The following is a 54,466-nucleotide window of genomic DNA, read 5'->3' as shown; positions in this document are numbered from 1 at the left end:
AAAAGGGGAAGTCTATTTCGAAGAATCTTCCTTTCTTGAGAATTCAACCGATTCCAATAAACTTCCGGAACCAAAAGGGAATCTGTTCCAACAACACTTTCTATCAAAGTAGATTCAATTTTTTGACCGTCATTGAATAAAAGTATATCCATACTAGAAAACGGTTCTTCTACCCTTCTAAACGGAACGGTTTATAAAAAAAAATTTAGAAAGAAGCAAAATATTATAATAACATGAGTCGGGTCCGGGTCTTGAAAACGGGAGGACTAACCCGGAGAAGGGGTAGCGGAAGCCTTCGGCTGCAGCGAGGGGAAGGCATTCCCCTTCAAAAGACAGAATTGAAATACGATAGAATTGTTGAAAAATGCCATATAGCAACGATTAACAAAACTGTTTTAATCTACCATTTCCATAAAACAGAATTAATTTTTCAAAAGCTCTAATATCTCCCAGATTTAATAATTATTTATATTATAATGTACTAAAATATAAATCGCCACCGCTTTTCCAAGAAACGCCTAGAACACAACCGTTTCCTTATTTCAACCCTCTAAATTCTTATTTACTACTCAGACGCATGAAAACAATACTATGCTGAGTTTGTTTAAAACTTAGAATGTAGGACTTCCAAGTAGTAAACGTGAATTTTATCAAAACGCTCACAATAGTATGGATCCTAAGTTTCCCAAATCGTATAAGGCACAAATGGAATTCACAAAATTTGTAGTGTGTGTATATTTTAAAAATTTCTTTCCTTTGAAATCGAATCTTAATTTATCTTATAAAAATACAAAAATTGAACATCGTAACTTTTATGAAAACATACGCAGATCTTCACAATCATCTTTATGGATCGATCACTTCCGAATTTTTATATGAGTTGGGAAAATCCAACCCTTCTCCTCGTTGGGAAATTTTTACCAATTCATATCTACAATGTTTTGGTAAAAAAATTTCTACAGAAACTTTTTTCCAAGATTATCAAGATCCAAATTCTTTTCGTAAATTTTATCAGTTCAACCACAGAGGTCCTTTTTCTGAATTTCAGGCAAAGTTTAATCTAATCATTGCTTTATCTAAGTTCGATCCTGCCGAAATCTCATTAGTCGCTACTCGAATTGTAGAAGATCAGTTCCACCAAGGTGTAACTTATGGAGAATATAGATTGATGTATTCTCCCTTGGAAACAGAACTTGGAATTTACGAAAAAACCTTAGCCGCCTGTGAAGGTTTGGCGCTTGGTGAGGAAAAAACCGGCGGCCTTGCCAAAGGTAAACTTGTAATTTCCTTACACAGAGACGGAGACGTATTTCAGGAATATTTAATTTATAAAAATATTATGGAAAAAAATTCCTTGATTCGAAATTACCTAGTAGGATTAGATTTTTGTTATATAGAAGAAGGATTTCCTCCCAAGGGGAAAAGAAAATTTTTCCAAGAAGTAAACAAAGATAACCAAGCTGAAAAGAACACAGCACTTGCAATTCTTTATCACGTAGGAGAGAGTTTCCAAGACAAATCAATTTTATCCGCTTCTAGATGGGTTTTAGAATCCGCGGAATGGGGGGCCCACCGCCTTGGACACGCAATCGCTCTTGGACTTCATCCTTCCGAAAAAATGAAAGATAAAATTACAGAACCTAAATCGGAAAGATTGGACCAACTTCAACTTTACTACGATCGAAAAGAGGAATTAGATTCTTATTTTGAAGCTCCTTCGAGAGAAAAAATCGGAAACGAAATCGACTCTCTCAAACATAAGGAAATTATTGAATTGAAAATTGATTTTTCTTTTCTAGAAGAATGTATCGGCTTTCAAAATTACTGCATTTCTAAAATCAAACAAACAAACGCAATCATCGAGTCCTGCCCAAGTTCGAACGAATATATCGGAATGGTAGTCAATCCAGAATCTCATCCGATTCTTCGTTTTGCAAAGAATGATATGAAATTTACAATCTCCACGGACGACCCCGGAATTTTTGGAACCTCGATCAAAGAAGAATTTTCCAAGGCGGCAAAGATCGGTCTTAGCGCCGAAGTTTTGGAAACGGTCAGACGGAATTCTTTTTTATTTACTTCGGAAATCCTAAGCGGAAAAAAATCGTCTTCTGAATTCTAAGTTTTAGAAAGTTTTTAAAAAATTGTGGTAGTTCCCACAGATTACGTCTCTTTCGGCGGTTTGTGAGTTTTAAATAGCTTTTTTGTTATAAATATGTGCGCGAGTTTACACTTTCAAGCTCTTATTGGGAGAACTCTAAAAATCCTTGCCTCAACCTATGTCTAAAAGATTTTAGAAGAAAGCCATGCAAAAATTACAAGAAATCCGCAAGAATCGACTGAATTTTGTTCGAAACTGCGAAACACTTGTAAATAAAAATGGAACAAGTCGTAAAAAAACTCAAAGTTTCTCTGCCAATTTTTTCAACGAAACAACATGGTTCCGATTTCATAAAATCATCCAACTTACGACAATACTTCTTATCTTTTCTTTTTTGAATCCTAAGTCACTAACCTCTCAGAGCCAAACGGATTTTTCAGATCCTTATGATTTTAATCTAAGAAACTATAAAGATTCTCAAACTCGAGAAGTGTTTCAGGAATATACAATTCCTCCTACTTTCAAAAAACCGGCCTTAATTTCTCCTAAAAACGTTCAGATTCCTTTTGAAAGTCCCTTTCCCGCTACAGGAGGAGGATTACGAAGAACCACAACCCCAAACACGGAAAGAAAACAGGATAGTCTGATCAACCCTCTTACCGGTAATATCAACGTAGAAACGATTCTTCAAAGACAGGCACAACAACAAACGGATAAAAAAAGAAAACAAAATCAAGTTTTCGAAGAAGAAAAATATACCGAAACCACGTTTCGTCGTTTTACCATTATCTTTTTTATGACACTTCCAATCACCCTAGGAATAGGGTATGCAATAGCCGCCAATGCAAGAGTTCCGGGCTATCATAAATTTCAAAAAACTTTTGGAGGCTCGATTTTTATTTTTACTTTCGGGACCAGTCTTGCTTTTGCAAACGCCTGGCACGACATGAAAGAATACGAATCCATGAAAAAGGAGAATCAACCAGAGTCTCCTCCCGTAGAACCCACATCCGTGGACTCTCTAGGTTTCGGCAATTCGCTTCCTATCTCCGGTTCGGCCTCGACCTCTCCGGTTCCAGGAAGAGAATATAAACTGGAGATCTCGCTCTTTAACGTCAGTTTCTAATGAACTCCGTTAAGGATATTATATTCAAATTATCGAATATAAGAAGAAATATAACTATTTTTTATCAAACTAAAGTCTATCCCTTTCTAAGAATTTATTATTCTATCTGTGGAACCATTTCTCTTTGTCTTTTGGTTTTGATCTACGGATTTTATTATCCACACGAATGGACCCATTGGATTCGATTGCTCGTAAACGTAATTGTAGTTTCTCTTGTGGTTTACGAAGCACTTTCGTTTATTTTTGTAGAAAACAATCTATTTGATTATCTGAAAACACACAAAACGGAAGCAATCGTTGTTTTTCTAATCGTATTTCAAGAAATCATCAGTCAAGAAATTTATGAAATTCTAACTCTCGATTCTTTAAGTGGAGAAGATGCAAGTTTGGCTTTTTTATCTTTGAGCCAATTATTTCTTTTATTCAGTAACTTTTCTAGACTGATCCGAAAAACCGAACTTCTTAATTACAGACAAATCAGCCCATCCTTAGTCATAGCGGTAAGTTTCGGAATTTTGATTCTTTTAGGTACACTCGCATTATCTTTACCAAGAGCCCAAGCGATTTCGATTTCTACGATAGACGTTTTTTTTACAGTAGTAAGTGCGGTTTGTGTCACCGGTTTGAGTACAATTTCTGTTTCCACTCAACTGACCGGGACCGGACAAACGATCCTGATGATTTTGATCCAAATCGGCGGACTCGGTTTGATGACTCTTACCGTTTTTTTTGCGATCTTTTTGGCGGGCCAAGTCAGCGTCACAAATAAACTTCTAATTAAAGATCTGTTCAGCCAAGAAAGTGTAGGACGAGCTTCCTCCGTTTTAAAACAAGTAGCCGCTCAAACTTTTCTAATAGAAGCGATCGGAGTTTTATTGATCTTTATCTGTTATCCGGATCCAAACGAAACGGATCTTAAAAATAAAATTTTTTATTCCTTGTTTCATTCGGTAAGTTCGTTTTGTAACGCAGGTTTTTCCACTTTTCCGCAGGGATTTGAAACTGATTGGATGTTAAACCAAAAAGAATTCTTATCCGTGGTGATGATTTTAATCGTACTCGGAGGTTTGGGTTTTCCAACGGTAAATCACTTAATTCAATGGGTATTAAAGATCGGAAGTTATCCCAAAAGAATGGAACTAGGTGTAAAACTAATTCTGACTGTAACCGTCAGTTTGATCTTATTCGGAATGGTTTCCTATTACGTTTTGGAAAGAAAAGAAACTCTTTACGGGTTAAACATAATAGACGGAATGTTTCATTCCCTTTTTTATTCCATCAGTTCAAGGACCGCTGGTTTTAATACATTAAGTATTTCTAAAATGGGAACTCCTATGATTTTTGTTAGTCTTTTTTTAATGTGGGTAGGCGCATCACCTAACGGAACAGGAGGTGGAATCAAAACGACTACTCTTGCAATTTCAGTATTACATCTATTCAATCATATTCGAGGAAAGGAAGAATTAGAAGTTTTTGGAAGAAAAATTTCTTCTGGAACTACTTCCAGAGCTTCCGCAGGAATTTTAGTTTCTTTATTTTTAATTTTTTTTGGAATTTTCTTTTTAACCTGTACTGAAAACTCCGCATTTTTAGATCTTTGTTACGAAGTAGTTTCCGCATTTGGAACCGCGGGACTTTCTAGAGGAATCACTCCTTCTCTCACTTCGGCAGGTAAACTTTTAATCTGTCTAATGATGTTTTGCGGTCGAGTTGGGATGTTGACCATACTGATCGCACTTGTTCCTAAAGAAAAAAAATCCGGGCTTAAGTTTCCGGAAGAATCGATCATAGTAGGGTAAAGGAGAACTTTCATGGCGATTAAAAGAAAAAATAAAACTCTCAAAAAAAGAATCGCAGTTATAGGTCTGGGAGAATTCGGCAAGGCTCTAGTCGCTTATTTGAACGAAAACGGACACGAGGTTACCGCGATAGACAAAGACATAAAAATCATAGAAGAAATTAAAGACTTTTGCGCTCTCGCTGTATGTGTGGATACCAGCAATCGAACTTCATTAGAAGAATTAGATTTAGAAGACATGGATGAAATCGTAGTCGCACTTGCTGAAAATTTCGAATCATTGATCACAACTGCATACAATTTAAAAGCGATGAATCTGAAATCGTTACACATACGTTATCATTCCGAATTGAATCGTAAAATACTTCAGATGATTGGAATCGAAAACCTTTTCAATCCGGAAGAAAGAGCGGCAGCTTCCATGGCAGAACAACTGAGTTATCAAGGAGTTAAAAAGGCTACTTTATTAAGCGAAGAGTATAGTCTTTTCGAAGTGGAAATTTCACCTCTTCTTTACGGTACAAAACTAAAAGAACTTAACCTTAGGGAAAATTTTCAGCTCAACTTAGTTGCAATTAGAAGAGCGGAATTAAACGGAAACGAATCGGAAGGGGGAGTATTTCTCCCCGATTCCAAAACAGTATTCCGAGAAAAGGAAATACTGATCTTATTTGGAAATTCCGAAAGTATAAAACGGTTTATCAGCGCCTATCCCATCGGATAAGGTATTTCTTTGGAAACTTCATCTATCTTTTTTAAAATATCTTCCGATAAAATCACATTCGTAGCCTTTAGACTTTCTTCCAATTGTTCCGCGGTATTTGCTCCGATAATCGTAGAAGCAACGTAGTCGTGCTGTTTAGACCAAGCAACCGCAAGAACTGTAACCGATATTCCAGCCTCCTGTGCAATCTTCATTAATTTTTGGGTAGAAGCCAAAGTGCCTTCGTTTAAAAAACGATGAGCCATCTTTTTTTGTCTTTCTCCAGAATTTAGATAACGGCTAAATCTAGCATTCTGAGGAGGATTGGAAGAATTGTATTTTCCCGAAAGAACTCCACCCGCAATCGGAGAATAAGGCAAAAGACTCACACCTTCTCTTTTACAAACGTCGGATAACGCGTCCTCAAATCTTCGGTTTAATATGCTGAAATTATTTTGAATGGACTCATAACGTGATAAACCAAATTTTTCAGAAACAGAGAGACTTTTCATCATTCCCCATGCAGTTTCATTGCTGTTACCGATATAACGAACCTTTCCTTCTCGAATCAGTTCCGTCAGAACTTGGAGAGTTTCTTCGTAACCGAAATCATGATCCGGCCAATGTGTTTGATAGAGATCTACAAAGTCTGTTCCCAAACGTCTTAGACTTCCTTCGATTGCTGCTCTGATGTTTTTTCGATCCAACGCGGTTTTCCCTTCTCGAATTGGAGGAGAAAACCAACCATGTCCAGGACCACAGACTTTAGTGGCGATCAAAATAGAATCTCTCTTTTTCGTCTTTAGCCACTTTCCAAAAATTTTTTCCGTCTCATGCACATAACTAACGTCAGGCGGAACTGGATAAACTTCAGCTGTATCGTAGAAATCGATTCCCGCGTCGTAGGCCCTATCTAAAATTCGAAACGCCTCCGTCTCGTCACAAGTGGACCCAAAGGTCATCGTTCCCATACAAATTTCGGAAACGACCATACCCGATTTTCCCAGTCTTCTTTTTTTCAATTCAATTCCTCCGTTTAAAGTCAAAAATGAGTCTTCAATTGGCAAAGGCAATCCGAAACGTTTTCAAATAAACATTCGAAAAACAAATTATAAGGAATTGATTCATCGTATCTAAAACGAATTGAAAAAATTTTGCGTATTATATTTACATAAATACTACAAAAGTTTAAACGTAAAAAACACTGTGCGACTCTAACATTATGTACATTTTAAGCACATTGGAATTTTATTTCATAAAGCTTCCCTTTAGTAGAACTTTTGAATATTTTTTGCTATTTTTGATTCTAATATAGTATAAAATCATAAAACTTCGTCCTAAAATTTATCGCAAGAGGTAAAGAATTTTGGATCCAGATTCACTTTACGATCATGAGAAATACGAAAACCTCATGCCCTCGTATTTGCATCTGAAAAACGAGGCAGACGCCACCGATCAAGAGGCAATTTCTTTAAATCCAAAAGAAATAGAAATCCTCTATCAAATTAGAAACCATACGACTTTGGAAGGTTTTTTTTCAGGTAAAATCTTAAAGGTATGGAAAGACGAAGGTTCCAAACCTATCTATATAAATACTTTAAAGAAACTTTCCAACGAAAATTTAATCCTAGTCTTTCCGGAATTTAAATTTTTAAAAGAAACGAATCAACTTACGATTTGCCTTTGTCTCATTTCAGAAAAAGAATTCAAAAATTCTAATCGAGAAAAATTAAAAGAGATTTATCTAAATAGCCTGAGTAAATCCACGCTGGCAATTCAAAACTATATTTTGACAAGTGAACCTTTCCAAATCAGCGAATTGATGTCTATATTTGAATATTTAATTGCAGAAAACGCAGAAGGAAACTTTATTAAACAATCTTTTAATATCAAAAACTGGATTCATACCTTCACATTCAAAGAACTTTTAAAAGAGGAAGTGATTGAAGATTCGGTCCAATTTATTTTAGAAAACATTCAAGAAAACGAATATATTGCTGTCACAAAAAGTATCGGATTGTTTCATTTAACGGACGAACTTGTCGAAAAAGCGTTTGAAATTTTAAAAGAATACTATCTCAACCAGTTTTCTCAAAAATTGAAAGAAAATTATCAAAACGCCTGGAAACTAATTTCGAAAAATCGAAAGAACATAGTGGTAGACGTCAATTATTCTGGTCCCATTTCAGGTCTCGAAGAAAAATTCGTTTCGGAAGAACTAAAGATCATAGGCGAAAATTTAAACGATTTGATTCCGAAAACATTTCGGGATTTTTTGATCATAGCAAATTATATTTCACAAAAACACGATCAGGAAAGAGATCACAGCAGCACCTCTGAAACAGAACTGAAATCGATTAAGATGTTAAAAACGATAATGGTCATGAAAAGTCCCAACTTATCACAGTTTGTCATTATCAATTCGGACGAGGATCGGGAATTTTCCCATTCCATAGTGGACAACCTCAGAAGAGACCCGGATTGTATTTCCTGCGATTGGTATGAAAAAGGAAAAAAGATGGAGTGTTTTTGTAGTAAAAAAGAGGACATCGTTATTTCCTTGATGAAACTAATGACGGAAAAATACGCTTTCAAAAAAGAGACTATTAGAAATTTCTTATACCTTTTAAAAAAAGAAAAAAATAATCTCGGAAACTTATACCAGAACGCAAATTTTAAACCGGCTCTAATACAATTAAAATATTCTTGTTATAAAGAAAACCTTTCTTGGTTTTCTAAAATATTAAATTTTTTAGGAATTTATAAATTGCTCGAAACTTATTTAGAACACGAGGAATCCATCGTCCAATTTGAACAACTCAACAGAGAAATTGCATATAAGGAAAATCGAAAAAAGCAATTGGAAAAAATTAGAGCAGAATGGCTTAGAGAAATCGAAACTGATTTCAACTTAGTTACGGAAGAACAAGCAGAATCCTAAAAATAGAAAATAGAGCCGACTTATCGGTGTTATACGTAAATTATTTTTTAATTTCAAAAGTTCTAAAGTTTCCTTTCGGATCTTCCCAATTAATCAAAGTTTCTTTTACCTCAGAACCTTTAGGACCTCTTTGAATCGCTTTGTAGAGATCTTCTATAAACATTTTATCTCCTTCCACGACAGTTTCCACTTCCCCACCCGGAAGGTTTTGAGTATAACCGCTAAGTCTACATTCTTGTGCTCTCTGAAGAATATAATATCGAAAACCTACTCCTTGAACCTTTCCTCGAACTAAAATTTTCGCTCTTGAATTATTTTTAGATCCCATTAAATTCCTCCGTCTTACTTTCCAAATTCACCATCCAAGCAGAAAAGTCCTTAAAAAAAATCCAAAGAACTTCTTTAACAGAAACTTCCGCATCCCAATCGTCCAAAACCTTACGATAACAAGACAGCCAAACCCTTCTCGCTTTTTCATCGATTGGGAACGGAAGATGTCTAACGCGCATTTTAGGAGGCCCGTAGTTTTGAGAATACAAAGGCGGACCACCTGTTAACTGAATTAAAAAATCTGCGGATTTTATTTTACTCTCTTCCAGATTTTCCGGAAACATAAAAGCGATCGAACTCAATGGAATCTGATCGTAAAAATCGGAAACCAACTCTCGAAGACGATTTTCGCCAACAGAAACAAAAACCGATTGTAAACCAGGAATCAGTCCGGGAGGTCCACCAGGAGGAATGAAAAAGGACATTACGATCTATTTTCCAATGTCTTGTAAAAAGTTTTGAATCTTAGGTTCAAAGTAATTTATAACTTTATAATATACATCTTTTTTAAAAGGAACGACTGTATTCAAAGTATCCTTTATGGGAATAAAACGAACCGTTCCAAACTCTCTTTCGTGAATATCCAAGCGACATTGATCCGCTTCTCCGTCCCAATAGATAAGAAACCACTTTTGAAGTTGCCCCTTATATTTTTGAAGATGGCGGTTCAGAGGAAGATTTTCGGGAAAATCATAGGGAATCCAGTCTGGGTATTCAGTCATGATTTTTCCGGAATCAATTCCGACTTCTTCATACAATTCTCTCATAGCTGCCTTGATCGGATCTTCATCGTCGTCAATTCCGCCTTGTGGAAATTGCCAAGAACCCAAAAAGTTCAACCTTTCTCCAACTAGAACCTCTCCGCGAGAGTTAAATACGACCATCCCGACATTTTTTCGGTAGGGTTTTTCCATACGAATAAGCTCCTGCTAGCGCTATTCTATGACAAGAAGTTTTAAAACCGTTTGTTTGAATCTCAATACTATAACGCAGATAACTAAAATCTATCTCAAAAATACTTTATCTTTTGCTTAAAATGTCGAATTCTAAAATGTTTTTGAGATGGCTTTTAACACAAAATCTATCTTTTTAATCAGTGAATTCGATTTTAAAAAATCGTTATGCAAGATTGAATCATTTTGGAAATTATTTTACAATGAAACTACTCGAAGAACAAATCCTTTCTATAAAATCTCTTTTGATAGTAACGTTAAGAATTCAGTTGCAAATTTTATACTCTTTTAGAAATGATAACTTGAGAACAATTTCTAAGAAGTATGGCTTAGGGTAAATTCTCATCGCATTTAGGAGTTTAATTTTCACCGATGCAATTACGTAAAAAAACTTCACGATCTCATATCTTCCATGAAAAGGATTTCGAGATCAAACCCTCTTCGATTCCTGGAATTGGAATGGGATTATTCCCAAAAGAAAACGTAAACAAAGGTGATACCATCGGATATTATACTGGAAAAATTCTTACGGATAAAACTGCAAACTCATCTAAATACTGCGAATCTAAATATTTACTTTGGATCTGTAAAGATCATTGGATTTACGGAGAAGGAAAAGAAAGTAACTACACTCGCTTTATGAATCATAGTTCCAAACCGAACGTAAGACTAGTAGTATCCGTTCGTTGGAAAACTGCAAGATTTGAAGCCATCCGAAAAATTAAGTTGGGAGAAGAATTATTTTTCGATTATGGCGATGAATATTGGATCAACACAGACATAGATCCGATCGAAAGGAATTAAAAATCATCCAAAAAACGGATTCGAACTGTTGTTCTTTTACTCAATTTTTTATTGAATGAGGATCGTATAACGAAAGGTAATTCATTGAAAAATTTAATTTTAAGGGAATCTTTATAAAACAAATTTTTGATCTCGCCGCCAAACAGCGATTTCATGCAGAAATCTGATAATAGAGTCATTCTTTTTAGATTTTATAGAAATCTATTAATTTCTATTGATTACTACTAATCTTATTATAAAATTAAAATATCCTAAATTTTTATCCCCAAACGCAACTAACGCGAATATTGATTTACCAACTTTTTCATAGTTATTGGGAAGTTTGTAAAAAGACCGTCCACTCCAAGATCTAAAAATCGTTTCATATCTTTTTTTTCGTTCACTGTATAAATTACGCTTAGAAAATTTTTTTCAGATATTGATTTTAAATTTTCTTCCGAAGCATCTTCCATAGAAGGATGAATACTCCAGGCCCTAATCTTTTCACCAAAAATGACTGCTTCCGAAACGTCCCCACTTCCATCTCCAACAAGAACACCTAACTTTACTTGCGAATCTATATTTCTAATTCTTTCTAAACATTCCCAAGAAAAAGAGGAAATTACAACTCGATGAAACATTTGAAGTCTGTGAATTAAATGTAAAATACGTAATTCGATAGAATTTTCATTTATGGACGAATCAAGTGCGCTTGATTTGATTTCAATATTTAAATCGGTCTTGGATTTTTGAATTAAACGTAATACATCTTTTAAGAAAGGAATTTTTTCTTTTTTAAACTTTCGAGCAAACCACGAGCCTGCGTCAAGTTCGCTTAATATTTCCGCTTTAAACTTACGAACATTTCCTACCAACTTTGTAGTTCGATCCAAATCGTCGTCGTGAATAACTACAATTTCTCTATCTTCGGAAAGAGTTACATCTAATTCGATCAAATCCGACTTCGAATGAATCGCCTTTTGAAACGCAATCATAGTATTTTCCGGAAATTCTCCGCTAAAACCTCGATGTGCAAAAACCAAGGGGCGTTTTAAATCGTTCCGATTTTTAATATTCTCAATCATATTCTATTTTATGAATATACTTATAAAGCCAGACTACAACAAAAAGCTATACTTGAAGCCAATGGTAAATTTGAAAAGGATAAGAAAGGATTCAGGCGGGTTAGGGATCCCGCCCGAGAGAGAAAGTCACGATTCTTATTTAGAAACGGTAGCTTTTCCAGCAGTAGTATTTTTGATCGCTTCTGCCACTTCGTTGATTTTTGCCTTTACGGCTTCGATTTGACCTTCAGGGATTTTGTTTTTAATCTCTTCAGTGATTTTGTTATAGTTCTCGATGATTTTAGATCTGGTCTCTTCGTAGTTTTTGCCAGCAACAGAAGTCACTTCCTTAATATCGTTGATAACTTTATCAACGGTTTCGCGGATCTTTACAGTCGCCTCAGAATTATCAGAAGCTCCTTTTGTGACTAATTCTGAATAGGTTTTTTCAAGATCAGCTTTCGCTTTACCCAGACCTTCTTGACTAGCTTTGATGAGTCCCAGACCCGCATTTAGAACATCTAGAATTTGCTTTTCCATTCAATTTTTCTCCTTAAGATCGTTTCTTTTCTTGTGCATCGCACAATCCTTTTATATTGCAGCGCACAATTTAAGTCAATTGAAAAAAGAAAAAAATTCCTCAAATTTACAATTTTTTTAAGATAACTGCAAATTTTGCTCAATGCTTATGTTTAATTGTGATCATAAATTTAACGTGATTTGGTCTAAAAAACCCAATTTTTCCGTAAAAAATAATATGTGGGAACTCATATGAACTTTAATCACGGAATTGAATGTTTAAAAATTTAGAATGTAACTTAATTTTGTAGGAACTACCACAAATCTATGTTTACAAATAAATTTTGAAAACGTGGGAACCACCATGCTATTCACTAACGACTTCATAATTCTAATCTATTGAAAAAGTCTTTTCGACAATTCTTAACTTAAAAAAGACAAATACCTTATTTCTTAGGCAAAATCAAAAAAATTTTTCCTTGGGTGTTAACCCTTCCTGCTTGATATTCAGCCATCTCTCCAGTTCCCAAAAAATAATCCAAACGACCGTGCCCTGTAATTTGAGATCCTCGATCATGAACAAATACAATTCTATTTTTTTCAGTTAAAACAGAAGATTCAAAAGAAATCAAAACAGGAATCCCCAAAGGAATTCTTGGATCCATCGCAACAGATCGTTTCGGAATCAGTTCAATTCCCCCACTTCCTCGAGGTGCAGAAGATTCCCGTTTAAAAAAAATATATCTTGGATTTTTGAGGATCGCGGTTTCAACCTCTTTGGGATATTTAAGAATACAATTTTTTAAATCAGAAGGAATCAAACTACTACAAATTCCCTTTAGAGATTCTGCAGGACTCAGATATTCCTTTCCATTATCTGCTGAATACGTTATGCGAAACGGAGTATAATCCGGGACTTTTACAAGAGCTGAACCTTCTAATTGTGCAAGATGTAAATCCACAATTCTGACGTATACGATCGCCTTTGATCGATTCTTCCAAACGGAAGAATGAGACAACTCAGCTCTAGTTTCATACGGAACAAAAACTTCATTTACAATTTTGCCAACCGATTTTTCATTTCCGTCCTTTTTTACAATTAAATCGGAAGGAATTTCTAAAACTGGATAAATAAAATCCCCTTCTGGATAAAATCTTCCCTCTATTATAACTTCATAATACGCTGTAATTCTTCCAAAAGCTTCATCCTTTGTTTCCAAAAGTAGAAACGAATTTTGAAATTGGATTTTCCTAGATTCTGGATCTTTTTCGCGAAGAATTCTTTTTAAAATCTTTAAGGAATTCAATATTTGATTTTTATGATATGTAATTTGTTGGACTTGAGTCTTCCAATTGGAAGGAAGTCTTTGGTAATATGATTCAGATTCTTTTAAAGCTCGATCTAAGGAATCAAAATCTTCCGGTTGTAAAATTGAATCGGACTTTTGAATGAAAATAAATCCAGATTTTTCTAACTCTTTTGAGTACAATGAATATATTCCAAATACAACAAAACAAATAAAAACGGATAACAAACGCATTTTATAGATGACTCAACATTTAATTTAAAATCTTACTTCTCAAACTTGGATCTGTTTCAAATTTATGGTATCTAATTATATAGAAATTATAAATCACTTATCTTACAAAACGTAGTATTTCCCATAAATGAGTTTTATTTAAAAAGTTTAAGAATTTCTAACTATTTTTTTAAAGAGAACCCTCTGTATTTTACTACTTGGAATAGTGTCAAAAGCTAACGAACAATTTTATCAAAGATGTAGAAATTTTCAAAAAATTGCATCTACCACAGATTGGTTGGCTTTTTTGAAGAAGATTCTAAATTTTGAAATAAGCTCAGTATTCTAATATTGCCCGAGTAGCAATTAGATGTAGTCGTAAAACAACGATTTTTATATGTCTTCGTAGTAATTCCTATCTCTATACAATTCCACTTCATAGATAACTTTCAGTAAAATAAATTTTTTCGCGAGAAAATCGCAATTAGTTAACTGTGTGCACTTCTAATTCGTGTCGAAAAAACTATAACATTTTATCGAAAAGTAAAATTCGGCAGTAATTTTTTTAAATAGTAAAGTGAATTTGACGTAAAAAAATTCGAGCTTATCACAGACAGCCGACCGGGCTCTTAGTTCTGATCAATAAATTGTATAAAGGAAACATGATACAATAATCGTTTTTAGTTTCAATAGAACGCTGTTTATCGAGCACTCATAAGCGAGACGCTGAGTTTTAAAGAGCGTTCTGCTGAGTTACCTTGCATCGATCCATTTCGCGTTAATTCACGTTAAATAGAATCGGGAAATAACATCAATTTGTATTCAGAGGAAGTCATCCCGGTTAAGGTTTTAAAGGACTTTTCCATTTCCCTACCAGAAACAAAACCAGATCTATGCGCAATTTCTGAAGTTTTAAGATCTTTTCTAGTCTCCAAAAGATGTTTTGCTTCTTCCACTCTGTATCGATTGATATAAATTTCAAATGACTGAAGGTTAGAAAATTCTTGAACAAATCGGTCTAAATCGTTAGGAGCGACCCTGAGAATTTCCGCAAAATCCTTTTTACTTAATTCTGGATTCTTAAAAATTCGTTCCACTCTCAATAGATGATCCAAACTAAATTGAAGTTTATTTCGAAATTCCATACCTGGTATTTGAGTCGGAAGATTTAATTTTTCCTGCATTTGACGTATATCGTAAGCGCGACTTAAAAATTTCCTTTTTACAAATTTCTCCCGGTCTCTCAAGCTTACTGTAATTACTATATAAATTGAAGGAAGAGATAATAAATAAGCGTGTACGTAATATTCATTATATTTTAGTAAATCTAAATAGTATAAAATTGTAATTAATCCGCTTCCAATAATAGGGATCATACATAGAATTATTTTTCTAGCAGGAGAAAAAGACTTTATTATAGAAAATGTAGAACCTAAAACTAAAACCGAAACACAAACAAATGTCCACGATAAAATTTTTACGGCCAGGGCACGGTCTAAGATAAAAGAGGATAAAATTGCCAAACATATACTTATGATCATAGCTCCGAATAACAAAATACGAAAAATCTTATGAAGAGAAGACGGTAAAAGAAACTGAAACATAAAACAAACGGAACAAGCAAGAGTTAAAAAAGCGAATAACGTAGGCGTAATATTTTGAAATTCGGGTACGTTTGGCCATAGATATTTATATCCGTTTGCAAAACAAACCCAACCTTCCAGTGTTATAAACACAAGAAAGCCCATGATACTTAAATATATCGGATCAAGTGTTTGGCGGTAAATAAAACCGATCAATAGTATAATAAATAAACTTAATACTAACAAAAAAAGAATCAAAAGATTTCTATAATAATTTCCTTTTTGATATTCCAAACCAGATTCTAAAAAAATTGGAAAGTTGATAATAGAAGACGTTTTGATCCAAAGATAATATTGATTTTTTCCTTTTTGTATATCTAGAGGTTCCAAATAAAAAACAGGATAATAATCATCTATGGATCTTTCAGAATATCTAAAACGATCGCCGGTAACTTGAACGGAAGATTTTGCAAAAAGCGCCGCTCCGTCTAATGTTACTTGCGGAATTCTCAAAAAACATCTGGATCTTGGATACTGTTTAATGTTAAACCGAATCCAGACTGATTCTTTGATAAAACCCAATTTAAAAAACGAATTCTCTTTTGGTAAAAAAACGAGATTTTTTTTAGGCTCTTTAGGTACTTCGTTTGATAGATCAGAATCAAGAGCAAATTCGATTTGATCAAACTCGCAGATTTCGGGTTCAGGAGCGGAATGTACTCCTTTCGATAATACAAAAGATAAAAATAAGACCAAAAATAAAAACCGGCTGGTAAAAGTTCGTTGGAATTTAATGACGAAAAAGAGCATCTCAATCCATTTTGTTGGGTTTTATCAAAGAAAGTTTAACGCAATACAAATGATCGTGCCGCCTTAAAACTTGTTTCTATTTTACAAAAGATTTGTTCCGACAAAAACTCTAAGTAAAAATAGTATCAAGAGTTATCCTTAGAGTCAAGATCTCAAAACAAATTTGACCAAAATAATTCTAGTTTAATTACTTTATGAGTAATTTTTTTGAACGTTAAAATTTATTTTCGGAGTAACTTTTAGAGTTCGTGATTTCAATTTTTGCTGCTATTAATTTCAAAACTTTGTAACGGTTTAAAAATCAATAGTTAAAACTTTATAATATATCTAAGTTAAGAATTTTCAATAAGATTTGTTGAAAAAAATTTACTATAACTAAAGCAATTGTATCTTTATAAAAAATAAAGTTTTATGCAACGACTTATTGACAACGCGCTCCGAAACTCACAATTATCTTTTATTAGAAAGATCAAGCACAAAAACCTATTTTAGTTTTAGGAAAGGTTTTTATATATCGTTGCATTCAATTACTTATACTATCCAAAGAAAACATTACATTTACAAAATAGAGTTGTTGAAAAATGAATTCTATATTTGCTTCTGTTTTGTAGAAGCGGTCAATTAAAGCAATTTTATTAATCGCCATTATGAAATTTCTAATTATATGAGTTCCTATATCTTCCATTTTTGGAAAACATTCGTTTTTTACTTTTGTTACGTCAAATACACGTTGTTTAAAAACTTAATTTTTATCTTTGGTCTTTATAAAAGAAAGCCTCTATAAGATTTGCGGTACTTGATTTTATAGAGACAAACAAATCTCTACATATAAATTTCAAAACAAATCCACTGTTTAAGATGTGGGCTTTACAGTCTTTAACAGATGTATTATTAATTTATAATATTTTTTTAATTCTTTCTTTTCTTCTCACGTAAACTACTTTATCAAGTTCTGCTACAACCTTTCCAGTTTTAGAGTCATAAATTTTAGTTTGAAAAAATACATCCAATTTTCTTTTTTCATCCGCTTCTTTTCGAATTCTTTCTATTTCCTCCTTAGAAATCTCGAAGTCAGCAACCACCTTTCCTAATCCTGGAGCAATAAATCGAATTGTTGCGGCCTTATCCCAAACGATATATTCCCCTCCTAAATTTTCCATAAGGATCAACATGTAAAAAGGATCACACATTGAATAAAGCGAACCTCCAAAATGAGTTCCAACTAGATTCCGATTCCACCAATGAAGTTTCATCGATAGCTGAAAATGTGTAAAATCCTTACCTATTTTTTTATATCGAATTCCTGCTGCAAAATACGGAGGATAGAAGTTTAAAAAATAAAACCGAAGTTTTTGTCCTAAGTTCATATAGTTTGATACCAAACATTTTAGTGATTTATCCTTTTGTTATATACGATTCCAATTTTGAAATCACAAAATAAGCAATCTCATCCAGAAATCTAATTTTATTCTTAGTGTTACAAAATCGAGCGTCCAATTTAATAGTTTACGCTTCGATCATGTAAATTCAGCGTAAAAAAGTTTGGGCAAATCTGGCGTTACCGGACCGCGCTTTCAGCTCCAGTCAATAAATTGCATGAAAAAAACGTTATACACTATATTATATTGAATTACAATTTAATTATAGAACGCGATCTGCAGAAGCGATGCATTGAGTTTCCAGAAGTGAGATGCTGAGTTCGAGAGAACGTTCTGCTGAGTTTCTCTACGCTTCAATCGCTTTCGCACTGAATTCCATCAAACTTATGCGAAATGATACTTTTATGATAGACATTTAGATACTCAATTTTATAGAAATCCGCAGTGTCCTAAAATACAGTAATCAAAGTTTTGTGTTAGACTGAGATTTTTCCCAAATCTATAACACCTATTCCATAAAGATCAATAGTTTCAACATTAGTTATTATAGTTGTAATTATTCTACATGTGAGAACTACTGCAAATCAAGATTTTACAAACAAATTCTAAAATTATAAGAATGTATTTTTTTAGAAAATTCTTTTTTCTTACACCAAACTCACATTATTAAAAGTTTCTAAAGTATTATCATTATGTTTTTCTATATTTTGGAACAACTTTTTAAGTTGGGTTTGGTTCCATTTTAGACAAAATTTCACGAATTTTGTCTTCGCTTCCTTTTGGAGTGAGAATCAAAAGAACATCACCTTCTTCTAATTTAGTTTTTCCTGTTGGAACAATATGTTTGTCTCCTCGATAAATCAGAGTAATTAACGAATTTTCCGGAAAATTTAAAGAATATACAAACTTTCCGACCGTATTTGATCCGTAAGGCACAATAAACTCGAGTAGGTTGGAATCGCTCTGTTCTCGATTTTCAAACTCGAACGGATAAGAAGCTCTTTGTTCTAAAGGTGCGTCTAGTCCGAGCCATCGAACTACTTGAGGCACACTGGTTCCTTGAATCAGTAAAGAAACGAGCACCGTAAAAAATACTAAATGAAAAATTTTATCCGATCCTTCCACTCCTTGAGCAAACGGAAATGTAGCGAGTATAATCGGCGCAGCGCCCCTAAGCCCGATCCAAGACACTAACAATTTTTCTTTAAAATTATATCCGGATCTAACTAAGGAAATAAACACCGCAATTGGTCTTGCGACGAATACTAAAAAACAAGAAAATAAAATTCCAGTTCCGAAAAGGGGAGGAATTCTACTTGGATAAACAAGCAAACCTAACGTTAAGAACATTACGATCTGCATCAACCAAGCAATTCCATCTAAAAATCGTAAATTACTCCGTTTATGAACAAAAGATTGATTTCCTAATACAAGCCCAGCAATATAAACAGCTAAAAACGGATTTCCTCCTATCAACTCCGTGGCAGAATATACAAATAATACAGAAGCAGAAATCAACACTGGATACAATCCTTCGTATTCTAACTTAATTCGATTAAGTCCCTTATAGATTAAATATCCGAACAAAACTCCCGCTACAGATCCAATTGAAAATTGTATAATAATATGAAATACTAATTCTTCCGCTTTCGGTATCTGGGGTCCTAAAAGACTTAATATACTTACGGTCAGAAGAACGGCTAATGGATCGTTACTTCCAGATTCTAACTCGAGCAACGAAGTCAGTCCTTTTTTCATTCCTGTATTTCTAGTTCTTAGTACATTGAAGACAGCAGCAGCATCCGTAGAGGATACTACCGCTCCTAACAAAAATCCTATAATTGGTGAAAATCCTAAAACATAAACAGAGAACAACCCCATTACGGCCCAAGTGATCAACACCCCTAAATTGCCTAAAATGATTCCCTTCCAGAGAACTGGTCTGATCTTTTGCCATTCGGTTTCTAATCCTCCTGAAAAAAGGATATACGCCAATGCAATGGAACCTACTTGCCTTGCAAGAATTGGATTATCAAAATCGATTCCTCCCGGACCGTCCGAACCAGCGGCCATTCCTATCATTAAAAACAACAAAAGAGAAGGTACTCCGAACTTGGATGAAATTCTTAAAAGCCCGATGCTGAGTATGATTAATCCAGATAAGATAAATGTATTAAATTCAAATTCCATTGAATACCGTTATTTAAAATTTCATTTTTAGATCTTACACGAGAGATAAGTTTATTCTCACTCCCTTTTTTTGATAAAACTTATCATTTTGAAAATTTCTTTCAGACTTTGTTTACGCTTAAATAGACTCAATCTGAAATTTTCCTTTTTTTCTTAAATTCAATTTTCAACATTCACAGTTGCTTTTTTAAAACCTCTAAAATATTATCGGAAAATTTTAACGAGTATAAAATTTCATTCCATTCTCGTTTTCAAATGTAAAATCGATTTGATTACCTAATTAAGTTCAAGGAGGAATTTTACAACGTTAGATTTTTGGAATCGATAATTTGATTTTGGAGTTAACAATAAAATAGAGTTATTGAAAAATGAATCGCCACTTAGTTTCTGTTTCATGGAAACGGTCGATTGAAACAGTTTTATTGATCTTCACTATGGAATTTTTCAACAACTCTAATTTACTTTTTTAAAATTTTCCAACTCTTTCAAACAAGTCATACAAAGACAGTCGTCGTAATTATTTTTAATCTGATTTCGAACCTCAGACGACAAATTTATAGAAAAACATTCGCAAGAATAAAAATTTGCACCACAGCCAAATGTCTGGCCACAACGTGGACAGAGTTTTAGAACAATTCCTGAATTTAAATATTTTTCTTCAGACATATATTATAAAATTAATATATACTATACAACCCAAGTATAATAAAAAAATTCTTCATCTTTTACAAAACCAATTGATTCATATAATTTTTGAGCGGTATGATTATCAAAAGCCGTTGATAATTGAATATACTTTGCTCCTGTACTTCTCGCAAATTTAGCCGCTTCCTCGATCAAGGCCTTACCCCCTCCTTTTTTACGATATTTCAATCTAACAAAAAGATCATTTAAAATCCAAGCCCGTTTCATGGATAAAGATGTAAATATCGGATATAACTGAGTAAAACCACAGTAAGCATTACCATCCATTAAAAGATAAATCTTGGATTCTTGTTTAAGAATTCTTTCTTCGATAAACTTTTCCGCATCCTTTAAATCCGATTTCTGTTTATAAAATTGACGATATTCATCAAAGAGTTTAGCAATTTCCGGCAAATCCAAAATAGAAGCTTCTTTAATATTCATTTAAAATTTCTCCAAAAATGACACCTACAGTTTAAATTTACTAATATCTTAGAATCCGGCATATTAAACAAAGATAAAGTATTTTTGAGATGGCTTATAATGAATTTTCCTCTATTGATCATTATTAACCAAATCAAATGTGGAAATTATTACCAAAAGCTCTTACTTAAAAACTATACAATAAAATCTAATCTTTTACACTTCAATAGCGTGAAATTCAACGAAAGAAAATCTGGGCGAATCCGGCACTGCCGGACCGCGCTTTCAGCTCCGATCAACAAATTGAGGGTTCGCTTAAAAACAAAAATTTTTCCTGAATTCAATTTGTTGATCACGCCTCAATCGCTTTCGCATTGGATTATACTAAAACACGTTAACCGACACCTTATCACAACATTTATGAGGCCTAATTTTGTAGGGATCAGTAGAAACCCCAATTATTAAAAATAAATAGAGTTGTTAAAAAATTCCATAATGCAAATTAACAAAACTGCTCGATCTACCGTTTCCATGAAACAGATGGAGAATTAATTTTTCAACAACTCTAATATTTACAAATGTGTAATGTGACGATTTCTGCGGAAACTACTGCGTTTTCTTACAAGTTTTCATTTAAGATTTTATAATAAGAACTTGTCCCAAAACCTCTAAAAACATAAGCTACAATCTTTTAAAAATTTCGAATCAATTGTCGGAGTTTCCACAGAAAACATTACATCTGGATTTGCAAGCCTTCAGTAGTCCGTTATCAGTAATCTTTAAGTTTTGAGATAGGACCAAAACTTTTACTCATAGTTATGTTTTTCACTGAACAGTGTATTATAATAAAAAATTACAATACTCAATTTTATAGAGACGAGTAATGATCACCATTCAGTGAAAAAGTTTTATAAAGGTTTTTTATTTTTAATTTTATTCCACGGTTATAATTTCTTTTAAAGCTTTTTTGAAATTATCCTTGGTTGCAATTGTATATTCAAAAATCGTTTTGTTTTTTTGAGAGATATTCAAATGACTTGCAGAATTAGAATTTGTCAGAAGTTCTTTAACAGTCGATTCTTCCATATAAAAATAAAGCACAAGCGCGTTGGAAGATACGTCCGATTTATAAAAATTTCCATTAAAACTTTTTTTGCCTGCTTTAAAAGAAATTTGAGAAAACGTATCCATCTCGGAATATACGTAGTTATTAACCCAAAATTCTACGTTGTATGCAACGTATGACTTATCAGGTGTCATGATTTTCGTGAACACTAAAAAATGATTGTAACCATCTTTATCTTTAACCGTAACGTCTATGTTTTTAGTAGAATATGTTTTTTTCTCAGATTCATCCGCATACAAACTCGAAACTGCTAAAGAAATAGTAAATAAAACCAGCAAAATCGAACGTCCTAATTTTTTTTGAAGTGAGTATTGTTTCATGATCCATCCTTTATCTGCATTCTAGGTGCAGATAGGGGCACAACATTCTTCTCAATACAAAATTATGTAAAGTTCAATTTACATGGCAATTCATCTAGAATAGGAAAATTTTATCAACGTAATATGCTATTTTTAGTTCGAAAATTATAACTGTGCAAATCTTTATCAAAATTCATCCATACACATAAAAATAACATTATTATTTTTGAATGTATTATGAAATCCCTTAAAAAACCAGAGAATAAATATAAATCTAGAAATTTATGTGCGGCTTTGCGTTTGTTCCGGTTTTGCCGTAAGTCACAGTAAAAGATTTTCCGGATACTTCAATGCTCCAGAATTTATCCGACTTATCGTCTTTGTAAGCGAGATGAAATTTTATTCCGACCAAATTAAGCCGAACTTATAAAAGTAATTATATACCCGTGGCCTGTGAAAAAGACATAGAATACGGGTCGGTGAACGAGTCACCTCACACATATTTTAGACGTTTTCTCATTATTGAGATGTTATTTGCTTAGACATATAAAAATAATACTATTCTGAGTCTGTTTCAAAACTTAAGATGTGAGATCTCGCACACAAAAAAACAATTTCAAGTTAGATATAATTTTTGAGAATTTCTGCGTCTTTGTAAAATCGCCCATTCATTTTACAGAGGATGTAGAACCGCGCTACTATTAGAGAAATTCGAGAATCTTCGTTTTGCAAATCCTGAGAAGTTCGTAAGTTGCTGATTGTTAATTCTACGATCTTGGAATATCGCGGATTTTTATTTGAAGAAAAATACGAAATCCATTTCGAACCGTTCTTCGCAAATAAAAAAGCCGGACCTTGAAAAGTCCGGCTTAAAACATTCTGCACAGAATGAAAATTTTTTAAGTCTCTTTGAGAGCAGTAACGATTTCTTGAGTCGCTTTTTTACCGTCTTGAAAATACATCAAAGCGTTATCTTGAATGAACAAAGGATTAGGAACTCCCGCAAATCCTGGACTCAAACTTCTTTTGATTACGATCACTGTTTTTGCTTTATCCACGTCTAAAATTGGCATTCCAGCAATCGGACTACCTGGATCCGTCTTTGCAAGAGGATTGACAACATCGTTAGCACCATTGATAATTACTACGTCGACTTGTTCAAAAGAAGGATTGATCTCATCCATTTCTTTCATCTTGTCATAAGGAATATCCGCTTCGGCAAGCAAAACGTTCATGTGGCCGGGCATTCTACCCGCGACCGGATGAATTGCAAACTCTACATCGATCCCTCTATCCGTTAGTATATTATAAAGATCTCTTACAGCGTGCTGAGCTTGTGCAACTGCCATTCCATAACCTGGAACAATCACAACTCTTTGAGCCATATCCAAAAGCATCGCAACTTCCTCTGCGGAAGTGCTTTTTGTCTTTCCGGCGTAGATGTCTTCTCCACCTTTAGAATTGTCTACAGCAGCCCCCAATCCTCCAAAAAGAACATTAGGCAAAGAACGATTCATCGCCTTACACATAATCTGTGTTAGTATAATTCCAGAAGCACCCACAAGAGACCCTGAGATAATAAGAACATTATTACCTAAAACAAACCCAGTTGCAGATGCAGCAATTCCAGAATAAGAATTCAGAAGCGCGATCACCACGGGCATATCTGCTCCGCCGATCGGCATAACGAGTAAAATTCCTAGAACGGAACCTATCACAACTACATACCAATACCATTCTATCTTTTGAGGTTCGATGACAACGAAATAACTAAGGACAATGGAACCTACAAAAAATAATACTTTTACGATTTGATCTCCCGGATAACGGACCGCTTTTTCGGAAAGAATCCCTTGTAGTTTTCCATAAGCCACAAAACTACCCGTAAGAGTAACTGCACCAATGATTCCAGATGCAGCAATAGAAATTGTAAATTGATAGGATTTAAGAATTTCTAAATTGGTTCCTTGATGAAGCACTTCCATAATCGCCGCACCGGCAACTAAAAAAGATGCAAGACCTCCAAAACCGTTCAACGCCGCAACCAACTGTGGCATAGAAGTCATTTCCACTTTTACGGAAAGATAAACCCCAATTGCAGTTCCTACGATAAACCCGGCCAAGATATATTCGTATGCAAGGCCTTTTTCTACAAGCGCAGCAGCAACGGCAAAAAACATCCCAACCGCTCCCACAAAGTTTCCACGTACTGCAGTTTTTGGATGAGAAAGAAGTTTTAATCCTATGATAAAAAGGATGGAGGAAAGGAGATAAATTAAATTGATAATTGATACTGTCATATTTATTTTTCTTTCTTCTTGAACATTCCTAACATTCTATGAGTTACTAAGAACCCACCTACTACGTTGATCGTAGCGGCGACCATCGCGATAAATCCAATGATATTGATCAAAGGTCCGTTCACAGAATGAAGAGATAAAATCGCCCCAATGATCGTGATCCCAGAAATAGCGTTGGAACCTGACATAAGAGGAGTATGTAAAAGAGGAGGAATTCTAGTAATGACCTCGAAGCCTACAAATACGGCTAATAAAAAGATCGTCAGGTAACCTACGAACTGTTCCATTCTAACTTTTCCTAAACAGAGATTAGATTCCTTCCTTTGGAGAAACTGAGGAAGGTCAAGTGTTGACAAAATTGTCAACAGATGAAATCACTTTTCAGAAACTCCAGTCTCCTGAAAACCTTTTTTTCTCAAGAGACAGGCGTCACATTTTCCGCATGCTTTCCCATTCTTAGGATCATAACAAGAAAATGTAAGATGAAAAGGAACCTTCAATCTGTTCCCAAGTAGAACGATTTCTTTTTTAGAAAGATTTTGAAGAGGAGTTAAAATTTTGATCGAAGGACCTTGGCTTCCTTTTTTAGTTCCAAGTTGAATTGCCATCTCAAACATTCTTATGAACTCGGGCCTACAATCCGGATAACCAGAATAATCCATCGAATTGACTCCGATATAAATAGAATCGGAACCAGTTCCTTCCGCAAGAGAAACCGCAAAAGAAAGAAAAAGAATATTCCGTCCTGGAACATATGTATTTGGTATTTCTTCTTTTCTTAAAGAATTTTTAGGAACCTGAAGCGACTTTTGTGTAAGAGACGAACCTAAAAACAATTCTGGTTTTAATTTTTGAATCGTGTGAGGAATTCCTAATTTACGTGTTACCTTTTTTGCATAAGACAATTCGATTTTATGTCTTTGACCATAATCGAAGGAAAGAGCCTGGATTTCTTTTCCGTCCTCAATCGCTTGATAAAGACAAGTAGTAGAATCTAATCCTCCGGATAAAAGTACAACCGCTTTGTTGTTTGATGGATTCGTTTTAGAAGAAGAATTTTTTCGATTTAGATTTTTATTTTTTTCGTTACTTGAAAAATTCAAAATTTATCCCTCCACTCATTTTTATTGGGAACCTTTATAAAATCCGAAAACCGCGTCCTTGATATCAGCTTTCTTCATGAAATCGCTGTTTTGCGATTGTCATTCAATAAAAAATTCATTTTATAAAGATTTCCTATTTAAAGTGAGTTCGGCATAAGATTCGTTTTATAAAAACCCGATTTTTGCATAAAAAATAAATGTTTAAAAATTTGTAATGCGACTTAATCTGTAGGAACTCTCACAAATCGTGGATTTGCAGTAGCTCCCACATTTGAATACGACAGGTTCAATTGTTATAAATTTCTATTTTTTAAATTGCAGTAGTTCCCATATTTAAAAAATCAATCTGCAAAGTTCAACTTTCAACTTTTTTCAGAATCATAGTTTTATTACATCGAACTCACGTTATTTAGGGCCTTTATAGATACAAGCGCTTGTACAAGTTTCATTTAAAGTAATCTTATAGAGTAAGGGCAAAAGAGGTTTGAAATGATTCCAAAGCCAAATTGAAATATTTTCGGAAGTAGGATTTTCCAGTCCTGGAACATCGTTCAGATAATAATGATCTAGTTGATCTTCGATCAATGGTTTTACGATTTTACTGACTTCCGCATAATCGATCAACCAACCGGTTTTTGGATCGATCTTACCTTTTAAATGAAGTTTAAAACGAAAACTATGACCGTGAAGTCGTTTGCATTTATGACCGTCTGGTAGATTAGGTAGGAGATGAGCTGCGTCGAAGCGAAATTCTTTTGTGAGTTCGATTTCTTCCATGGTTCCTATCCGGTAACCCAGAGCCTATAAATCACCTGTAACTTTGGATTCTTTGTTATTTGGAAACTCAATTTTGAAAACAAGCTGGTGTCTCAAAGTCGACCGGGAACTATGGGAAGAGACTAAAAAAAGAAGCTATTTTACCAGCTCTTTTAGAATTTCCTGTCTTTTTTGATCTTTTTGGTGCTCGTTTAAAACCAACCATTCTCTTTTGATTTGTTTAGAGCTTATACCTTTAAGTTCTGCGTATTTGTTCAGCAGTTTTGCGGTTTTTTGATTCATACCGACCAGAAAATTAAAAAGAGAAGTGTTGTCAAGTACTCAGTTTAGAATGGTTTCCTCTTGAAAATCTTACAGTTTTCACTGAATTCCTAAAATAGGTGCATAAAGTTTGAGTTTGGTTTGCTTTGGTTCAAAACTCAAAAGGTATAAAACAATGATCTTTTAGAAATTTCTAATAAAATTGGAGTTCCTACAAATTACACCATCTGTATGTTTACGGACTTTCCAGTAATTTCTCCATTATCAAATCTTTGCAATCTTTAGATTTTTGAATAGACTCCAATCTTAAGTAAACGATTGTTCTTAGGTTCGTTTCATAAAGAATATTCTAATTTTTTAATTTGTGGGAACTACTGCAAATTTTCATGATTTAAAAACTTTCAAAAAGTAGAATGGACTCAAATGAGACTAAATCTGTGGGAACTACTGCAAATTTGAGATCTTACGTTGAAATTTTGAAATGTAGGAAACAAAAATACGGGAAAAACTTTTCTTGCTATTGAAATCAGATCGAATAAAGTTCCCTTCCCGAAAGAAGTTAAAAGTTGATCTTAAAATGTGGGAACTACCACGTTTTTTGAAAAACTGATCTCGAACGGTTTCTTAAAGGTTCGAGTAAAAATACTAAGTTAACTGTTTAAAGTGTGGAGCCAATGAAAAGAATTCTTCAGATTGTATTAAATTTTTGGAATCAAATACCAATTTGGATTCGTAAATCCTTGATTACGATTCTTGTATTGGTCGTTCTTATAAAAGTTCTATTTGTATTTTTGATTTTTTGGAAAGCTCCTCGTTTATCAGGAGAATTAAAAATTCCAGGACTTACCCAACCGGTCTCAGTAATTCGAGATTCCTACGGAGTTCCTCATATTCGATCCGAAGATTCATCTTCCGCCTATTTCGCGTTAGGTTATGTATGTGCAAGCGATCGTTTGTTTCAAATAGAAATTTTAAGAAGAGCGGCCAAAGGAGAACTATCGGAGGTTTTAGGAGCCGAACTAGTTCCAACAGACATTTTTTTAAGACAGGTATTATTAAGAAGAACCGCGGAAAAGATGTTACAAGAATCTGAAAAGGCAAATCCACAGATTTTAAAAGAATTGGATTCATTTTTAGAAGGAATCAATTATTTTTTAAAAACTGAATCACTTCCCATAGAGTTTACAATTTTAGGATATACACCGAAACCGTTCGACCGACTCGACGTAATGAGTGCACTTTCCTTATTATCTTTTTCATTTGCAGAAGCTTTGCGAAACGATACTCTTTATACCATCTTAGAAAGAAAACTTCCCAATCGAAACGTAAGTGAATTATTTCCAAGACACGATGCAGAAGAACCGTTTTCGATTCAGGAAGATCAACCTTCTTATTCTCCTAAAAAATTAACAGAAAATCAGAAAGTATTTCTTCCTTTGGCAAAAGAATCCAAATTTTCAAAATCAAATGAACTTTCAGACTTAGAGCCTATAATTCAAAAAACAAATCGGATTTTAAAAGAACTTCCTTCTTTATCTGGAAGTAACTCTTGGGTCATCGGCCCTTCTCGATCAACTACAGGAGGAGCAATTCTGGCAAACGATCCTCATATCGGTTACAGTAATCCTGGAACCTGGTATGAGGTTCACTTGAAAGCGGGAGATCACGAAACCTACGGGTATCATTTACCGATTTTCCCTTTTCCTTTAGTAGCGCATAACGTACAAAAAGCTTGGGCTTTGACAATGTTAGAAAACGATGATATGGATTTTTACGAAGAAATTCTACATCCAACAAAACCGAATTTTGTAAAAGAAAAAGGAAATTGGGTTCCGGTCCAAGTTTTGAAAGAATCAATCCAAGTCAAAGGTGAAGAACCGAGAGAAATTACAATTCAGGTGACTTCTCATGGTCCGATTCTTTCAAAACCGATCCAAGGATATACCGGACCAGTCGTTTCTTTATATTGGGTCTTTCATCATCTATCGGTCCCACTCTTAGAAACGATCCATTCCTTAGGACATTGTTCATCCTTGACCGAATGTTCCACGATTGTTTCCAATTTGCCCGCGCCCGGTTTAAACGTTTCTTATGCAGACAAAAATGGAAACATCGCTTGGTGGAGTGTAGGAAGATTTCCGATTCGTAAAAAGAAAACCAATACTCGCAAGATATTAAACGGAGCGTCAGGTGAAGACGACGTCATCGGTTATATTCCGTTTGATCAAAACCCGAAACTCATCAATCCCTCGGAAGGAATTATACTCACTGCAAATCATCTTCCTACTTATGAACTCAAAGGTTATGGAAAACCGGAAGGGTATTGGCAGGAATCGGATCGGGGAAGAAGAATCCATGAACTTTTATCCCAGAAAAAAAATTGGACCGTGGACGATATGAAAAAAATACAAACCGACGTCCATTCCTTTTCAGCGAGATCAATCGTACCTTTGATCTCTTTGGAAATCGAAGAAGATAAAAATTGGTCGGGTGTATTTAAAGAGGCTTTGGATATTTATAGAAAGTTCGATGGCGAAAACACGTTAGACTCATCGGGGGCCACAATATTTCATACGCTCAATCAATTTGTAATGTTGAATTTGTGGATGGATGAATTTGGAGAATCGAATCTTCAAATTTTTGGACAAACCGCGGAACGTTGGAACGCATATAAATCAATCCTTGCAAATCCGAAATCCGATTTTTGGGACGATCTTACGACACCGGGTATAAAAGAAACGAGAAGAGAAATTCTCATCCGTTCTTTTGCCCAAACGGTTCGTTATTTATCCAAAGAACACGGCGGACCTCCTTCTACTTGGAAATGGAAGGACGCACATAAAATCAAGTTTGAACACCCGATGGGAAAAGTACCGGCTTTAGATTTGATTTTTAATCAAGGTCCTTTTTCAGTCGCTTCAGGAGAATCCGTAATCAATCTAATGAATCAGAAAGAAATCAATCCGAAGATGACTCCTCGTGTAGGTCCTTCTAAACGAAGAATCATCGATCTAACAAATCCGGAAAATTCCTGGTCGGTATTACCTACTGGAAACTCAGGAAATTTAGGATCACCATTTTATGGAGATCAGATCGAACTGTTTCTAAACGGAGAACATCGTAAGATTCGATTCACTCAGTCTCAAATCGAAAAAGATTCAAAATACATAATAAAGATGATCCCGAAATAAAAAATAAAATTCAAAAATAGAAATAAATAAAAGTTTAAAATAGTTGTTAAAAATAAATCTCCATCAGCTTCCGTTTCATGGAAACGGTCGATTGAAGCAGTTTTGTTAATTTTAACTATGGAATTTTTTAACAACTCTAAAGTAACGGGCGCATGGTCGGTGAACTTTCGGATAAGAAAACCTTATTTAAAAAAACCGACCACCAGGCTCTCAGCTTCGGTCAATAAATTTCAAATTCCCACAGAAATCAAAAAAGAACGTGTCACAAATTTATTGACCACGCATCGATCCTTTGCGCGGGGATTTTTGAAAGCAAAAATCAAAATTCTACAATCATTTTTTTGTTTTTATAATATATTAAATAACTTATATGTTTTTTTATTCTTGAGATAGAGTTTGTAAACTTTAAAAACTCATATAAAATCCAAAAAATCTTCATCTAAGAATTTTAAAATAAAATTACAGTTCTAACACAGAATTGTAAGCACCTTATTCTATACTATTCGAACATATAAAAATAAAGTGAGTTCTTGGAAAAAATCTTGGTGAATCAAACTCAACGTTGCCAGAAAAACGCCTCTTACTGGTTTCTACAAAATTAGATACTCATAAATGTTGTAACAAAGTATCGGTTAACGCGTCTCTAATGCGAAAGCGATTGAAGCGTAGAGCAAACTCAGCTGGACAATGTGCAGGTCGTGTTCAAACTCTCAGAACACAACCATCACATTGGTTATGTCGAACTCAGATCAAACAAACAACTAACTTCATTTAGACGAAGTAGAAAACAACTTTTTAAAAAGACGACTCAAAGGTTCTTCGATAAATCGATGTATAAGCCAAGAAATGCCTAAAGTAAAAAGAAAACTAATCAAAAGACTCAAAATAAAAAACGCCAAGCCGGTTTCAAACAAACCGGGAAAAAAGAATTTTATAGCTCCGAACGAAATTAAGGATAGAAGCAAATGCCATATATAAATCGTATAACTTAAGTTAGATACTGGAATTAGAAATTTTAAACTCAATCCTTTCGCAAAAAGAGTATTAGGAAATAAAATAACAGATAAAAGAATCAAAACATAAGCCAAATCGATTAAATTGAATCTTACCGTTCCTGAAAAAAAGGAATAGATAGATTCACTTTGAAAGTTAATAAAAACTAAAATTAGAACGGGAATTAAAAGTAATAAAAAACTTACAATACGACCCGATAAATATTTTTTTAGATCATCTCTACGGTTTATAATCCAATCCATAAGGATGATACCAATCACAATTGAATCCGCGCGAGTATGCGTAGGACGAAAAACCAAAGTTTCATAATCCGTTCCGAAAAAATCTGGATTGAGATAGATAATGATTCTTAATATTCCAGGAATCAGATATAAAAACCAAAGAATACACTGTCTTGTAAAAAAATCACGTTTGAATAAAATGAATCCGCAAAAAAAAGGAAAGATAAAATAAAATTGTTCCGTGATCGATAAAAACCAAGTATGAATATTCGGTCCTTTCCAATAATTACCAATAAAAACAAAATCAGCCCAAGCGTTTCTTAAACCGTTATCCGCACTCTCCATTACATTCAAAGCCATTAAAGTGTCAGGTACGGACAATTGTTTTGTAGCGATCCATTTTTGGCTCATAGAGTAGGAAGCCCGATTTATAAAGTAACTGATCGTGATAAAAAGATAATAAACGGGAAGTAATCTATAGTTCCGCTTTAAGAAAAAATCCAGATAACGAATCTTTCCGTTATCGGACCATTCTTTCCACAAAGCCATAGAAATTAAAAAACCGCTCAGAATAAAAAATAAATTCACTTCAAAATGATGAAGCATATCTATAAACGCTTGAAGAAAAGAATTGTTATTTGCTGCGGTATATCCGGAATAAAAATAATAATGATACACAAACACTGTGATGATTGCAAAGGCGCGTAATCCGTTTAACGAAGGATATTCTTCTCTTTTATTTTCTACTTTTTGTCCCATAAATACCGTTGATACATTCTAATTTATGAATATACTTTTATTTTCAAATAGAGTGCCGCTTTTCAAAAGATTCAAAATAAAGTTATTAAAAAATCATTTCAAAAGTTCCCATCAATTATACTCTGTATTTTTTCGAACCAAAATGTAAAGTGAACTTTCTGAAAAAGATAAGACTTGTTTACAAAGTAAAAATTCGACTTAAACGCTATAAGTTCCAAAATAAAAGTATTTCTTTATTCCCATCCCTACCCTCTATCGGAGACCATTCCAGTCCTAAGATAACCCCTCCAATTTCCTTTTTGAGATGCCTACAAAGAGAAAGTACAATTTGAAATCGAACTTTAGAATTTTTTAAAATACCTTTAACAAGGTCATTCCGATTGGCTTCAAATTGTGGCTTTATCAAAGAAACACATTCTAATTTTGGAATATTTTTTTCTTCTCTCAATTTCCGAATTACTGGAAAAACGGATCGCAGGGAAATAAAACTCAAATCCATTACGATCACGATCGATTCCGGATGTGGGGTTTGAAACCGATTGTTTTCCCATTCAATTTCTAAAGAAGATAAATTTTTCAGATGAAAACGATCTTTTACGATTACAGAAGAATGATTTCTTAATTTTTCCGCAAGCTGACCATAACCCACATCGCAGGCAAAAACTTTCCAAGCTCCTTTTTCCAAAAGAACTTGTGTAAATCCTCCTGTCGAAGCTCCTAGATCAATACAAAGTTTCCCATCAACTTGTAAAGGAAAAACCTCAAAGGCTTTTAACAGTTTATAAACTCCTCTGCTTACATATTCTGGAATGATGTTTAAGATCCTGATCTCAGAATCTTTTGAAAATTTGAATCCTACTTTAGTGATCTTTTGTTCGTTTACCAATACAGAGCCCGAAAGAATTAAACTTTTCGCTTTTTCCAGAGAATCGGCAAATCCCCTTTCGAAAAGAAGTACGTCGAGTCTAATTTTTTCTCTGGCCAATGTAGATCGGAAGCTCCTGAAAAAATGTTCGCTCCTCTTCTGTAGAAACAAAATTAGAAGAAATGAAAATTAGATTTTTTTGAAGTTTTTCTACCATCTCTTTACAGCGATCCATTCCGAATAACATAGGATAGGTGATCTTACCAGATTTTTGATCCTTACCGGGAGTTTTTCCTAAAGATTCCTGAGTTCCTTCCACGTCTAAAATATCGTCTGTAATTTGAAACAGTAAACCTAGATCCTCTCCATATTGGGACAAAGACGTTTCTCTTTTTTTCCAATCTTTACGAAGACGATTTCCCAAAAGTAAGGCTGACTTGATCAACGCTCCCGTTTTTAAACGGTGGGTCAATTGAAGCATCTCTATTTTATCGGTTTGGTTTGTTAAATGATTTTCTTTCGAATTTTCTCTTTCCATCTGTAAATCATAAACTTGCCCAGAAACCATCCCAGGCGCACCACAACCTGTATGCAAAATTTCTAATAGATCTCTGTATAAAAAATGATCTCCGTTTTCAACTCGGATCCAAGAAATAAAATAAAACGCGAAAGAATTCAAAGCGTCTCCAGCTAAAATTGCTGTAGCTTCAGAAAACTTTTTATGAAGAGTTGGTAATCCCCTTCTAAAATCGTCGTTATCCATACTTGGAAGATCATCGTGAATCAAAGAATAAGTATGAATACATTCCAAAGAAGCCCCAAGTAAAAGAACATTTTGAGTTTCATTTTGAATACCGCCAAAAGCGGCCAAGGCCAAAACAGGTCTGAGTCGTTTGCCTCCAGCAACGAGACTGTATTTCATAGCTTCAAAAAGTTCGGGAGCAGATTGTTTAGAAAGTATCGAAAGAGTTTGAGAATTTAAAAAATTCTCAAATATACTTTTGTAAGAATGGAATATTTCGGAAAAGGAAGATGAATTCACTCTAGTTCCAAGGCTGAAAGAAAACTTCTAATTGTAAAGCAAAGTCCAACGAACTGATCATAAAAGGTTTTATAATCAATACAAACCGATTAATTTTCGATAAATAGCCAAAAACTATTTAAAACTTGATCCAAAACTAAAATTTCTTTGAGGTATCTTTCATTGATTCTACTGCCAATTGTATATTAAGTTTTTACTTCAAAGCGGCAATTCACACTCAAATCCAAGGTGTTCTTCAGTAGGGATTAAATTTTTTCGTAAAAAAATCTTAGTATAATCCAAGTTAAATAACTTTCTTATCAAATTTTTGTATGAATTTTTCGCTTTGTAATAGAGTGTTGAAAATTTTTTACCTAATATTAGTAAAACGGTATTTGTTCACTTTAATGAATAAGAAATAAAAGAAAATTAATTTTCAACAGTTCTAATGATCATAAAAATGAAAACCTCATTTTATCGAAGTATATAAACTATACTTTTAAAAATATTAGTAAATTAAAAACTTACTTTATAACAATCTGTCCTAAGTTAGACAAATTCTTGCAGTCTAGATTTTGATAAGCGAAATTAAGTCCAAGGACACGCCATAAATATCTAAGTGGATAAAATTGTATTTAAGATTTAACTTTTAAAACTACTTTGCCCACAGATGTACCAGATTGAAAATATTTCAAAGCCTCGTCTAAATGATCAAACGCAAAAGTTTTACCGATAAGAGGAGGAGAAATATTTAATTTTACAAGATCATTCAAATGTTTTGTCAATATTTCCACCTTTTCATAGAGCCAGATCAGGTTAAATCCCATTACGGCTTTATTATCAGAAACCATTTTCATCGGATCCAATTTCGGTCTGGAAAAATATTTATAAGCGATTCTTGGCCAATTTACAGAACTGCTTCCACCCATCATTTCCGCAGCACCGTAGACAATCATCCTTCCCATCGGAGCCATCACTTCGTAACTTTCTTGAAAGATTGTTCCTCCGATACATTCTAAAACTAAATTTAAGTCCGTTCCAGAAAGAGCTTCTTGTAGATCCTTTTTAAATCGATTGGAACGAACGATCTGTTTGTCATAACCTTCTTTTTTAAGAAGATCGATTTTAGAAGAAGTTCCTATCGTTCCAATTGTAAACGCACCCATTTTTTTTGCGATTCTGTTCGCAAGAATTCCAACTCCACCAGCCGCACTATGGATCAAAACCATTTGTCCTTTTTTAAGATCTCCTAAAGCAGCTAACGCGTAATAAGCAGTTAAACCTTGTACTAAAAAACCAGCCCCCTGATCAAAGTTCCATTTGGAAGGAAGTTTAAAAACGTATCTGGAATCTATATTCAAATGAGAAGAGTAACCACCAAAACGAGTAACTCCCATAATCCTATCTTTCTTTTTTACATTTTTGACTTTTTTTCCGGTAGATATTACTACTCCTGAATATTCAAGTCCTGGAATAAATTCTCCTTGAGGCGTAGCGCTATATAATCCCTGAATTGCAAATAAATCCGCAAAGTTCAAACCGATTGAATGAACTTCAATTTGTACTTCATTTTCATTTGGCTCAGGAAGAGTTTCGGTTTCCAAACTTACGTTTTCAAGAGATCCTTTTTTTCGGACAAGTGCGATCGTTCTTTGCATGAAAAGAGGTTATAAGAATTCAAGCCAAAAGAGCAAGTAGAATTTTTAAACCTTAGGTCTGAATTGATGGAATAAAATAGAATTATTGAAAAATGAAAGTAGTTCTGTCAAATGCCATCTCGAGAATATTTTATCTTTGCTTAAAATACTGAATTCTAAGATATTTTTGAGATAGCTCTTAATCGCCACTGTAACACTTTCAACAGCTCTAATATTCATTAAATCTGAAAAAGGAATAGGGTATAACAATCGTCTTTAGTTTCAATTTATTTGCCTCGCATCGATCCCTTTCGCTGTTAATTCACGTTATTTTAGAAATAATTTGCAAATCTCAATTTTTTCAGAAAAATGAAACATGGCTAAACTTACATTAGTAATAATTTTAGTATATAATAAAATTATTATAAATTTTCAAACATTAGAGTTGTTGAAAAATTCCATAGTTAAAATTAACAAAACTGCTTCAATCGAAAGTTCGATAAAACAAAAACTAAGTGGCGAATTCATTTTTCAAAAACTCTAATACAAATCCTTTCCTTAAGTCGTTCTAAGAAAATTTTTACTACTTTTCTAAAACTTCCTTCAAAGTGTTCAGAGCCTGGTTCCAGCCAACATCAGAATGTTCATAGGCCGCTGGATTAGGAAAATTTTCCTGGGTTAAAAAAAGAGATGTAGAATTTTCTTCCGATTTTAATTCAAAAGTGAGAATAGAATAATTTTCGGGAATATTCGGAACCCCTGAAAAATTACTCCAATAGTTATACTGAAATACATTTTCTTTTTCTAACTTGAGAATCGTTCCATGATCCTTATATTCTTTCCCGTTCCATTCACCCGTAAAAATAATAGAACTTCCTTCTTTCCAATCCGAAATTGTCTGTGTTCCAAAAAGATAAAGTTTAATTACTTCCGGATCAATCAGTCCGTTCCAAACCTTTGAAATCGGAGCTAGTATAGAAATTTTTTTTCTTAATATTAAATTTTCACTCATTGCAATTCTCCAGAATAAACCATAAATCGACGTAATCATTGCTCCGCAACCTAAAAACGGAAACATGAATCTTAAAATTTTAAAAACAAATTCTTTTTTCCTATTTTATCAGAATGCTGTAAGTATCTAGATCATTTTTCATTAAAACAAATGGGTAAAATCGTTTGCAGATATAACATTTTTCAACAACTCTATCGTTGTATTCAAACTTTAAAATGTATAACCTCCTTAAATAAATTCTTAGCTGGTTAACGATTACAAACAGTGATTTTCTACGGAAAATTGAAACTGAGTTTATTATCTCTGAATTTTACAAATGTTCACTATAGCTTTTCACTTCCAAATCAGTTTTTTAGAAAGAACTTAAACTTTCTAAAAACATTAACTTAGTCTTTGGGTCTATTTTTTTCAGTTTTTCAATTTAATGTATTATAAATTACTAATCTATTTTCATTTGTATAAACTTGATTTCACTTTTTCTTAAAGTCTCGTTTAACGATTGAAAAACCGCTAAAATATCCTAACCATCACGAGTCATTCGAGAAACTTAAGCTTCTCTCTTCTATGGTGTTCAATAAGATCAAGTTATTGATTCTTAAAATCGATTTCCCGAATTGAATTGGTTTTCAAGTAATTTGGCTAAAGGGAAAACCTGGTTGGGTAGTTTTTAATGGATGTTTTCTTATCTAAAAATTTGCGCAAACATGCATCCGAAATCAATTGCGCTTATTTTTAGAATTGACTTTTCCAAAAACAAATTCAAAATTTCTTTCACTCTTTTAAGGAGAAGAACATTCATGTTTCGAATCATTTCAAAATTCTTCCTCGCCCTTCTAGTATTCGGTTTTATTTCGACCGCTTACGCACAGATCGGCCAAATCAATTCGTCTTCCATCAGCGGTAAGTACAAGGTTTCTGGAACCAATCCGAACGGCTCTTCCTACAGCGGTAGCGTTACGATTTCTGAATCTAACGGAGAATACCTTTTTACCTGGACGGTCGCCGGTCAAACTTTTACAGGAACAGGAACCCTTGAAGGTACTACTTTGACAGTAGATTGGGGAGAAGCTGAACCGGTGATTTACGAAGTAAAAAATGGCGGTAGACTTTTAGAAGGAACTTGGGCCGGGGGAAACGCAACCGAGACCTTAAGAAAATAATAATATACACTCGGCTTGGCTCTCATATTTAGTAAAACAAAAATGTAAAGTGTGGGCCGGGTTTGTTTTACAGAAAAGTTTTTTAGTTACTTAATTGTTTTTTAAATTAAGTTTTTCTCTATCAATTAGATCAAAGTTACTTTAGAACATAATTATATTCTATAAAAATAAACTTATTCTTTGTTTGTATCTTTAAAAAGTAATTTATCTTCAAATTCAGAACCTCTATGTGGAAAAGCCTGCTCATAAAACAAAGCTGCAAACAATTCAAAATCCTCGTCTATTGGCAGAGAATTTTCCTCCCAATATTCGTTTCTTCTTTTGATCAGTAATGAAATCGTTTCATCTTCCAGCGAAAATTCCTCTTCCATTTCGTTTAACTTTCGAATCAACCAGTTGAGATTATAAATCGTGTAAGGACCTAAAAATTCCAAAGTAGCAACCGTCGGCTCCCATTTCATTAGAGCTTCCGTATGAAACAAAGGAACTCTTAAATCGTACACGTCTTTTGTTTTTAAAAATTGTTTGTAATTTGCAGAGATCGATTCCAAAAAAGAGAAAGTATTTACATAACTGTTTCGAATCAGAATTTCTTTTTCAGGATGATGAAACATGACATCGAGTACGTCTATGAATTCTTCTTTAGAAATCGCCTCTTGTAAAATTAGGTCTTTAGGCCCGGGCTTAGGATCGATCAATTTTACGAATAAATATTTTACTTCGTAAGCAAATCTAGATTCTCTAGGTATATAATATTCAATCCAAATTGGTTCTTTATAATAATGAACGAGTTCTTTTTTGGGAAGGTCCGGAGTTACATTCAGAGATTTTAATTTCTTAACGTCATCGGTAATTACTTTTTTTCCTTCTACCCTCGTTCTGGATTTTTTGATCTGCCGTAGTTCCGACTTATTCAATAGTGGTTTAGGTTTAAACGGCTCCATATTATTTATATCGGTTCTGAGGAAATTAAATCTAAATTGGGTCTGAAGATAAACTCAAGATTTTGACACCTAACGTTTAATTAAAGTCGAGCCAAAACCACTCGACATTCTATTTTAAAGATTTAAATCCTAACATTTACTCTGAATTTTACTTCAATGCGGGAACTATCACAACTCAATAATTTTTCAACTAATTCTAAAACCTAAAGATTACAAAGATTTGATAATGGAAAAACTACTGGAAAGTTACAAATGTGCAAGTGTAGCGGTTTTGTGGGAACTACCACCACAATTAAAATGCAGAGATGTTTTTAAAAAGCACAATAAAGTTGAAATGAGACTTAATCTGTGGGAACTACTGTATTTTAAACTATTAAAGATTATCTTTTTTAACTTTCGAAATTTTGAACAAGTCCTTTGTAAAATTTTAGTCTACACGATAAATTGTAAGAGTTCCTACAAAAACCGTCTCTTTGTTAATATAAAGTGAGTTTGACGTAAGAAAATTTTGACGAATAAAAATTCAATTCAACAACTTCATAGAGACGTCGTTACAACTCGGGAATTTCATAGCTAACAATGACTGGCGCGCGCCACGCTCTTCACGTCAACTTAAATGTTTTAAGTTGTCATTCTCACAATCCGACTTGATAAGGTTCCTATAGAAAAACGATTCAATTTTATAAAGATCAGTCAATGATACTATTATTCTCTAAAAAAATCAGAAGAAATACACGATCCAAATTCTCAGAAAAAAACTAAAAGGATTCATCATACCAGAATCCGCAAAACGAACTCTACCGGATCGGTCCAGAATTACAAAAGAAGGATAGGAATCGATTTTCCATTCCTTCAAAAAAGAAACGTTAGCCGAAATTACTTTAAATTTAAGATTATTTTCAATTATATATTGATTGAGTTCTTTTAAATTTTCTCCTTCTTCTACGCTAATAAAAGAAAATCGTGAACTATTTTCCAAAAGATGAGAATACCATTTAACCAAGGGAAGATTGGTCGAACAAACTCCACACCAAGTCGCCCAAAAGTAAACTACGGTTATTTGATTTTTAGAATCGTAATTTGTTCCTTCGAATGTTTTCATCTCGTTTAAAGAAATCGAAGGTTTTAAATCGGACGCCTTAAAAAAAGAAAGTGAGATCGTAATTACTAAAAATAATAAGATCCAAAACGACACACTACAGATCTTTTTAAAAACACTCTTCATATCTTTTAAATTCGGCTCATTCTAAAAGTGTTACATCAAATGATTTTTTTTATACAATATCAGATAAAAAATTCTCTTAACATGAATTCAACATAAGAAAATTGGGGCGAATCCGACTTGCCATAGGCAAGCCGGACCGGGCTCTCAGCTTTGGTAAATAAATTGCATAAAGGAAACGTAATACAATATTTAGAGCCGGTCTCAAAACTACCTATCAAAAAAGTTAAAAGCAATGATAGAGCTTGCGAGATAAAGAGATGCAAGATAATTTTCAGATTTTCTTTCCCAACGAATTAGGATAGCCCTGAATCGATTGTGCCAACTGTTAGTTCTTTCAACGACCCAACGTCTAGGTTTTCCTTTATATTTACCGATGAGAGGCTTTTCACCTTTTTTCCGAATATGAGATTGAATGTTTCTTCTTTTGATTAAAACTTCTATATCTTTGAAATCATAACCTTTATCTAAACAAATATGTTTTGGCTTCTTTCTTCTTTTTCCGGAAAATATTAGGATTGAATTCAACGTATCTTTTACACCGTGTTTGTCATGAACGTTAGCTCCAGTCAATGTAATTGCCAAAGGAATTCCATTTCCATCTGTAAGAATATGCCGTTTAACCCCTAATTTGGCACGGTCTGTAGGGTTTTTCCCAGTTAAGCTCCCCCTTTGGGAGCTTTAACCATTGCCGAATCCATCGAAGCCCAGTCCCATGCTATTTGATTCTTTACATCATAATATTTTAAAATAGATTTATAAATCTTTTTGAATACTCCTGCTCGTTCCCATTCTTGAAATCTTCTGTGACAAGTTTGGCCTGATCCAAACTCATTCGGAATGGCACGCCACTGACAGCCTGTTTTCATTCGATAGATGATACCTGACATTACTACTCGTGTTGGTACTCGATTGCGACCTCCTTTCGGATTTACATTTTCTTTCGGGATTAATGGGGCTATTTGTTTCCAAAGTGCATCCGGTATCTCTGAATAATATTTGTCCATTTCACATTGATATTATTACCCTTTCTCTCTACAAACAGTTTTGAGACCGGCTCTTAGTCTTTAATTTCAATTTATTTACCTCACATCGATCCCTTTCGCGTAATTCACGTTATCTTACTATTCTTCGTAAGCATGAAGATATTACCAAAAATAAACATCCATTTTACAAAAATGCAGAATTCCTTAGAAATTACGTCTAACACAAATTTGTTATTTTTTAAAAATAGATCCAACAATCTAACTTTTAGAACAACTTATCATAGTAATATTTTCATGTGCTTCAGTAGTAAATCACTGACATGAAAATATTAAACTTTAATCAAAGTAAATTGAACGAAAGAATCCGTTTTCTAAAAATTTTTGTTTTACTACGAAAAATAAATTTGAGAATTTTCAAATTTAGAAATTATAAAATCAGACATTAATTTTCATAAATGTAGGAACTACTACTTTTAGAAAAATAAATCATAGTTTGAAACTCAATGAAAAAACTTCGAAAGTTTTTTGAAACATGTTCCTTTAAAGCTCAAATCGAATTCCGTTTCCGAAATCAGAATACATAATCGTTATTACCAAAGCAACCCAGATCAACCCGGCAAACAAAACTCCCCAATCGGAAAGAATCGCCTTCGTAGGATTATGCCCCATATTTTTGATATAGATAATATATAAAGATCTAAAGATCGCATAAACTACAAGCGGAATAGTATAAATCAGTCGATCAGTTCCAAGATTCGCAATTGTCGCCGTGCTAGTTACATAAAGAACATAACTCATCAAAGTCATTGTAGCTACAATCCCAAGCATCATATCTAAAAAACCGGTGGAATACTCGTTCAAAATTTTGCGGTGACTTTTTGCATTTCCTTCTAAAATAATAAGTTCACCTCTTCTTTTGGAGAATCCCCAGAAGAGAGCCAACATAAAAGTACACAATAAGAGCCAAGAGGAAAATGTAACATGAATGACCACCGCTCCTGCAATCGCGCGGATCACAAATCCAATGCTAATACTCATCACGTCCAAGATCACCATGTGTTTTAAAAATTTACTATAAAGTACGTTGAACACTAGATAAAAAGCAACTAACGCAAAAAAGACGGGATGCAATAGATATGCCAAAATCAAAGATAAAGGAAGAATGATTCCCGTAATAAAAAGGGCAAAGGAAGGATCTAATTTTCCAGAAGCAAGAGGCCTATGTTTTTTCTCAGGATGTAATGCGTCTTCCTTACGATCTAAATAATCGTTCACAACATACTGACAACTTGCCACAAGAGAAAAAAGAAAAAACGCGGCAATCACTTGTTGCACCGACTCAAGATCGGTCAATTTCTTAGCGAAAATAATGCCCGCAAAAATGATTACATTTTTGATCCATTGATGGATTCGGAGCAATTTCAAATATTGAAAGAGCATACTCGGTTACATTCTTTGGAAACCCTCAAATCATCAAGGAAAATCTAAACTTCAAACTTCTTAAACCCACCTATCTAACTTAGAACATATAATAAAATATCCAGAATTTTCACCCAACCAGGGCTTTGTGGTAAAAATTCATGTTATTTAATTTTATAGAGATCAGTAAAATTTTAAAGAAAATAGGAAAATGAGTCTGACACTTTCAAAGAATCCCAGAATTTTAAACTGCCTTATAAAGTTTCAAAAAGCCAAATTCAGAAATTTCCAAAAATTATTTTAATTTTTATGAAGTAACCGAAATCGAATAGACTTCTTAAATAGTAGAAAAATGAAAAGTAATTCAAAGCGAAAATTTTTCGGGTATATCAATCAAGGAGAGTTATTAGGGAATGATATTGATGAAATCGATTTCTTACTACAATACCGTAATAACGCTTTCCGAATTCTATTTTGAATTTAAAGATCGCGGAGCGCTCAATATTGAAGGATTAAAACATATTAAAAATTTTACGGTCGATCAGGAATCTTTGCAATGGATTCATAAACGTCTTCAGAGTATAAAGAATAACGAACCGGGCAAAGATGGCATCAGGGAAATCGTGGACATATGGAAAGAATCTAATCTTTGGGAAAAGTGGGAAAATCATATTAACGAATAATAAAAATTATAAAATACCAATCCAATCGTTTACACTTCCAATAATAGGTTGTTGAAAAATGAATTCAACATCGGTTTTTGTTTTATAGAAACGGTCGATTGAAACAGTTTTTTTAGACGCCACTATGGAATTTTTCGATGACTCTAATGTAAATTCTGTGTAATAAAATTTGGGCGAATCTAACTTTGCCGGACCGCGCTTTCAGCTCCAACCAATAAATTGCATAAAAGAAATGTTATACAATATTTCGTTTATAGTTTCAATTTATTATAGAACACGATCTGTCTAGTACCCTACAGAGCGACCCATAAGAAGTGATACATTGAGTTTCCAGAGCGTTCTGCTAAGTTCCCTACGCTTCAATCGTTTTCGTATCGAATTATACAGAACTTACGTTAAGCAGCGCTTTGTGATAAACATTTAGCTCAATTTGATAGAGACGAGTAATAAACAATTGCCACATAATAGATTTTTAGAGTCCGTCCCGAAATACAAATATCTTACGATGAAAGAATTAGAGAAAAATTCACAAACGTCCGAACCTAACGTAGTTTGTGGAAACTTCGACATTTCATTATAAATTTTTAAAATAGAATTGTTGGTACTTTTAAGATTTTAAAAGAAATTCTAAATTTGATTCAGCCTAAAAAAGTAAGCGATAAACTCATTTTAAAAAATGAAAAATACGGAAACGACTACAAAAATTTCCTAACAAAAACAATAAAAGCTTAATCTAGCTTATAAAATATTAATACTTTATAATATAAAAACCGGCTCATTTCAAATAAAAAATTCGCCGACAGTGAATAAATAAAAAACTACTTTGGATTTTAAACATCTAATAGATCCTTAAGTTTTACTTTTAATCGTTTGGAAATTTTAAAAATAGAACTAGCCGTAAAATTAGTCCTTCCAGCTTCAATGTCTTGTAAAGTTCGCACTGGAATAGCATAATCTCCTTCATCCATATTTTCTTGAGTAAATCCCTTTTCCTTCCGCAATTTTTGGATATTTCTCCCAGTTTTCTTTAAAAATTCTTCTAATTCCACACACGGTATCTTGCGGCATAGTTGACAAAAAGTAAACGTGATATATCGTGGGTTTGATGTTCTTTAAAGATTCTAATTTAACTAAGAAAAAGTTTTTAAAAAATCTTTTCTTAATTAAAGAACTCGAAATTAAATCTCTAAAACCTTCCGAACAAAAAGAAATAAGTATATCGAGAAAAATATCTGAAGAAGAATGGAAGTCCTTTTTTAATCGACTTACAACAGCACGAATTGAAGCAAATCTTACTCAAGCTCAAGTAGCTAAGTCATTAGGAAAATATCAAAGTTATATTTCAAAAATTGAATCTGGTGAAAAAAAATTGTTTATGGAAGATTTTGTCAGATTATACAAACTTTACAATAAATCTCCCGAATATTTTTGTTCCATATTCTCTAAATAAAAACTTAAAGAAAATCTGCGTAACATTTCCCACAAATTCGATTCAACGTTATTATTTTAATTTCTGCATCAAATCACTGCTTTGCGATTACCCTTAATTTAAAATTCATTTTATAGATTCCCATAATGAAGTAAGTTCGGCGTAAGAAAGTTAAATTAGAAATCTATTCCTAAAATGTAAGAGCTTTTACAAAACCTATAGTAACAAAATAATAAAGTTGTTGAAAAATTAATTCTCTATCTATTCTTGTTTTACGGAAACGGTCAACTGAAACAGTTAATCGCCACTATGAAATTTTTTAACAACTCTAATGTAAAAAATTATAACTTTAATCTATGAGAACTCTGCACAACTTTAAAGATGATTAGATTCTAAAATTTTAATACAACTTTCTAACCCTAAATAGAAAGCGAAAAAAAATTTAATTTTACTCCTAAGTCCGATTCTAAAAATACATTCAAGGTAAATCAACCTACTTGAATTTTCAAACCGTCGTCCTTACCTCCAAGATCTCCTAAACCAGAATGACCCGTAAACGCAATCAAAAGCGTAAAGGTTCCAACTCTTCCCATAAACATTAAAGTAATATAAAGAAACTTTTCTATATCATTTGTATATGCCGTCATTCCTAAACTTAAACCTACGGTCCCAAAAGCGGACATCACTTCAAAAAATATTGTCTCGATCCCGTGTTTATTTCCGTTTGCGAGAGTGATTAAAAACATAAAAACGACCAGAGAAATCGTCGCAAGAAAGTAGATCCGAGTAGAGATCGCAACCGAATTTTTAGAAACGTCTTCTCCCCAAGCTTGAACCCGTGCTTGCGGACGAATTACGTTTTTTAAATATAAAATCAATATAAAGAATGTAGTGATCTTAATACCACCAGCGGCTCCTTGCGGACCGCCACCGATAAACATCAAAGCACAAAGAAGAACGTAAGTTGCACTTTCTATTTCAGTAATATCGAAAGTGTTAAAACCTGCAGTCCTAGAAGAAACGGAAAGAAAAAAAGAATTAAACAACTTTTCCGTAAAACCCATTTTGCCAATCGTTTCAACGTTGTTATATTCTATAAGAAGAACCGCAATTCCCCCTATGTGAATCAGAATCAAAGAACCCAAAACGATAATCGCCATTTGCATTCTATTTGCATCTCCGAACAATTCTTTCCGATACACTTCCAATCGCTCTTCTAATCGAACCGAAGTTGCAATTACGAAAATATACCAGGCAGGAGGATCTTCTCCTAATAGAACCGTTCTTCTCATCATAAAAGTTTCGGTTACAGCTTCTACCTTTCCCATAAACTTTTGCATGATTTCTAAAATTGACTTTTCTATAAATATAATTACTGGAAATCCGATTCCACCCATCACGATCAAAAACTGAACGATCAACAAGCATAAAGGATCTTTAGATAAAAAACTCAAATCGTCTACAATAGAAAACCCCGCGTTATTAAAGGCAGAGATAGAAGTAAATACGCTTAGAAAAAAACGATTTGGAGTTCCTGGAAGACGATCGGTTTCCGGCATACAAAAAAAAAGAAGAGCCGCGCCCACCGCTTCGATCGAAAGAGTAATATTAAAAAGTGAGATCAACATTCTTCTTACGTAAGAAGCTTCAGCTTCGGTTTTTTTCTGTCCTGGAGAAATCACTGCGGATGGTTGCGCTGATTTTTTGTCTCTCATTCTTTTGGCGAGATGAGCATCGGTCGCTTCGTAGACAAAGGAAGCAAGACGAGTACTTCTAGATAAACCCCGAACGACTAAAACTCCAATCAAAACCGTAAACGTAATGATTCCTAAACCTCCAATCTGAATCAGAAACATCATGATCAACTGAGTAGAACGTTGCAGTTCCGATAACAAAACGGGAGAAAGTCCAGTGACACAAATCGAAGAAGTGGCGAGGTATAAGGAAACCGTATAACTTAGGCGACCCGATTCCGAAATATAAATTCCGAAGGAACCGATCAAAATGGTAATCGTAAAACCAAGGCAAAGAGTTCTGGCTACAGATAATAAAAGAAACGCTTTCGCAATTCTATTTACGTTTCGTTTGATAAGTTTGAGCGGCTGCATATCGATTTAAGAATCAATCTCCAACTCGGATTTTAAAATCCAGAATCTAATACTAAAAAGACGAACTTTACTTTGGAAAAGCCCCAGTTTGTCTGAGATACCAAAAGATCATCGTTTTGTAAAACCGTCCGCGGGCAAATGAAAAATACAAAGAAACCTACTGACTTCGATTTAGATTTACAAATTCGCCCTTTTTTGGAATTTGGTAAATTGAGGGACTTTTCTCCAAGCTCCCTACCGGTGTTTTTACCGGAGATATTTGCAATCTTTTATAAGAGGATGCCATGAGCACTGCCGTAGCCGAATTCAAACCGAGCGAAAAACTTCTAAAGACCAGAAACATCGGGATTTCTGCCCATATCGATTCCGGAAAAACGACCCTTACTGAAAGGATTTTATTTTATACAAATCGAATCCACGCAATTCATGAAGTTCGCGGAAAAGACGGAGTTGGTGCAAAGATGGATAGCATGGACCTCGAAAGAGAAAGAGGGATTACCATCCAGTCCGCTGCTACCTATTGTCAGTGGAAAAATCATACGATCAACATTATCGATACACCAGGTCACGTTGACTTTACCGTAGAAGTAGAACGTTCCCTCCGGGTATTAGATTCCGCGATCTTAGTTCTTTGTGGAGTTGCAGGAGTTCAATCCCAGTCGATCACGGTCGATCGTCAGATGAGACGTTATAATGTTCCTCGAGTTGCATTTATCAATAAACTCGATAGAACCGGAGCCAATCCGTTCCGAGTAATTGAACAACTTAAAGAAAAACTAAAACACAATGCGGTTCCGGTTCAAATTCCGATCGGTCTTGAAAACGACCTCAAAGGTATTGTAGACTTAGTTACAATGAAGGCTTACTTTTTCGAAGGTAAGGACGGAATGGATATTCAAGAAAAAGAAATTCCGGATGATCTCAAAGAACTCGCGCAAAAGAAACACGAAGAACTTTTAGACGCAGCTTCTATGTTCTCCGACGAATTGACCGAAGCTCTTCTTGAAGGAACTCCAACCGAAGAGATGATCAAAAAAGCGATCCGCACCGGCACAATCGAACTCAAAATGACTCCAGTTTTTATGGGCTCTGCTTTTAAAAACAAGGGAGTTCAAAAACTTCTGGATGGAGTTCTAGACTATCTCGCAAGCCCTGTAGACGTAAAAAACAAGGCATTAGATCAAAACAACAACGAAGAAATGATCGTTCTCGAATCTAATTTTGAAAAACCTTTAGTATGTCTTGCGTTCAAATTAGAAGACGGTCGTTACGGCCAGCTTACATACGTGCGTGTTTATCAAGGAAAACTCGCTAAAGGGATGACCATCTACAATATGTCGAATAACAAGAAACATAACGTGGGTAGACTTTGTAGAATGCATTCGGATGAAATGGAAGATATTGAATCCGCAGAAGCAGGCGACATTATAGCTCTTTTCGGAATCGATTGTGCTTCTGGAGATACTTTCACCGACGGAAAACTCAAGGTTTCTATGGAATCTATGTTTGTTCCTGCTCCGGTCATTTCTCTAACGATCGAAGCTAAGGAATCAAAACACTTAAACAACCTTGCAAAAGCGTTAAACCGTTTTACCAAAGAAGATCCAACCTTTCAAACTCACGTAGATCAAGAGTCTGGCCAGACTATCATCAAAGGGATGGGAGAACTCCATCTCGAAGTTTATATCGAACGTATGAAAAGAGAGTACGGCGTGGAATTGATCACGGGCGCACCTCAAGTCGCGTATCGTGAAACTATCACTTCCAAAGCAGATTTTGACTATACTCATAAAAAACAAACCGGCGGTCAAGGTCAGTTCGGTCGTGTTGCAGGTTACATGGAACCGATCCCACTTGAAGAAACATTAAATTACGATTTCGTAAATAAGGTAGTAGGTGGTGCAATTCCGCGAGAGTACATTCAATCAGTAGACAAAGGATTCAAAAGTTGTTTAGAACGCGGATCTTTGATCGGGTTTCCGATCATAGGAGTTCGTTGTGTGATCAACGACGGTGCCTACCATGATGTGGACTCTTCCGATATGGCGTTTCAAATCGCTGGTCGTTATGCGTTCCGCCAAGGATTCAACAAAGCAAATCCTCAAATTTTAGAACCGATTATGAAAGTAGAAGTAGACGGACCTTCCGAGTTTCAAGGAGCAATCTTAGGTTCTTTGAATCAAAGACGTGGTATGATTCTGAACACTACCGAAGAGGACGCGTATTGTAAAACCGAGGCAGAAGTTCCCCTTGCGGATATGTTCGGATATTCCACAGTATTACGTTCGTCTACTCAAGGTAAGGCGGAGTTTTCCATGGAATTTTCAAGATATGCTCCGGTTCCAAGAAACGTAGCAGAAGAATTGATGAAAAAATACAAGGTCAACAATAAAGACGAAGATTGATCTATTACTTCGAAGATTTTTTGAGATGATTTTTAAAATCAAATCACTCAAAAGAATCTAAAATTCTTCCCTTTAAAAAGAGCCGAAAGGCTCTTTTTTATTTTGTACATTTTCGAAACTACTTTCCTTTTTTTATTTTCCGAAGGTTCTTAACTTCCTGTTTTTGGGTTTTCTGCCGATATTGAAAGAGATGAGCCGCGTTTTTTCAAACTTGGGAATCTGGATGTTTTTTTTGGTTCTTCCTAAGATCTTTGCCGCAGGATCACAGAATCTTTCCTTTTATACCGTCCAAAAGGGAGATACGTATTTTTCTTTGGGAAAAAAATTCAAAGTCAATTATCATAACATTATGGAATGGAACGGCAAAAAAGAAACGGATCCCATATTACCCGGAGAAGTTTTAAAAATTCAAAAACCTGCAAACATAGAAAACCAAAAGATCGTTTCCAAAAATACGAAATCAAACCTCGTAAAAAGTGAATCTGTAGAATCTACAAAACCAAATCTTAAATTTCCACTAAAAAATAGAACTCCCATACAGAATCATTTTAACAAACTGAGTTTTGCTCCTCACAAAGGAATCTTGTTTAAAGCTACAAGACACGCAGAAGTACGCCCTGCTTCTCTCGGTAAAGTATTGGTCGTAGACGAAATGGAAGGATATAAAAAATACGTAATATTAGAACATAAGAATGGTTATTCTACCGTATACGCCAATTTAAAAACAGTCTCCGTAAATGAAGGTGAAACCGTAGGTCCTTCTAAGATATTAGGTTCCTTGGAGTCCGGCAAAGGGCTTTACTTTCAACTTAATCATGGAAGTTCTGCAATCGATCCGAATCTACAAATTCGCTAAAATCAAATATTAAAAATATGGAATACGAACTCGTAAACGCATACATCGTAGCTAAGGATCGGTTGATTTCAAACGGAAGTATCGTAGTTAAGAACGGGATGATAACTTCCGTAAACGCGGGCGGACCTCCTGCTGGAAAAAGAATTCGTTTAAATCTAAACGGGTTGTATGTATATCCAGGGCTGATTAACGGACACGATCATCTATTGAGTACTTATCTTCCAAGAGTAGCTCCTAGTAAACCTTATTTGAATTGGCTTCCTTGGGACAACGATCTTAAATCTTCTATCGTATTTTCAGAAAGACAACAACTCGATCCGGAACAACTTTATCTTTTAGGTTCTTATAAAAATCTGATCTCGGGGGTTACTTCCGTTCAAGATCATATTCCTCATTTTGTTCAAGATCCGTTTATTCAAACGGCACCCGTAAGAATTCTAAACCGATTTGCATTATCTCATAGTATTTGCACGTATTCTTTAGACTGGGGAGACGGCCCCGAAGAAGAATATGCAAAAGCTCTAAAACAAGATATTCCTTATATTACTCGTATTGCGGAAGGATTTGACTCCGAATCCAGAGATTCTCTTAAAAACCTACACCAATTAGGATGTCTCGGAGAACACACAGTTTTAGTACACGGAGTTGTGTTATCAGAATCAGACATCGCCTTGATCGCTCAAAAAAAATCCCATTTGGTCTGGTGTCCCGAAGCAAATTTGTTTTTATACGAAAGAACAACAGATATTAAAGATTTATTAAAACATGGAGTTAACGTTTGTCTTGGAACAGATTCGAGCATCTGTGGTTCACTGAATCTTTTAGAAGAAATTCGGAATGCACGAAAATTCTATCAAACAGAATACGGAGAAGATCTTTCTCCGAAAACGCTTTTTGAAATGGTTACGTCTAATCCTGCAAAGGCGTTTCGAATTGAAAAACAACTAGGAAGTATCGAAGTGGGAAAAATTGCGGATCTAACGATCCTTACTCGAGATTTCGAAGATCCATTCCTTAATCTTTGTGAAAGTGATCTAAACGGAGTTCGTCTCGTTTTACGAGATGGGCTTCCTGTTTATGGAGATATAAGTTTAAAATCTTTTTTTGAAGAATCCGGAGTGACAGTGGAAAAAATTAGTATAGACAATTCTGACAAATACTTAGTTGCATCTCCCGGTAAATTGCTCGAATCCCTTGTTGTTTCTCTTGGTTATAAAAAGGATTTGGCTTTTTTTCCCGTACAAAAAGAATTTGATAACTTTGAGTAGGTAAATTCATTTGGCCGGTCCGATCATCAGAAATTATAAAGGCGGATCCATCATTTATTTTGAGAAGGACAAAGCCGAGGATATTTATGTCCTGAGAAATGGACGTGTCATACTAACGTTCCCAGCAGTGGATACTGGTCAAGAAGTCAAAGAAGACGTTCGAATTGGGGAATTCTTCGGAGTAAAATCTGCTCTTGGAAAATATCCAAGAGAAGAAACCGCCCAGGTCCTTGGAAGTGCTACTGTACTCGTTTTCAAGCCAAATGAATTTGAACAATTTGTAGCCGAAAAAACTCATCTCATTTTAAAAATGATGAAAGTTTTTTCCAGCCAACTTAGGCAGGTTCACAAAAAACTAAAAGAGATCTTAGGACAATCCGATACTCGTAATCCTGCATTCGAATTGATGAACGTAGCAGAAGTTTTTTATAAGAATAATAATTTTCCGCACGCGATATACGCATTTGAAAAATATCTACAACATTATCCTGGAACAACCTATGCGGGTCGAGCTACTGAACTTTTAGAATTTGCAAAAAGAAACAGTCCCTATCCCTTAAATATGCCTCCTTTAGTTTTTGAAGGAAGTACAAGTAGAGTTACTCCGGAAACGCTTCAGAATATCATGAAACCCGCCGTAGAAAAGTCTGCGATTACGGCAGGAGTAGACAACTCAATCACTTCTCTTTACAATAGGGCACATACGCTTGTAAATGTAGGTAAACACACGGATGCGATGGTGATCTACAAAGACCTACTAAATAGAACCGATTTTAAGTTCGATTCGGAAAGAAAGTTAGTGGAAAATTCACTCTTTCAACTCAGTGTATGTTTGCTAAAACAAAACGATCTGGATAGTGCCAATTCTTCTTTTTCTACTTATATCAAAAAATATCCATCGGGAGAATCGATCAAAGAATCTCTATTTCATCTCGCAGAGATTTCGGAACTACAAGGGGATCGTCAAAGAGCAAGGATGTTATACGGCAAGGTAGCTCTTCTTCCACCCGAAAAAGATAGTATCTCTCAAAAGTCTAAACTGAAGGCTAAGGAAATGAGTACCTAATGGATATGATGCTCGAATCCATGTTTTCTAAATTCGGTCAGACGTATGAACCGAATCAGATCATATTTTGTGAAAACGAACCTGGAAATAATTTTTTTCTAATTCAATCTGGAAAGGTAAAAATCGTAAAAACGGTTCCTAATCCTACAAAAAAAGAAGACTACTTAATCAAAACGCTCGATATTCTCGAACAAGGGGACGTGTTCGGAGAGATGGCAATTTTAGAAGAACAACCTAGATCCGCAACCGCGATCGCAATTTCAGAAGTAAAGGTGTTGAATTTCAACCGAGCGAATTTTGAACTTTTGATGACTAAAAATCCTATGTTGGCGCTTAAAATTCTCACAATTTTTTCCGTTAGAATTAACGACGCTAAAAGAAGACTTTTAATCCTTTTAATGGATGATATTCAAGGTAAAGTTGCGGACGTTTTTTTAATGCTCTACGAAAAGATGCACGCTCATAGTGATTTTAAAGAAATCGTATTAAACGTCTCTCAACACGACGTAGCGGAATGGTGCGCTCAACCGGTAGGCGAAGTTCAAAAGGTTCTAAATACTCTTTCCAAAAGTGGGAAAATCGAACTCTACGAAGACAAAATTGTTATACACAATATTGCGGACTTCCAGAGAATCGTCGCACAAAAACGGAAACCGAATTCTTAAAAGCTCCCGTAGCTCAGGTGGACAGAGCAGAAGTTTCCTAAACTTTTGGTCGGAGGTTCGAATCCTCTCGGGGGCATTCAATTTAAAAATTAAAATCAGTTTATTCGTTTATTTTTATATTCTAAAATTTTAATTTTTTTGAATCGTAAAATCTTACTTGGACAGATGTGAATTCGTAGAGAAAATTATTTTATTGGCGAACAAAAAAGCTTAATGTTATTTCCTGAACTCAGCTCATTGGTTATCGAATTCACACAAGGTTAAAAGTTCTACTTGTTAAATTTTCAAGTTTACCCACTGAGAATTGTATAATAGGTCGGCCGAAAATTTAACTTTTAAGCAACGATTGGTCCACAAATTGAAGGAATCTAACGTGATATCAACGCAAGAGACCTTAATTCATTTTACTGGAATCTGCCTTTGCAGATCTATTTCTAAAATGTGGGAACTACCACAAATCACAATTTTACGAACAAATTCCAAACTCATACTTTTAAAAAATTCTTTCTTATTTTCTTACACCAAACTCATATTTATTTTTAGTACCGTTTTCATGCGTCGAACGAAGTAGCATAATCAAAATTCTTTGTAAAAAAACAGGAGTTCCTACAATTTGCACTTACAAGAATAGAACCTAGATTTAAGTTTCTAAAAACAAAAACGTAGTAGTTCCCACATTTTACAAAAATTCGAAATTAAACTTGAAAAAATGAAATCCACTGTAGCAAAAACGCTGAAACTGGCATTAATAATCATTCGCACCGAACTATAGATGCAACATCCAGATTCAATTCTCACTCTTTTAAAAAAATCGGAAGAATTCTTAAAAAAGAAAGAAATTCCAAGTGCACGTTTAGATGCAGAAATTCTCTTAGCTGATCTTCTCAATCTCCAAAGAGTAAAACTTTATGTAAACTTTGAAAAACTTCTTAACGAAACGGAAAAAAATGCATATAGAGAAAGGATTTTAGAAAGATCCAAAAACAAACCCACTGCTTACATCACAAACCGAAAGGCGTTTTACAATTCTGTGTTTTTTGTAAATGAAAACGTCTTAATACCAAGACCCGAAACAGAAGAACTTGTCGAAAAAGTCCTATCTGATTTTAAAGGAAATATAGACGAACAAAACGTATTAGATCTTTGTACTGGAAGCGGTTGTATCGGCATCAGTTTGAAACTCGCTCGCCAAAACTGGAATATAACATTAAGCGACATCTCAAAAGAAGCATTAGAAGTTTCCAAAAAGAACGTTATTCAAATTCTGGGAGAGGAACAACACATTCAATTTTTAGAAAGTGATTTGTTTCTTTCAATTCCCAAAGAATCCAAATTTAATTTGATCGTTACCAATCCGCCTTATATTCCTATTACGGATAAAACAGAAATGATGAAAGACGTAGTGGATTATGAACCTCATCTCGCTTTATTTTTAGAAAACCCGAAACACTTTTTATCCGATTTGATCACACAGGCACAAGAACGATTGATCGAAGGCGGAAAACTTTATATGGAAACCCTTCCTTCTTTATCTGAAACTATTCTTTCGGATTCAATTGCCAAAGGTTGGAAAGATGGAAAGATTGAGAAGGATCTTTCTGGAAAAGAACGGTTTATAATTTTAACAAGATAAAACAAAATTACATTAGAGTTGTTGAAAAATTAGTAATTAAAACGTTTATTAAAAAATAAATGAAGGTTCCAAAGCCCTGCGGCTAAAACAAAAACGAGATGTTTAAAGTCTTTTCTAAAACATCTAATG

45 protein-coding genes, 1 tRNA gene and 2 pseudogenes are annotated in these 54,466 nt (G+C 34.3%); 17 read left to right on the top strand and 31 right to left on the bottom strand.

Going from position 1 to position 54,466, the window contains the following annotated elements:
• Positions 1-152 (bottom strand): DUF1564 family protein (locus LEP1GSC059_RS21285; RefSeq protein ID WP_020980295.1); only part of this gene is annotated, 152 nt, incomplete at its 3' end.
• A gap of 662 nt (positions 153-814) precedes the next feature.
• On the opposite strand from LEP1GSC059_RS21285, the gene LEP1GSC059_RS03630 reads away from it, so the two are divergent.
• The 4 genes from LEP1GSC059_RS03630 to LEP1GSC059_RS03615 all read left to right on the top strand — a co-directional run bounded on the left by LEP1GSC059_RS03630 (position 815) and on the right by LEP1GSC059_RS03615 (position 5,749).
• On the top strand, positions 815-2,122 hold the full coding sequence (locus LEP1GSC059_RS03630; protein WP_017215226.1) for an adenosine deaminase: 1,308 nt from the start codon (positions 815-817) through the stop codon (positions 2,120-2,122).
• Between the two features lie 184 nt (positions 2,123-2,306).
• Positions 2,307-3,227: a hypothetical protein gene (locus LEP1GSC059_RS03625; RefSeq protein WP_017215225.1), complete on the top strand. Its 921-nt coding sequence runs from the start codon at positions 2,307-2,309 to the stop codon at positions 3,225-3,227.
• A complete protein-coding gene (locus LEP1GSC059_RS03620; protein ID WP_017215224.1) occupies positions 3,227-5,026 on the top strand; it encodes a TrkH family potassium uptake protein in 1,800 nt (599 codons plus the stop codon). Before LEP1GSC059_RS03625 ends, LEP1GSC059_RS03620 begins: the two co-directional genes overlap by 1 nt.
• A 12-nt stretch (positions 5,027-5,038) precedes the next feature.
• Entirely contained in the window at positions 5,039-5,749 is a 711-nt protein-coding gene (locus LEP1GSC059_RS03615; RefSeq protein WP_002148081.1) for a potassium channel family protein, read from the top strand.
• On the opposite strand, the gene LEP1GSC059_RS03610 is transcribed toward LEP1GSC059_RS03615, so the two are convergent.
• Positions 5,734-6,750, bottom strand: coding sequence for an aldo/keto reductase (locus tag LEP1GSC059_RS03610; protein WP_036056996.1), 1,017 nt, complete (start codon positions 6,748-6,750; stop codon positions 5,734-5,736). The genes LEP1GSC059_RS03615 and LEP1GSC059_RS03610 overlap by 16 nt on opposite strands.
• A 344-nt stretch (positions 6,751-7,094) precedes the next feature.
• On the opposite strand from LEP1GSC059_RS03610, the gene LEP1GSC059_RS03605 reads away from it, so the two are divergent.
• Positions 7,095-8,669, top strand: a complete 1,575-nt coding sequence (locus tag LEP1GSC059_RS03605; protein ID WP_020980298.1) for a hypothetical protein — start codon at positions 7,095-7,097, stop codon at positions 8,667-8,669.
• Between the two features lie 40 nt (positions 8,670-8,709).
• On the opposite strand, the gene LEP1GSC059_RS03600 is transcribed toward LEP1GSC059_RS03605, so the two are convergent.
• The 3 genes from LEP1GSC059_RS03600 to LEP1GSC059_RS03590 are packed head-to-tail and all read right to left on the bottom strand — an operon-like array spanning position 8,710 to position 9,913.
• Positions 8,710-8,997, bottom strand: a complete 288-nt coding sequence (locus LEP1GSC059_RS03600; protein WP_002148116.1) for an acylphosphatase — start codon at positions 8,995-8,997, stop codon at positions 8,710-8,712.
• On the bottom strand, positions 8,987-9,424 hold the full coding sequence (locus LEP1GSC059_RS03595; RefSeq protein ID WP_017215221.1) for a globin domain-containing protein: 438 nt from the start codon (positions 9,422-9,424) through the stop codon (positions 8,987-8,989). The genes LEP1GSC059_RS03600 and LEP1GSC059_RS03595 overlap by 11 nt, the downstream gene beginning before the upstream one ends.
• A 6-nt stretch (positions 9,425-9,430) precedes the next feature.
• The gene (locus LEP1GSC059_RS03590; protein ID WP_017215220.1) at positions 9,431-9,913 is read right to left on the bottom strand and encodes an RNA pyrophosphohydrolase; all 483 of its coding nucleotides are present in this window, start codon (positions 9,911-9,913) and stop codon (positions 9,431-9,433) included.
• A 411-nt stretch (positions 9,914-10,324) separates the two neighbouring features.
• On the opposite strand from LEP1GSC059_RS03590, the gene LEP1GSC059_RS03580 reads away from it, so the two are divergent.
• The gene (locus LEP1GSC059_RS03580) at positions 10,325-10,756 is read left to right on the top strand and encodes an SET domain-containing protein (protein ID WP_002148079.1); all 432 of its coding nucleotides are present in this window, start codon (positions 10,325-10,327) and stop codon (positions 10,754-10,756) included.
• Between the two features lie 275 nt (positions 10,757-11,031).
• Here the strand turns inward: LEP1GSC059_RS03580 and LEP1GSC059_RS03575 are convergent, their stop codons facing one another.
• The 14 genes and pseudogenes from LEP1GSC059_RS03575 to queD form a co-directional block, all read right to left on the bottom strand.
• Complete coding sequence (locus LEP1GSC059_RS03575) at positions 11,032-11,820, bottom strand: glycerophosphodiester phosphodiesterase (protein ID WP_020980301.1); 789 nt, start codon at positions 11,818-11,820, stop codon at positions 11,032-11,034.
• Positions 11,821-11,955: 135 nt separating this feature from the next.
• The gene (locus tag LEP1GSC059_RS03570; RefSeq protein ID WP_002179137.1) at positions 11,956-12,339 is read right to left on the bottom strand and encodes a phasin-related domain-containing protein; all 384 of its coding nucleotides are present in this window, start codon (positions 12,337-12,339) and stop codon (positions 11,956-11,958) included.
• 425 nt (positions 12,340-12,764) lie between these two features.
• A complete protein-coding gene (locus tag LEP1GSC059_RS03565) occupies positions 12,765-13,859 on the bottom strand; it encodes an MltA domain-containing protein (protein WP_036026655.1) in 1,095 nt (364 codons plus the stop codon).
• A gap of 767 nt (positions 13,860-14,626) precedes the next feature.
• Positions 14,627-16,231: a 7TM diverse intracellular signaling domain-containing protein gene (locus tag LEP1GSC059_RS03560; protein WP_017215216.1), complete on the bottom strand. Its 1,605-nt coding sequence runs from the start codon at positions 16,229-16,231 to the stop codon at positions 14,627-14,629.
• 896 nt (positions 16,232-17,127) lie between these two features.
• Positions 17,128-17,598: a DUF4442 domain-containing protein gene (locus LEP1GSC059_RS03555; protein WP_002179161.1), complete on the bottom strand. Its 471-nt coding sequence runs from the start codon at positions 17,596-17,598 to the stop codon at positions 17,128-17,130.
• Between the two features lie 732 nt (positions 17,599-18,330).
• Positions 18,331-19,800 (bottom strand): potassium/proton antiporter, encoded by a 1,470-nt coding sequence (locus tag LEP1GSC059_RS03550; protein WP_002179259.1) that lies wholly within the window; start codon positions 19,798-19,800, stop codon positions 18,331-18,333.
• A gap of 453 nt (positions 19,801-20,253) precedes the next feature.
• On the bottom strand, positions 20,254-20,466 hold the full coding sequence (locus LEP1GSC059_RS21270) for a cysteine-rich CWC family protein (RefSeq protein WP_020980297.1): 213 nt from the start codon (positions 20,464-20,466) through the stop codon (positions 20,254-20,256).
• 21 nt (positions 20,467-20,487) lie between these two features.
• Positions 20,488-20,928 carry a GNAT family N-acetyltransferase gene (locus tag LEP1GSC059_RS03545; RefSeq protein WP_002179356.1) on the bottom strand — a complete coding sequence of 147 codons (441 nt, stop codon included), beginning with the start codon at positions 20,926-20,928 and terminating at the stop codon, positions 20,488-20,490.
• Positions 20,929-21,840: 912 nt separating this feature from the next.
• Entirely contained in the window at positions 21,841-22,353 is a 513-nt protein-coding gene (locus LEP1GSC059_RS03540) for a hypothetical protein (protein ID WP_017215214.1), read from the bottom strand.
• 268 nt (positions 22,354-22,621) lie between these two features.
• A pseudogene (locus LEP1GSC059_RS22780) lies at positions 22,622-22,735 on the bottom strand (WGR domain-containing protein); the annotation flags it as partial.
• A 496-nt stretch (positions 22,736-23,231) separates the two neighbouring features.
• On the bottom strand, positions 23,232-24,632 hold the full coding sequence (locus LEP1GSC059_RS03530) for an NAD(P)(+) transhydrogenase (Re/Si-specific) subunit beta (RefSeq protein WP_002179529.1): 1,401 nt from the start codon (positions 24,630-24,632) through the stop codon (positions 23,232-23,234).
• A gap of 2 nt (positions 24,633-24,634) precedes the next feature.
• Positions 24,635-24,919: an NAD(P) transhydrogenase subunit alpha part 2 gene (locus LEP1GSC059_RS03525; protein ID WP_000434762.1), complete on the bottom strand. Its 285-nt coding sequence runs from the start codon at positions 24,917-24,919 to the stop codon at positions 24,635-24,637.
• A gap of 87 nt (positions 24,920-25,006) precedes the next feature.
• Positions 25,007-25,735: a 7-cyano-7-deazaguanine synthase QueC gene (gene queC / locus LEP1GSC059_RS03520; protein WP_017215212.1), complete on the bottom strand. Its 729-nt coding sequence runs from the start codon at positions 25,733-25,735 to the stop codon at positions 25,007-25,009.
• 405 nt (positions 25,736-26,140) lie between these two features.
• Positions 26,141-26,512, bottom strand: a complete 372-nt coding sequence (gene queD, locus LEP1GSC059_RS03515) for a 6-carboxytetrahydropterin synthase QueD (RefSeq protein WP_002151753.1) — start codon at positions 26,510-26,512, stop codon at positions 26,141-26,143.
• A gap of 935 nt (positions 26,513-27,447) precedes the next feature.
• Between queD and LEP1GSC059_RS03510 the strand changes: the two genes are divergently transcribed.
• Positions 27,448-29,964 (top strand): penicillin acylase family protein, encoded by a 2,517-nt coding sequence (locus tag LEP1GSC059_RS03510; RefSeq protein WP_020980304.1) that lies wholly within the window; start codon positions 27,448-27,450, stop codon positions 29,962-29,964.
• Positions 29,965-30,731: 767 nt separating this feature from the next.
• Here the strand turns inward: LEP1GSC059_RS03510 and LEP1GSC059_RS03495 are convergent.
• The 5 genes from LEP1GSC059_RS03495 to LEP1GSC059_RS03475 form a co-directional block, all read right to left on the bottom strand.
• Positions 30,732-31,958, bottom strand: a complete 1,227-nt coding sequence (locus tag LEP1GSC059_RS03495; RefSeq protein WP_020980300.1) for an acyltransferase family protein — start codon at positions 31,956-31,958, stop codon at positions 30,732-30,734.
• A 205-nt stretch (positions 31,959-32,163) separates the two neighbouring features.
• The gene (locus LEP1GSC059_RS03490) at positions 32,164-32,943 is read right to left on the bottom strand and encodes a TlyA family RNA methyltransferase (RefSeq protein ID WP_004447805.1); all 780 of its coding nucleotides are present in this window, start codon (positions 32,941-32,943) and stop codon (positions 32,164-32,166) included.
• Positions 32,924-33,865 carry a polyprenyl synthetase family protein gene (locus LEP1GSC059_RS03485; RefSeq protein WP_002179206.1) on the bottom strand — a complete coding sequence of 314 codons (942 nt, stop codon included), beginning with the start codon at positions 33,863-33,865 and terminating at the stop codon, positions 32,924-32,926. Before LEP1GSC059_RS03485 ends, LEP1GSC059_RS03490 begins: the two co-directional genes overlap by 20 nt.
• 614 nt (positions 33,866-34,479) lie before the next feature.
• The gene (locus tag LEP1GSC059_RS03480) at positions 34,480-35,502 is read right to left on the bottom strand and encodes a synaptic vesicle VAT-1 family membrane protein (protein ID WP_017215210.1); all 1,023 of its coding nucleotides are present in this window, start codon (positions 35,500-35,502) and stop codon (positions 34,480-34,482) included.
• A 562-nt stretch (positions 35,503-36,064) separates the two neighbouring features.
• Positions 36,065-36,493 (bottom strand): SRPBCC family protein, encoded by a 429-nt coding sequence (locus tag LEP1GSC059_RS03475; RefSeq protein WP_036056993.1) that lies wholly within the window; start codon positions 36,491-36,493, stop codon positions 36,065-36,067.
• Positions 36,494-37,290: 797 nt separating this feature from the next.
• On the opposite strand from LEP1GSC059_RS03475, the gene lfb1 reads away from it, so the two are divergent.
• A complete protein-coding gene (gene lfb1 / locus LEP1GSC059_RS03470; protein ID WP_004423294.1) occupies positions 37,291-37,653 on the top strand; it encodes an LIC10280 family protein in 363 nt (120 codons plus the stop codon).
• A gap of 173 nt (positions 37,654-37,826) precedes the next feature.
• On the opposite strand, the gene LEP1GSC059_RS03465 is transcribed toward lfb1, so the two are convergent.
• The 4 genes from LEP1GSC059_RS03465 to LEP1GSC059_RS03440 form a co-directional block, all read right to left on the bottom strand.
• Positions 37,827-38,597 (bottom strand): hypothetical protein, encoded by a 771-nt coding sequence (locus LEP1GSC059_RS03465; RefSeq protein ID WP_004423082.1) that lies wholly within the window; start codon positions 38,595-38,597, stop codon positions 37,827-37,829.
• Between the two features lie 721 nt (positions 38,598-39,318).
• Positions 39,319-39,822: a TlpA family protein disulfide reductase gene (locus LEP1GSC059_RS03455; protein ID WP_020980294.1), complete on the bottom strand. Its 504-nt coding sequence runs from the start codon at positions 39,820-39,822 to the stop codon at positions 39,319-39,321.
• Positions 39,823-40,029: 207 nt separating this feature from the next.
• Positions 40,030-40,769, bottom strand: a protein-coding gene (locus LEP1GSC059_RS22770; protein WP_238323699.1) for an IS5 family transposase whose coding sequence is annotated in 2 segments (ribosomal slippage) — positions 40,030-40,481 and positions 40,481-40,769 — 741 coding nt in all. Because the reading frame shifts where the segments join, the coding sequence is not laid out codon by codon here.
• 576 nt (positions 40,770-41,345) lie between these two features.
• On the bottom strand, positions 41,346-42,245 hold the full coding sequence (locus tag LEP1GSC059_RS03440) for a decaprenyl-phosphate phosphoribosyltransferase (RefSeq protein ID WP_002179330.1): 900 nt from the start codon (positions 42,243-42,245) through the stop codon (positions 41,346-41,348).
• Between the two features lie 401 nt (positions 42,246-42,646).
• On the opposite strand from LEP1GSC059_RS03440, the gene LEP1GSC059_RS03435 reads away from it, so the two are divergent.
• The gene (locus LEP1GSC059_RS03435; RefSeq protein ID WP_017215202.1) at positions 42,647-42,907 is read left to right on the top strand and encodes a hypothetical protein; all 261 of its coding nucleotides are present in this window, start codon (positions 42,647-42,649) and stop codon (positions 42,905-42,907) included.
• Between the two features lie 830 nt (positions 42,908-43,737).
• Here the strand turns inward: LEP1GSC059_RS03435 and LEP1GSC059_RS03430 are convergent.
• Complete coding sequence (locus tag LEP1GSC059_RS03430) at positions 43,738-43,956, bottom strand: helix-turn-helix domain-containing protein (RefSeq protein ID WP_000418124.1); 219 nt, start codon at positions 43,954-43,956, stop codon at positions 43,738-43,740.
• A gap of 56 nt (positions 43,957-44,012) precedes the next feature.
• Between LEP1GSC059_RS03430 and LEP1GSC059_RS03425 the strand changes: the two genes are divergently transcribed.
• On the top strand, positions 44,013-44,357 hold the full coding sequence (locus tag LEP1GSC059_RS03425) for a helix-turn-helix domain-containing protein (RefSeq protein WP_016559232.1): 345 nt from the start codon (positions 44,013-44,015) through the stop codon (positions 44,355-44,357).
• 467 nt (positions 44,358-44,824) lie between these two features.
• Here the strand turns inward: LEP1GSC059_RS03425 and LEP1GSC059_RS03420 are convergent, their stop codons facing one another.
• Positions 44,825-46,444 carry a TrkH family potassium uptake protein gene (locus tag LEP1GSC059_RS03420; RefSeq protein ID WP_020980305.1) on the bottom strand — a complete coding sequence of 540 codons (1,620 nt, stop codon included), beginning with the start codon at positions 46,442-46,444 and terminating at the stop codon, positions 44,825-44,827.
• A 67-nt stretch (positions 46,445-46,511) separates the two neighbouring features.
• A pseudogene (locus LEP1GSC059_RS21265) lies at positions 46,512-46,703 on the bottom strand (hypothetical protein).
• A gap of 25 nt (positions 46,704-46,728) precedes the next feature.
• On the opposite strand from LEP1GSC059_RS21265, the gene fusA reads away from it, so the two are divergent.
• The 7 genes from fusA to prmC all read left to right on the top strand — a co-directional run bounded on the left by fusA (position 46,729) and on the right by prmC (position 54,337).
• On the top strand, positions 46,729-48,849 hold the full coding sequence (fusA, locus tag LEP1GSC059_RS03415; protein ID WP_017215199.1) for an elongation factor G: 2,121 nt from the start codon (positions 46,729-46,731) through the stop codon (positions 48,847-48,849).
• A 190-nt stretch (positions 48,850-49,039) separates the two neighbouring features.
• Entirely contained in the window at positions 49,040-49,705 is a 666-nt protein-coding gene (locus tag LEP1GSC059_RS03410; protein WP_036026731.1) for an LIC_10271 family cell wall hydrolase, read from the top strand.
• A 17-nt stretch (positions 49,706-49,722) separates the two neighbouring features.
• The gene (locus LEP1GSC059_RS03405) at positions 49,723-50,973 is read left to right on the top strand and encodes an amidohydrolase family protein (protein ID WP_017215197.1); all 1,251 of its coding nucleotides are present in this window, start codon (positions 49,723-49,725) and stop codon (positions 50,971-50,973) included.
• Between the two features lie 10 nt (positions 50,974-50,983).
• Positions 50,984-52,039 carry a tetratricopeptide repeat protein gene (locus tag LEP1GSC059_RS03400; protein ID WP_002179401.1) on the top strand — a complete coding sequence of 352 codons (1,056 nt, stop codon included), beginning with the start codon at positions 50,984-50,986 and terminating at the stop codon, positions 52,037-52,039.
• A complete protein-coding gene (locus LEP1GSC059_RS03395) occupies positions 52,039-52,704 on the top strand; it encodes a Crp/Fnr family transcriptional regulator (RefSeq protein WP_000367409.1) in 666 nt (221 codons plus the stop codon). The genes LEP1GSC059_RS03400 and LEP1GSC059_RS03395 overlap by 1 nt, the downstream gene beginning before the upstream one ends.
• Positions 52,705-52,706: 2 nt before the next feature.
• Positions 52,707-52,780: transfer RNA gene (locus tag LEP1GSC059_RS03390), tRNA-Arg, on the top strand.
• Between the two features lie 696 nt (positions 52,781-53,476).
• A complete protein-coding gene (prmC, locus tag LEP1GSC059_RS03385; protein WP_017215196.1) occupies positions 53,477-54,337 on the top strand; it encodes a peptide chain release factor N(5)-glutamine methyltransferase in 861 nt (286 codons plus the stop codon).
• Positions 54,338-54,466: the final 129 nt, after the last annotated feature.

It is taken from the genome of Leptospira noguchii serovar Panama str. CZ214, assembly GCF_000306255.2.
In the GTDB taxonomy this organism is placed as follows: Bacteria; Spirochaetota; Leptospiria; order Leptospirales; family Leptospiraceae; genus Leptospira; species Leptospira noguchii.
Note: the sequence above shows the minus strand (reverse complement) of the source record. Positions and strands in the feature narration are given on the sequence as shown.

Excerpts from the sequence above, each read along its gene's own strand:
- LEP1GSC059_RS03575 (WP_020980301.1), bottom strand. The coding sequence starts at position 11,820 with ATGATTGAGAATATTAAAAATCGGAACGATTTAAAACGCCCCTTGGTT.
- LEP1GSC059_RS03465 (WP_004423082.1), bottom strand. The coding sequence starts at position 38,597 with ATGGAGCCGTTTAAACCTAAACCACTATTGAATAAGTCGGAACTACGG.
- LEP1GSC059_RS03560 (WP_017215216.1), bottom strand. The coding sequence starts at position 16,231 with ATGCTCTTTTTCGTCATTAAATTCCAACGAACTTTTACCAGCCGGTTT.
- queD (WP_002151753.1), bottom strand. The coding sequence starts at position 26,512 with ATGGAAGAAATCGAACTCACAAAAGAATTTCGCTTCGACGCAGCTCAT.
- LEP1GSC059_RS03475 (WP_036056993.1), bottom strand. The coding sequence starts at position 36,493 with ATGAGTGAAAATTTAATATTAAGAAAAAAAATTTCTATACTAGCTCCG.
- lfb1 (WP_004423294.1), top strand. The coding sequence starts at position 37,291 with ATGTTTCGAATCATTTCAAAATTCTTCCTCGCCCTTCTAGTATTCGGT.
- LEP1GSC059_RS03440 (WP_002179330.1), bottom strand. The coding sequence starts at position 42,245 with ATGCTCTTTCAATATTTGAAATTGCTCCGAATCCATCAATGGATCAAA.
- LEP1GSC059_RS03565 (WP_036026655.1), bottom strand. The coding sequence starts at position 13,859 with ATGCGTTTGTTATCCGTTTTTATTTGTTTTGTTGTATTTGGAATATAT.
- LEP1GSC059_RS03590 (WP_017215220.1), bottom strand. The coding sequence starts at position 9,913 with ATGGAAAAACCCTACCGAAAAAATGTCGGGATGGTCGTATTTAACTCT.
- fusA (WP_017215199.1), top strand. The coding sequence starts at position 46,729 with ATGAGCACTGCCGTAGCCGAATTCAAACCGAGCGAAAAACTTCTAAAG.
- LEP1GSC059_RS03570 (WP_002179137.1), bottom strand. The coding sequence starts at position 12,339 with ATGGAAAAGCAAATTCTAGATGTTCTAAATGCGGGTCTGGGACTCATC.
- LEP1GSC059_RS03615 (WP_002148081.1), top strand. The coding sequence starts at position 5,039 with ATGGCGATTAAAAGAAAAAATAAAACTCTCAAAAAAAGAATCGCAGTT.
- LEP1GSC059_RS03455 (WP_020980294.1), bottom strand. The coding sequence starts at position 39,822 with ATGAAGAGTGTTTTTAAAAAGATCTGTAGTGTGTCGTTTTGGATCTTA.
- LEP1GSC059_RS03630 (WP_017215226.1), top strand. The coding sequence starts at position 815 with ATGAAAACATACGCAGATCTTCACAATCATCTTTATGGATCGATCACT.
- LEP1GSC059_RS03580 (WP_002148079.1), top strand. The coding sequence starts at position 10,325 with ATGCAATTACGTAAAAAAACTTCACGATCTCATATCTTCCATGAAAAG.
- LEP1GSC059_RS21270 (WP_020980297.1), bottom strand. The coding sequence starts at position 20,466 with ATGTCTGAAGAAAAATATTTAAATTCAGGAATTGTTCTAAAACTCTGT.
- LEP1GSC059_RS03595 (WP_017215221.1), bottom strand. The coding sequence starts at position 9,424 with ATGTCCTTTTTCATTCCTCCTGGTGGACCTCCCGGACTGATTCCTGGT.
- LEP1GSC059_RS03540 (WP_017215214.1), bottom strand. The coding sequence starts at position 22,353 with ATGAAACAATACTCACTTCAAAAAAAATTAGGACGTTCGATTTTGCTG.
- LEP1GSC059_RS03410 (WP_036026731.1), top strand. The coding sequence starts at position 49,040 with ATGAGCCGCGTTTTTTCAAACTTGGGAATCTGGATGTTTTTTTTGGTT.
- LEP1GSC059_RS03425 (WP_016559232.1), top strand. The coding sequence starts at position 44,013 with ATGTTCTTTAAAGATTCTAATTTAACTAAGAAAAAGTTTTTAAAAAAT.
- LEP1GSC059_RS03525 (WP_000434762.1), bottom strand. The coding sequence starts at position 24,919 with ATGGAACAGTTCGTAGGTTACCTGACGATCTTTTTATTAGCCGTATTT.
- LEP1GSC059_RS03625 (WP_017215225.1), top strand. The coding sequence starts at position 2,307 with ATGCAAAAATTACAAGAAATCCGCAAGAATCGACTGAATTTTGTTCGA.
- LEP1GSC059_RS03545 (WP_002179356.1), bottom strand. The coding sequence starts at position 20,928 with ATGAATATTAAAGAAGCTTCTATTTTGGATTTGCCGGAAATTGCTAAA.
- LEP1GSC059_RS03405 (WP_017215197.1), top strand. The coding sequence starts at position 49,723 with ATGGAATACGAACTCGTAAACGCATACATCGTAGCTAAGGATCGGTTG.
- LEP1GSC059_RS03550 (WP_002179259.1), bottom strand. The coding sequence starts at position 19,800 with ATGGAATTTGAATTTAATACATTTATCTTATCTGGATTAATCATACTC.
- LEP1GSC059_RS03495 (WP_020980300.1), bottom strand. The coding sequence starts at position 31,958 with ATGGGACAAAAAGTAGAAAATAAAAGAGAAGAATATCCTTCGTTAAAC.
- LEP1GSC059_RS03435 (WP_017215202.1), top strand. The coding sequence starts at position 42,647 with ATGAAATCGATTTCTTACTACAATACCGTAATAACGCTTTCCGAATTC.
- LEP1GSC059_RS03395 (WP_000367409.1), top strand. The coding sequence starts at position 52,039 with ATGGATATGATGCTCGAATCCATGTTTTCTAAATTCGGTCAGACGTAT.
- LEP1GSC059_RS03600 (WP_002148116.1), bottom strand. The coding sequence starts at position 8,997 with ATGGGATCTAAAAATAATTCAAGAGCGAAAATTTTAGTTCGAGGAAAG.
- LEP1GSC059_RS03420 (WP_020980305.1), bottom strand. The coding sequence starts at position 46,444 with ATGCAGCCGCTCAAACTTATCAAACGAAACGTAAATAGAATTGCGAAA.
- LEP1GSC059_RS03620 (WP_017215224.1), top strand. The coding sequence starts at position 3,227 with ATGAACTCCGTTAAGGATATTATATTCAAATTATCGAATATAAGAAGA.
- LEP1GSC059_RS03555 (WP_002179161.1), bottom strand. The coding sequence starts at position 17,598 with ATGAACTTAGGACAAAAACTTCGGTTTTATTTTTTAAACTTCTATCCT.
- LEP1GSC059_RS03510 (WP_020980304.1), top strand. The coding sequence starts at position 27,448 with ATGAAAAGAATTCTTCAGATTGTATTAAATTTTTGGAATCAAATACCA.
- LEP1GSC059_RS03530 (WP_002179529.1), bottom strand. The coding sequence starts at position 24,632 with ATGACAGTATCAATTATCAATTTAATTTATCTCCTTTCCTCCATCCTT.
- LEP1GSC059_RS03480 (WP_017215210.1), bottom strand. The coding sequence starts at position 35,502 with ATGCAAAGAACGATCGCACTTGTCCGAAAAAAAGGATCTCTTGAAAAC.
- prmC (WP_017215196.1), top strand. The coding sequence starts at position 53,477 with ATGCAACATCCAGATTCAATTCTCACTCTTTTAAAAAAATCGGAAGAA.